The sequence below is a fragment of the Streptomyces alkaliterrae genome (genome assembly GCF_007097205.2).
Lineage (GTDB): Bacteria > Actinomycetota > Actinomycetes > Streptomycetales > Streptomycetaceae > Streptomyces > Streptomyces alkaliterrae.
Map to the genome: position 1 here is coordinate 1 of NZ_VJYK02000010.1, position 41974 is coordinate 41974.

General features: G+C 69.8%; 38 protein-coding genes. 23 read left to right on the plus strand and 15 right to left on the minus strand.

All coding sequences use genetic code 11. The features are described 5' to 3' along the window. The 8 genes from FNX44_RS02015 to FNX44_RS02050 form a co-directional block, all read left to right on the plus strand. A partial coding sequence (locus tag FNX44_RS02015) for a TadA family conjugal transfer-associated ATPase (RefSeq protein ID WP_228449549.1) occupies positions 1–1522 on the plus strand: 1522 nt, incomplete at its 5' end. After that, positions 1519–2493, plus strand: coding sequence for a type II secretion system F family protein (locus FNX44_RS02020; RefSeq protein ID WP_143646162.1), 975 nt, complete (start codon positions 1519–1521; stop codon positions 2491–2493). The genes FNX44_RS02015 and FNX44_RS02020, both read left to right, overlap by 4 nt. Continuing rightward, entirely contained in the window at positions 2490–3374 is an 885-nt protein-coding gene (locus FNX44_RS02025; RefSeq protein WP_143646163.1) for a type II secretion system F family protein, read from the plus strand. Before FNX44_RS02020 ends, FNX44_RS02025 begins: the two co-directional genes overlap by 4 nt. Positions 3375–3392: 18 nt before the next feature. Continuing rightward, positions 3393–3611, plus strand: coding sequence for a hypothetical protein (locus FNX44_RS02030; RefSeq protein ID WP_143646164.1), 219 nt, complete (start codon positions 3393–3395; stop codon positions 3609–3611). A 2-nt stretch (positions 3612–3613) separates the two neighbouring features. Next, entirely contained in the window at positions 3614–4024 is a 411-nt protein-coding gene (locus tag FNX44_RS02035; protein WP_153506730.1) for a TadE/TadG family type IV pilus assembly protein, read from the plus strand. Between the two features lie 2 nt (positions 4025–4026). Further along, the gene (locus tag FNX44_RS02040; protein ID WP_143646165.1) at positions 4027–4479 is read left to right on the plus strand and encodes a TadE/TadG family type IV pilus assembly protein; all 453 of its coding nucleotides are present in this window, start codon (positions 4027–4029) and stop codon (positions 4477–4479) included. 110 nt (positions 4480–4589) lie between these two features. After that, a complete protein-coding gene (locus tag FNX44_RS02045; RefSeq protein WP_323369020.1) occupies positions 4590–4976 on the plus strand; it encodes a hypothetical protein in 387 nt (128 codons plus the stop codon). Position 4977: 1 nt separating this feature from the next. Then, positions 4978–8664 (plus strand): LysM peptidoglycan-binding domain-containing protein, encoded by a 3687-nt coding sequence (locus FNX44_RS02050; protein WP_143646166.1) that lies wholly within the window; start codon positions 4978–4980, stop codon positions 8662–8664. Between the two features lie 913 nt (positions 8665–9577). Here FNX44_RS02050 and FNX44_RS02055 read toward each other — a convergent pair. After that, positions 9578–11128 carry a DUF2637 domain-containing protein gene (locus FNX44_RS02055; RefSeq protein WP_323369021.1) on the minus strand — a complete coding sequence of 517 codons (1551 nt, stop codon included), beginning with the start codon at positions 11126–11128 and terminating at the stop codon, positions 9578–9580. 153 nt (positions 11129–11281) lie between these two features. Here FNX44_RS02055 and FNX44_RS02060 point away from each other — a divergent pair, with 153 nt between their 5' ends. Further along, complete coding sequence (locus FNX44_RS02060) at positions 11282–12547, plus strand: hypothetical protein (RefSeq protein ID WP_153506731.1); 1266 nt, start codon at positions 11282–11284, stop codon at positions 12545–12547. A gap of 484 nt (positions 12548–13031) precedes the next feature. Then, positions 13032–13598, plus strand: a complete 567-nt coding sequence (locus tag FNX44_RS02065) for a hypothetical protein (protein WP_143646167.1) — start codon at positions 13032–13034, stop codon at positions 13596–13598. A 35-nt stretch (positions 13599–13633) separates the two neighbouring features. Here the strand turns inward: FNX44_RS02065 and FNX44_RS02070 are convergent, their stop codons facing one another. After that, a complete protein-coding gene (locus FNX44_RS02070; protein ID WP_143646168.1) occupies positions 13634–13912 on the minus strand; it encodes a helix-turn-helix domain-containing protein in 279 nt (92 codons plus the stop codon). On the opposite strand from FNX44_RS02070, the gene FNX44_RS02075 reads away from it, so the two are divergent. Further along, positions 13912–15843 carry a zeta toxin family protein gene (locus FNX44_RS02075; protein ID WP_228449551.1) on the plus strand — a complete coding sequence of 644 codons (1932 nt, stop codon included), beginning with the start codon at positions 13912–13914 and terminating at the stop codon, positions 15841–15843. The genes FNX44_RS02070 and FNX44_RS02075 overlap by 1 nt on opposite strands. On the opposite strand, the gene FNX44_RS02080 is transcribed toward FNX44_RS02075, so the two are convergent. Continuing rightward, on the minus strand, positions 15807–16121 hold the full coding sequence (locus FNX44_RS02080; RefSeq protein ID WP_228449553.1) for a hypothetical protein: 315 nt from the start codon (positions 16119–16121) through the stop codon (positions 15807–15809). The two genes, FNX44_RS02075 and FNX44_RS02080, sit on opposite strands and share 37 nt — an antisense overlap. A gap of 125 nt (positions 16122–16246) precedes the next feature. On the opposite strand from FNX44_RS02080, the gene FNX44_RS02085 reads away from it, so the two are divergent. The 8 genes from FNX44_RS02085 to FNX44_RS02120 all read left to right on the plus strand — a co-directional run bounded on the left by FNX44_RS02085 (position 16247) and on the right by FNX44_RS02120 (position 25944). Further along, positions 16247–18940, plus strand: coding sequence for an ATP/GTP-binding protein (locus tag FNX44_RS02085; protein WP_143646169.1), 2694 nt, complete (start codon positions 16247–16249; stop codon positions 18938–18940). A 672-nt stretch (positions 18941–19612) separates the two neighbouring features. Beyond that, positions 19613–20098, plus strand: a complete 486-nt coding sequence (locus FNX44_RS02090) for a hypothetical protein (protein ID WP_143646170.1) — start codon at positions 19613–19615, stop codon at positions 20096–20098. Between the two features lie 203 nt (positions 20099–20301). Further along, positions 20302–21078: a DNA-methyltransferase gene (locus tag FNX44_RS02095; protein WP_143646171.1), complete on the plus strand. Its 777-nt coding sequence runs from the start codon at positions 20302–20304 to the stop codon at positions 21076–21078. A gap of 340 nt (positions 21079–21418) precedes the next feature. After that, positions 21419–21658: a hypothetical protein gene (locus FNX44_RS02100; RefSeq protein WP_143646172.1), complete on the plus strand. Its 240-nt coding sequence runs from the start codon at positions 21419–21421 to the stop codon at positions 21656–21658. Next, on the plus strand, positions 21658–22035 hold the full coding sequence (locus FNX44_RS02105) for a fic family toxin-antitoxin system, toxin component (protein ID WP_143646173.1): 378 nt from the start codon (positions 21658–21660) through the stop codon (positions 22033–22035). Before FNX44_RS02100 ends, FNX44_RS02105 begins: the two co-directional genes overlap by 1 nt. A 115-nt stretch (positions 22036–22150) precedes the next feature. Further along, on the plus strand, positions 22151–24418 hold the full coding sequence (locus FNX44_RS02110; RefSeq protein WP_143646174.1) for an AbiJ-related protein: 2268 nt from the start codon (positions 22151–22153) through the stop codon (positions 24416–24418). 97 nt (positions 24419–24515) lie between these two features. After that, on the plus strand, positions 24516–25382 hold the full coding sequence (locus FNX44_RS02115) for a DUF6192 family protein (RefSeq protein ID WP_143646175.1): 867 nt from the start codon (positions 24516–24518) through the stop codon (positions 25380–25382). Positions 25383–25611: 229 nt separating this feature from the next. Next, positions 25612–25944, plus strand: a complete 333-nt coding sequence (locus FNX44_RS02120; RefSeq protein ID WP_143646176.1) for a hypothetical protein — start codon at positions 25612–25614, stop codon at positions 25942–25944. 1142 nt (positions 25945–27086) lie between these two features. Here the strand turns inward: FNX44_RS02120 and FNX44_RS02125 are convergent. The 12 genes from FNX44_RS02125 to FNX44_RS02180 form a co-directional block, all read right to left on the minus strand. After that, positions 27087–27530 (minus strand): hypothetical protein, encoded by a 444-nt coding sequence (locus FNX44_RS02125; RefSeq protein WP_143646177.1) that lies wholly within the window; start codon positions 27528–27530, stop codon positions 27087–27089. Positions 27531–27638: 108 nt separating this feature from the next. Beyond that, positions 27639–27785 (minus strand): hypothetical protein, encoded by a 147-nt coding sequence (locus FNX44_RS02130; RefSeq protein WP_153506733.1) that lies wholly within the window; start codon positions 27783–27785, stop codon positions 27639–27641. After that, positions 27782–28588, minus strand: coding sequence for a hypothetical protein (locus FNX44_RS02135; protein ID WP_143646178.1), 807 nt, complete (start codon positions 28586–28588; stop codon positions 27782–27784). Before FNX44_RS02135 ends, FNX44_RS02130 begins: the two co-directional genes overlap by 4 nt. A gap of 184 nt (positions 28589–28772) precedes the next feature. Next, on the minus strand, positions 28773–31343 hold the full coding sequence (locus FNX44_RS02140) for a hypothetical protein (RefSeq protein ID WP_143646179.1): 2571 nt from the start codon (positions 31341–31343) through the stop codon (positions 28773–28775). 892 nt (positions 31344–32235) lie between these two features. After that, positions 32236–32835 carry a hypothetical protein gene (locus tag FNX44_RS02145; protein ID WP_323369022.1) on the minus strand — a complete coding sequence of 200 codons (600 nt, stop codon included), beginning with the start codon at positions 32833–32835 and terminating at the stop codon, positions 32236–32238. 43 nt (positions 32836–32878) lie between these two features. Next, positions 32879–33514: an ATP/GTP-binding protein gene (locus FNX44_RS02150; protein WP_228449555.1), complete on the minus strand. Its 636-nt coding sequence runs from the start codon at positions 33512–33514 to the stop codon at positions 32879–32881. Between the two features lie 215 nt (positions 33515–33729). Continuing rightward, on the minus strand, positions 33730–34347 hold the full coding sequence (locus FNX44_RS02155; RefSeq protein WP_143646180.1) for a hypothetical protein: 618 nt from the start codon (positions 34345–34347) through the stop codon (positions 33730–33732). 203 nt (positions 34348–34550) lie between these two features. Then, positions 34551–35915 carry a replicative DNA helicase gene (locus FNX44_RS29610; protein WP_143646181.1) on the minus strand — a complete coding sequence of 455 codons (1365 nt, stop codon included), beginning with the start codon at positions 35913–35915 and terminating at the stop codon, positions 34551–34553. Between the two features lie 79 nt (positions 35916–35994). Then, complete coding sequence (locus FNX44_RS02165) at positions 35995–37065, minus strand: hypothetical protein (protein ID WP_143646182.1); 1071 nt, start codon at positions 37063–37065, stop codon at positions 35995–35997. Continuing rightward, positions 37062–37460, minus strand: coding sequence for a hypothetical protein (locus FNX44_RS02170; RefSeq protein ID WP_143646183.1), 399 nt, complete (start codon positions 37458–37460; stop codon positions 37062–37064). The genes FNX44_RS02165 and FNX44_RS02170 overlap by 4 nt, the downstream gene beginning before the upstream one ends. A 271-nt stretch (positions 37461–37731) precedes the next feature. Beyond that, positions 37732–38463 carry a GntR family transcriptional regulator gene (locus tag FNX44_RS02175; RefSeq protein WP_143646184.1) on the minus strand — a complete coding sequence of 244 codons (732 nt, stop codon included), beginning with the start codon at positions 38461–38463 and terminating at the stop codon, positions 37732–37734. A gap of 527 nt (positions 38464–38990) precedes the next feature. After that, the gene (locus FNX44_RS02180) at positions 38991–39755 is read right to left on the minus strand and encodes a GntR family transcriptional regulator (RefSeq protein WP_143646185.1); all 765 of its coding nucleotides are present in this window, start codon (positions 39753–39755) and stop codon (positions 38991–38993) included. Between the two features lie 415 nt (positions 39756–40170). Between FNX44_RS02180 and FNX44_RS02185 the strand changes: the two genes are divergently transcribed. The 4 genes from FNX44_RS02185 (at position 40171) to FNX44_RS02200 (ending at position 41601) form a co-directional block, all read left to right on the plus strand. Beyond that, positions 40171–40656, plus strand: a complete 486-nt coding sequence (locus FNX44_RS02185; protein WP_143646186.1) for a hypothetical protein — start codon at positions 40171–40173, stop codon at positions 40654–40656. 112 nt (positions 40657–40768) lie between these two features. Beyond that, positions 40769–40924, plus strand: coding sequence for a hypothetical protein (locus tag FNX44_RS02190; protein WP_153506735.1), 156 nt, complete (start codon positions 40769–40771; stop codon positions 40922–40924). Positions 40925–40928: 4 nt separating this feature from the next. Beyond that, entirely contained in the window at positions 40929–41201 is a 273-nt protein-coding gene (locus tag FNX44_RS02195; protein WP_143646187.1) for a WhiB family transcriptional regulator, read from the plus strand. An 82-nt stretch (positions 41202–41283) separates the two neighbouring features. Next, positions 41284–41601 carry a hypothetical protein gene (locus FNX44_RS02200; protein WP_143646188.1) on the plus strand — a complete coding sequence of 106 codons (318 nt, stop codon included), beginning with the start codon at positions 41284–41286 and terminating at the stop codon, positions 41599–41601. Positions 41602–41974 lie beyond the last annotated feature (373 nt).

The following is a 41974-nucleotide window of genomic DNA, read 5'->3' on the forward strand; positions in this document are numbered from 1 at the left end:
CTCCCCCGGCCCGGCGCCAGCCGCGTCGGGCGCGCCGGTGGCCGGTGGGGCGCCGCCGCACGCGGCCCCGCCGCCCCCGCCATCTCCCGTACCGGTGGTGCGGGGTCGGCAGCCGGAGTCGGCGGTGGAGATCCCGCAGGTCGTCATCGATGAGAGCGCGGCGGCGGAGATCAAGAAGCGCGTCGGTGAGCACCTAAAGAAGGCGTTGAAGGACAAGCCGGAGATGCCGCGGCTTGAGCAGCAGCAGCGCGCGATGGCGTGGATCGCGGAAGCCGTGCACGAGCGGTCGGTGCTGCTGGGTGAGTCGGGGGCCCGGCTGCCGACGGAGGCAGAGGACGAAGCCCTCAAGCAGCGGGTGTTCGACCTGCTGTTCCGCGCCGGCCGACTCCAGCCCTACCTGGACCGGCACGACGTGGAGGACATCTACCTCAACGGCCCGGACGAGACGTGGCTGCGGCTGTCGTCGGGGAAGCTGGTGAAGGTGCCGCCGGTCGCCGGCTCGGAGGAAGAGCTGCTGGATCTACTGCGGGACCTGGCGCGGAACGCCGCCGACGGCAAGCAGGAGCGGAACCTCTCCCACGCGAGGCCGTTCCTGCAGACCGAGATGCCCGAGGGCTCCCGGCTGCAGGCCATCACCGGGGTGACGCGGCAGACCATGGCGACGATCCGCCGACACCGGCTGACGCAGCAGACGCTGGACGACATGGTCGATCTGGGCATGATCGACACCTGTTTGCGCGATTTTTTGAGGGCGGCGATCCGCGCCGAGAAGAACATCATGTTCGCCGGTGAGGCGGCGGTCGGTAAGACGACGCTGATGCGGGCCGCGCTCCGCGAGTACGGGCCGCTGGAGCGGTTCGCCGTCATCGAGGACACCCCCGAACTGCACGCGGATTCCAACGGATACCACCAGCAGGTCGTGTCGATGCTGGCGCGGGAGTCCAACGGCGAGCGGAGCCCGGACGGTCGGGAGCTCGGCGAGATCACCATGCAGGACCTGATCGCGCCGGCGCTGCGGATGTCGGTGAGCCGGCTGGTCGTCGGTGAGGTCCGCGGACCGGAGATCGTGGCGATGATGCAGGCGCTCACCAGCGGCCAGGGCGGCACGATGTGCACACTGCACGCCAAACGCGTCACCGGCGTCTTCGACCGGATCGCCGAGCTGTACGGGCAGGCACCGCACCGCCCATCCGAGAGGCTGGCGTACAAACAGATCAGAAACGGGCTGGATTTCGTTGTGTACGTGTCGCGGATCGACGAGTCACAGATCGGCGGCACCGTCTCCCGGTACGTGTCGCACGTGCTGGAGGTGACCGGGGACAGTGACTCCCCCGAGGGCTACCCGGCCACCAATATGATCTTCGGGCCGCGCCCGGAGGACGGGGAGCCGCGGGCGGTGCCGCTGCTGCAGCCGGCGTGCTACGCCCAGTTGCGCAGGGTCGGCTTGCCCGAGCACACCTTCGACCATGTCGGCGGGACCTGGACGCACCGCCTGCCGCTGGTGATCGGTGGTGCCGGATGACGCTGCTGGCACTGCTGACGGGGATGAGCATCACCGGCGGCCTCGTGCTGCTGGTCGCGGTCGCGGCCGGCTACGAAGGGCCGACGGGCGGCACGGGGCCGTGGTCGCGGTGGCGGGCCCGGTGGAGCCGGCCGGGCGCCCCGTTGACCGAGCGGGAACGCCGCACACGCACAGTGCGCCGGGCCGGCGCCGCCGTGGTGGTGGCCGTGGTGTGGCTGCTCACGGAGGTCCCGGTCTTCGCGTTCCTCGCCGGGGCCGCGGTGGTCGGTGTGCCGTGGCTGCTCGCGTCGGGGCAGGCGGCCGGCCGGCGGATCGACCAGTTGGAGGCGTTGGCGACGTGGACGCAGAGCCTGGCGGACTCGCTGCGGCTGGGCATCGGGTTGGAGCAGGCGATGCAGGGCAGTGCCCGTAGCGCGCCGCCGGCGATCGCCGAGCCGATCGGCCAGCTGGCCCGCGATCTGCGGATCGGCGTGCGCCCGGATGACGCGCTTCGGGCGTGTGCGCAGGAGCTGGACGATGTGCTGGCGGACCGGGTGATCGCCGCGCTGATCCTGTCCACGTCCAGCGCGGCGCGGGGCCGCTCGACCGGCCTGGCAGACGGCCTGCAGAACCTGGCCACCTCAGTTCGGGATGAGGTGTCCAAGCGGCGGGAGATCGAGTCGGACCGGGCGAAGCCGCGCACGACCGTGCGGTGGCTGACCATCATGGTCGCCGCGGTGACGGTAGGCGGGGTGGTGTTCGCCAAGGACTACACCTCCCCCTACGGCACGCTGCTGGGCCAGGTGGTGTTCGCCCTGTGCGTGCTGGGGTTCGTCGGCACGCTGATGTGGATGCGCTCTCTGGCGCAGCAGCGGCCCATCCCCCGCTTCCTTGAGGCCGACCCGCGCAGCGCGGTCCGCTCCGCTGAACCCCGAGTCGACACGGGCACTAGCCCAGACCCGGCGGCGGGCGCGGAGGTGAGCAAGCGATGATGCTGCTGACGCTGTGCGGGTGCCTGGTCGGCGGCGGGCTCGCGCTGCTACTCACGCAGTTCGTACGGCCGCAGCCGGCGCTCGGCCCGGCCCTGCGACGCACCGACCCCGCCGCGCGGCGCTTGGTGGAGCGGGAGCTCCGGCTGGACCGGGACGAGGTGTGGGGGCGCTGGTTGCTGGCGCGGATCGGACATCTGCCGTGGGTGCGGCTACCGGTCCACCATCTCGCTCTGCTGGGGGTCTCCCCGGGCCGGCATCTGTTGACGAAGGTCGCGATGGCCCTGATGGGTCTGCTGGTGCCCAGTCTCGCGACGGCGCCGTGGATCGTGTTGGGCCTGGGCATGCCGCTGGCCGTGCCGGCCCTCTTCGGCGTGCTGCTGGCCGGGCTGCTGTGGTGGGTGCCGGACCTGGCGGTGCGCGACCGGGCCAAGCGGGCCCGGGAGGAGTTCGCGCACGCGATGGCCGCCTACCTCGACCTGGTGGCGCTGCGGCGGGCCGGGGACGCGGCACCCACCCAGGCGCTGGAGCAGGCCGCGGCGGTGGGGCGCGGCTGGCCGATGGTGCGGCTCCAAGACGCCCTCCGGCAAGCGAGGATCGACAAGGCGGCGCCCTGGGACGCCCTGCACGCGCTGTCGGCGGAGCTGCAGCTGCCGGCGGTGGAGGACCTGGCGGACATCATGCGCCGGTCGTCCGAGGACGGTGCCGGCGTCTACGACACGCTCCGCGCCCGGGCACGCAGCCTGTCTGATCAACTCCTGGCGGACCAGGCCACCGAGGCCAACGCCGACTCCGAGAAGATGACCGCACCTGGCGCGCTGCTGGCGGTGCTCCTCATGCTGCTCCTCGGCTTCCCTGCGGTCTTCCGCATCCTGACCACCTGAAATCGGAGGAACCCTTTCATGTTCGACTTCCTTGCTGCCAAGGCCGCCGTGTGGGGCGCGGTGATCCGCGACCACCTCGAGGAGCGTGCCGCGTCCCCTCTCAAGGGCGGGGACCGGGGGGACGTGTCGGTGACCACCGTCATCATCTGGGTGGCGGCGATCACCGGCGCGGTCGCGATCGCCGCGCTGATCACCGCGTTGATGAACCGCTACGGCGCCCGCCTGAACGGCATCTGAGCATGCGGCACCTCCGTGTGCGAGGGAGACAGGCTGACGACCGGGGTGAGGCCTCGATCCAGATCGCGATCATCCTGCCGGTCGTCTTCGTGCTCACGCTCATGGTCGTGCAGGTCGTGATGTGGTACCTCGCGCGGGAGACCGCTCTGGACGCGGCCCGGGCCGGGGCGCGGGCCGCCGCCGCGTACCAGGCGTCGCCCGGCGACGGTGCGGCCGCCGCCCGGGCCCGGCTGAGGCAGACCTCCGGCGACCTGCTGCGCGGCACGGCGGTGTCGGCGTCCAGCAACGGTGAGCGGGTGCAGGTGCAGGTATCGGGCACCGCGGTCTCGCTCATCCCGGGTGTGGGTGCGCGGCGGTTCACGCAGACGGCGACCGCCGAGGTGGAGCGGTGGACTACTCCGGGGGAGGGCTGAGGATGCGCCAGATCACCGGGCTGCTTCGCGGCCTGCGCCAGGGTGGGGGTGATCGGGGGTCGGCGGCCGTGGAAGCGGCGATCGTCATCCCCGGTGTGATCGCGCTGATCAGTCTGGCGTGGGCAGCGGGCCGGATCGGCATCGCCCAGTCGAAGGTGGACGCCGCCGCGATCGACGCCGCGCGTGCGGCGTCGATTCACCGCACCGCCGCAGCCGGGCAGCCGGCGGCGGCCGCCGCCGCGCAAGGCGCCCTGCGCGACCAAGGGCTGAGGTGCTCGGCCACCAGCGTGCGCGTCGACGCCTCGGGGCTGGGCGCGCCCGTCGGCGAGGTCGGCACGGTGACGGTGACGGTCAGCTGCACGGTCCCGCTGGCCGACCTCACGATCCCTTCTCCTGGAGCCAAGACGATGACCTCGACCTTCACGTCCGTCGTCGATGCCTACCGGCAGCGGTGATGCGCACGATGCCTCATCTGATCTCCACCTCCCCACGCCTGGCTCTCGCCCGAGAAGAGGCCGGCGCGGGCGGCGTATTGGCGGCTGGCCGCGGCAGGGATGCTGGCGGCGTGTCGGTGTTCCTCGTGGTGGTCACCGCCGCGCTGCTGGCGCTGATCGGCACGCTGCTGGTGGACGGGCTGGGCCGGCTCAGGGCGGTCTCCCGCGCCGACGCCCTGGCGGCGGAAGCCGCCCGGGCCGGCGGGCAGGCCGTCGACCCGGCGCGAGCGATCGAGGGCGACGGCCTGGTGGTGTCCCCGCCGGCGGCGGCCGCCGCCGCCCAGCAGTACCTCGCCCGCGAAGGGGTCACCGGGACCGTGACTGTCACCGGCGGCTCGACGATACGCGTCACCGTCACCACCACCTACAGCAGCGTGTTCCCGCCGTCGTTCACTCGCAGCGTCACCGGCCGCGGCCAGGCCAGCCTGCTGCACGGCGTCACCACACCTGAGGACTGATATGCCTACCTCCCGCGGGCCCCGCCCCCTTCTCACCCTCACCAAGGCCCTCGGCAGCCTGCTGCTGCTCGCCGCCCTGATCGTCGGCGTGCCCGTGGCGTTGATCCACCTGTCGCCGCTCGTGTGGTCGCACGGCGGCAGTCAGGTGCTGAACCTGCTGGACCTGGACCAGCAAGACAGCGGCGGGCTCGCGCTCTTGCTGCTGCTCGCCCTGGCCTGGGCAGGGTGGGCGCAGTTCACCGTGGCGGTGCTGCTCGAGGTGCCGGCGCAGCTCCGCGGCCGCGCCGCGCGCCGCCGGCGCAGCCTCGGCTTCGCCCAGGGGGCGGCCGCGTCGCTGATCGGCGCTGTGCTCGTGCTGCTGCCGACGAGCACCGCGCTGGCCACCCCCGCGGTCGCCTCCCCCATCACCGCGACCGCGGCCACGGTGCCCGGGGCAGACGACGCCGGCACCGGCACGGAGGCGGTCGAGCGTACGGAAGCGGCGGGGCGCGTGTACACGGTGCGGTCGGCGGGAGAGAGCCTGCTGGAGATCGCGCGGGCGCAACTCGGGGATGAAGAGCGGTTCGTGGAGATCGCCGCGCTGAACGAGGGCCGCACGATGCCGGACGGAACCCGGTTCAGCGCTGACCGGTTCCTGCGGCCGGGGTGGCAGTTGCTGCTTCCCGCAGGCCCTGACGGCGCCGCCGGCGCTGACCACGGCGGAGTGCGGGTGATGTCAGCGGGGCCGGATGCCGGGGTGGGCGAGGAGCCGCTGCACACCGTCGCTGACGACCGGTCAACGCTCCGCTCGGTGGCCGAGGACCGGCTCGGCAGCGGCGCCCGGTGGCAGCACCTGGCGAACCTGAACCCCTCGGTGGACAGGGAGCCGGACCAACCCCTGGTCAAGGGCACGACGCTCCGGCTTCCGGAGGACGCCTCCGCCGGCCAGCCCACAGCCACCCGCGACGATGCCGCGGCCGCACCCGGCGAGAGGGAGCGCGCCGCGCGGCACACCGTGGAGGCCGGGGAGACGCTGTGGGAGATCTCGGAGAGCTACCTCGGAGACGGCACGCGCTACCAGGAGGTCTTCGAAGCCAACCAGCCCGAGATCAGCGACCCGGATCTGATCTATCCCGGGCAGAAAGTCCTCATCCCCTCGGTCGCCGCGCAGCAGCCGGACCAGCAGGATGCCGACGAGACCGCGGATGAGGGCGCACCGAAGAAGGAACTCGACAAGAAGGATGTCGAGAAGAAGGAAGCCGACAAGGCGGTGCCGCCGGCCGACAGCCCGGAGCGGCCGGACTCGGACCGGGCGGAAGGGGCGGGGAACGGCGAGAAGTCGGACGAGGGCGGCGGCGAGGCGGAGAGTGCAGCGCCGCGGGAGACCGGCGGCGGCGAGCAGTCGGTGGAGGAGGCCCGCCCGGGCCCCCAGGTGACCGGGCCGGCGCACAGTGGTGGCCGGGACGCCGCCGAGTCCGCGCCGGCCGCCGCCTCGAGCGCGGACCGTACTCCGGTCGTGATCGGCGCGGCTGCCGGCCTGCTGGCCGCTGGCCTGCTCTCCAGCCTGTATGTGCGGCGCGTGGTGCAGCAGCGTCGCCGTCGTCGAGGCCGTCGCATCGCGATGCCCGAGGGGCGCGCCGTGCAGACCGAGGAGAGCCTGAGGACTGCGGCCGCGCCGATCGACCCGGCGGTCCTGGACGGTGTGCTGCGGCGGGCCGCGTTCCAGCTCGCCGCCGACGGCCGGGCGCTGCCGGCGCTGCAGGCCGTGGTGCTTGGTGGGCACGAAGTGGAGCTGCATCTGGTGGCCGGCGAGCCGCCGGTGGCCCCGTTCCGAGGCGAGGACGGCGACCAGCGGTGGGTGTGCTCGCTCACCGCGGCCGCCGACGAGGAACTGGACGTCGACGTCGACTCCCCCTACCCCGGTCTAGTCGTACTGGGCACCCTGCCCGATCAGCGCCTGGTGCTGGTGGACCTCGAGCACATCGGGCTCTTGCGACTCACCGGGCCCGGCCGGCACGCGGTCGCTCGCACGCTGGCGGTCGAGTTCACCGTCACTCAACTCGCCGAGCACCTGTCCGTGCTGCTCCCGGAAGACCTCGCGCCGGGGCTGGCGGGGGTGTCCGAGCGCGTCACCGCCTGCCCCTCGCCGACCAAGGTGCTTGAGCAACTGCGCGCGCACCACGGCGAGCAGCAGCGCGCGCTGGAGGCGTTGGAGCTGCGGTCGCTGCGCGAAGCCCGGCTGGGAGAGGCTGGTGCCGGCGGGTGGACCCCGCAGGTGGTGATCGCCGACGAGTGGCCGGCGGACCAGGAGGAGGAGTTGGCCCGGCTCGTGCGCACGGAGCCCCGGACCGCTACTGCCGTCGTGACCACGTCGGCAGCCGGCAGCGACACCGGTCCGGGCGAGGGCTGGGTGCTGGAGACGACCGACGCGTCGGAGCAGACGGTCCAGCTTCCCGGCACAGGCCTGATGTGCACCTTGGCGGCGTTGGACGATGCCTCCTACCAGGACATCATCACGATGCTGGCCACCGCCGACACCGCACAGGATGTTCCGGCGGCAGACGCGTTCCTCCCCGCCTACGAGGCCCCCACCGAGGGAGCGGGCGCCGGGACGGCGACGGACACACCGCCTGCGGACTTCCCCGCCGTTGAAGTGCCCGCGCAGGAGGAACGGGAGCACGGGCCCGCAGCCAGTGGCGCCGCCCTGATGTCCTCGCTGGCCGCGCTCGACGACGACGTCCCTCAGGAGGAGGAGTCCGACCCGCGCCCAAGCGCCCAGGCGGTAGCCAGCGCTTCGGACGGCGTCTCCCCCGCCGAGGCGACAGACTCGGCGACGAGCGGCGGCAAGGAGCCCACGTTCAGCGCCACGGCGGTTCCCGACCTGTCGGCCCTCGCCCCAGCTCTCCCCGCACCCGTCCCGTCGGCGACGCCGCCGGAATCCGCCGACCCGGCCGTCGAGGAGGAACGGACGGGCGGGCCCCAGGTGCGGGTGCTGGGGCCGGTGGAGCTCTGCGGAGCACGCGGCACGGTGGAGACCAAGCGGGCCCGGGCGGCGACCGAGCTGGTGGCGTGGCTGTGGTTCCACCCGGGCCGGTCTCGGGAAGCCATCGAGACCGCTTTGTGGCGTGACAGGCCGGTGAAGCGGCGCACGGTCACGGAGCTGGTGAGCAGGACCCGGGCCTGGCTGGGCACCAACGAGGACGGCGAGTACTACCTGCCGATCATCTCCGACACCGCTGACGCCCGGTACACGCTTGCTGGCGTCGACTCCGACTGGCGCCGCTTCCAGGAGCTGGTGGAATCCGGGTCCCGCCTCAGCGGTGATGAAGGCACCGAGAAGCTGAAGGCGGCGCTGCGGCTGGTGCGCGGCACGCCGTTCAGCGGAGTGCCGCCGAACCGGTATGTGTGGGCGGAGCCGCTGCTCCAAGAGATGATCGCCGCGATCGTCGATGCCGCAGAGATCCTCGCCGAGCGCCACCTGGTGGCCGGACGGGCCCGCGAGGCGCTGTGGGCGGCAGCCCAGGGGCTGCAGGCGGCGCCCGAGGCAGAGCAGCTGCACCGGGCCCGGTTCACCGCGCTCGCGGCCCTCGGCGATTTCGACGGCCTTCGGAAGGCCGCGGACGAACTCGAGCAGCTCAACGAGGCACTCGGTGTGGAAGCCGAGGAGGAAACGATGGAGACCCTCCGGGCCCTCCTCGCGCGGGCGTGAACCCTCACCGGTGAGATAGTCCGCCCGTCTCGTCGGGCCACGCCGGTTGGGCGCAGTCGGACAGTTCGCGGTTCGTCGCCGAGGCGACTGAGCACGCGCGGCGCGGCTCCGCGCCGGCCGGTGGCCGGTACGCCGATGGCCGTTGGCCGTTGGCCGGTGGCCGTTGGCCGTTGGCCGGTGGCCGGTTGGCCGGTGGCCGGTGGCCATCCTAGAGTTGGCCGATCCGCCCTAGAGTTGGCCGATCCGCCTGTTGATCACCATCTGTAGTGGCCGTACGCACTCAAGCCGTGGCCGTTCTGAAGGGGCGGTCCCCTCTACGGTCCTGACGTCGCGGAGCGATGTTCCACAGGCGTCGGCCGCATGGCTGGTGAGTTGGGTGCGTGTGCGAGCTGGCCGGCCGGATCGGCCAACGTGTGGGATCGCCCTGCTGAGGGGCGCGGCCGAGTGCCGGCGGGCGGTGAAGGTCGCTTCGGACGATCGCACTCAGCGGGAGGGCGGCCTGGCCGGTTTGGAGAGCGGCCACGGGAGTGGCCGGTTGAGGCTGCGCGAGGTTGGCCGATTGGTTGCCCCGCCGCGAAAGCGCATGTCAGGGCGTTCGTGGAGCAGGGTTGCCCTGCCGCCCGAAGGAGGGGTTGCCCCGAGGAGGTGCACGCGGTTTTCGGTGGTCGGCAGGAGCAGGTGGCCGCTTTGAGGCGCCGCTCTCAGGAACCGGCCAGCTGTGCAGTTGGCCGATCTGACGCGGATCGGCCATGGCCGATGGCCGGTGGCCGGTGAATCGGCCACGCGGTGGACAGCTTGGCCGGTTGGCCGATTCCGTTGGCCGATCGTGCCGGTGGGTGGCTGGCAGGAACAGCCGTGTTTGGTACGTGGCCGGTCGGGCCCTGACAGATTGCCGGTCACCGGCCACAGTGACTTAGCGTGATGACGTTGGGGACGTGGAAGAGCGGCCCTGGACCGGCCGGAGGTGGCGCGGCCGGCGGCCGGTGTCGAGAGTGCGGGCGTCCGTCAGGTAGCGGCGAGCGGCCGTCGCTTCGACGCCAAGCCGGGCGGCGACCTCTTCGGCGGTCAGGTCGGTGCCCTGCTTTCCTGCGTCGTGGTGCCACTCGAGGACCTGGAGGGTGAGCTGGGCGTCCTTTAGTGCGCGGCGGCCGGTGCGCTCAGCCTTGCCCAGGCGACGTGCGACCTCGGAGCCGGAGAGCTTTCTGCCTGCCTTCTCTGACTCCTCCAGCCATCGGATGATCTTCAGGAGTCCCGGGTTCGTGTCTGGCTGGTCCTTGGGCGCGACGTTGAGGTTGGGCGCGACGGCGGCCTGGGCGGAGTGCGCGCCGTTGTTCTTCAAGGCCGGGTTCGCCGTGTCGGTGGGACGCGGCCGTGGAGCGGGCGCGCTGTCCGAGGGTTCCGTCGAGGCGGTGGAGTGCGCGGGCCCCGGCCTTGGGGCCGGGATGCTGGTGTCGAGAGTCTGTCTGGTGAGGGGCTGCGGCTCGCGCGACGAGGGTCTGGCGCCCGGCTCCTCGGCGGCGACGGTGTGGCCGGTCGACCGGGTGGATTCGGTCGAGGGGGAAGCAGCCGCAGGGCGGCGCCCGGGGCCCGGAGGCGGCGGAGCCGAGTCCTGGTGAGGGGAAGCCGGCCGTGTCGGCGCAGCTGGGGCTGCCTGCTGGGTATCGGTGGCCGGTGGTTCTGCGGCAGCTGCCGTGAGCTCGGGAGCTGGTGGCGTTTCTGCCCTGTCCTCGAGCGTCTGTTGGTGGTCGCCGGCCGGCGGCACGGCCCTGGTCGGTGTCGTGATGCCGGCGGCTGCCAGGCCGTCGGCGGCCGTCCGGGACAGGGGGACCCCGTACTTGGCGAGCTTGAGCGGCATCAGTGCCTCCACTGGTGCCTTGCGCCGCCATCCGCGTCCGTACCGTGCCCGGAGCCTGGCCCGGTAGATGAGCCGCTCGCGTTCCAGTTGGACGACGTCGTCGTACCGGCGGAGTTCCCAGAGCTTCATCATCCGCCAGAGCCGGAGGGTCGGGATCGGCGCCAGCAGCCACCGTGTGAGGCGGACACCTTCCATGTGTTTGTCAGCAGTGATGTCCGCGATCCGCCCGATCGCGTGGCGGGCGGCCTCGACGGTGACGACGAAGAGCAGAGGGATGACGGCGTGCATTCCCATGCCCAGCAGGTCATCGGCTACTGCCGCGTTGAAGACCACCGTCGCGGCCGTCAGCACCCATGCGACCTGGCGCAGGAGCGGGAAGGACATACGGAAGTGGGTCATCAGGAGGTCGAGGGAGAGCAAGACGACGATGCCCGCATCGATCCCGATGGGGAAGAAGGGAGCGAACGCCCCGAAGCCTTTCTGCTCGGCGAGTTCACGCACGGCTGCGTACGAGCCGGCGAAACCGATCGTGGCGATTACGAGCGCGCCGACGACGACCAGTCCGATCAGCACGCGGTGCGCGCGATTCAGCCGCGTCTCCCCCGCCACTGTCACCTCCCATGTGCAGCGTGTCAGGGTACCTGGCGGTGGTCGCCTCAGACCCTGCGGGGCGGGGTCGCGCCGGCAGGCGGCCGGGAAGCGGCAGTCGTTCTTCCGCCTGTCGGTGATGCGTGGTCCCCTGTTGCCTAGTGGATCAAGGGGGTGGAGGCGTTGAACAAGGCACGCTTGTACCAGCACGGCACCGCTGGTGCACTGGTGTTTTCGCGCGAGATCGACGACGAACCGTGGTGGCGGCGAGAGAAGACTCCGTTGATCTGCGCGTTCTGCACGACGCCGGTGGTCTCCCAGCGCACCGCGGTGGGCCGCAGTCCGCGAGCGGCGCTGTTCCGGCTCGCCGCGGACCGGGAGCACGAGCGGAGCTGTCCTCTCAATCCGATCGAGGTGCTCCACAAGATCGCTCGTGGTTCGCAGGGCGTGGCGGTCATCGAGGGCGATGAGCTGCACCTGGTCCTCCCCAGCGATGTGGACCAGATCGGCGCGACCGCCCCCGTCATCGACGCCGGCCCGCCAGCAGACGACGGCCGGGTCGGGGTGAGCGTCTCCACCGTCCGGCCGCTCCTGCCTCCCTTGATCAATAGCGCCGTCGTCGTGGCTCGGCTTCTGCAGAAGCACGGCTACGACGCTGAGGTGACCGCGCAGTTCAAGGTGCGGCGCCCCGGCGCGGCCAAAGCGGTGGGGTGGGGCGAGTTCTGCTACGGCCCCGCGGCCAGTGACCATGCGCGGCTGTACACGCGTGTGACCGAGGGCCGTAGGGCGGGGCATCCGGTGGCGGTCTTTGGTCGCGTGGCCGCTGTCGAGCGTGATCGCCACCGTCGACCGGTTCTCCGGCTCGCCGACGGCCGGGGCGGCTTCACGGTTCGCATCCGGACCGACCATCCCCCTCTCCTCGACTCACTCGTGGCCGGCTGCTTCGTTCTGGCCGTCGGCGCGTGGAAGGTGTGGACGCCTGCCAAGGCCAGGCCCGAGTTGCAGCTCTTCGCCGAGGAGCACTGGCAACTGGCCCACTGGACGTACGACGATGCCACCGGCCGCAGCAGCCCACCCTCCTGCCCGCCTCCTGTCACCAAAGCCGCTCCCCGCCGGCCTCCTGTGCCAGCGGCCATCCGCGCGCCGGCCCGGCGGCGGCCCGCTGTGTCCTTCTCCGGGCCGCGGCGAAGCCGGCCGGTCGGTTCCGCACCGTCGCCGGTGCAGCGGGAGGACAGCGCTGCACCGGATGCGCAGTCGCCGCTCCCTCCCAAGCTGGGGGTGCCGGGCTCACCGCCCTCGCGCTTCGTGCCGCCGGTTCCAGAGAAGCCGCCTCTGCCACCTATGCCGGCGGTTCCCCCACCGCGGCCGCCATCCCCGCCGCCGGCTGCTCCGTCTCGCCGACCCACGCGCCGTTGGTGGCCGTTCGGCCGCAAGCGCTGAGCCAGGGAGCGCCCCTTCGCTGTGCCGACTTGGCGCAGCGTGAGGTCGGGCAACGGCGCCGGCCGGAATGCCGACAAGTCCGGCTGTGATCCTCGATGATGGGACCGCCTCGGTAACAGGTCGAGCAATGCTGGGAGGACATGTGGTGATGGGGGCCGGCACGCAGCAGACCGGACGCGTTGCGGGGCGGGTGTGGACGGTGCGCCTGGACCCCTATGGCCGCCCTTCCGCCGGCGCGGTCAGGTTGTCGTGCTCGCGGGCGGCCTGCCCCGAGCAGCGCTTCCCCGAAGGTGCTGCCGCTGGGCGCAAGGCGGCGGTCGGCCACGTCAACATGCACCTGGCCGGCATCCGCGCCAGTGGCGGTCCCCGTGCCGAGGCGGAGTGTGCTTGTCGCGCCGCTGAGTGCGCGTGGCACGTTCCTGACGCCACTGTGGGGCGGCGCGGCGGGGCGGTGGTGGGGGCGTTTCGGTGCGGAGGACCGGTGGTGTTGACCGTGTTCGCCGACCGGGCCGGGCGGCTGTGGCGGGTCGCGGAGGTGTGCGCGCGCTGTGCGGCCGCGACCTCGGGCTGTCGGGTGCTGGACACCGCCGCGGCGCCCTCGCACAGCAAGCCGGAGGTGGCGTCGGTTGCTGGCGGCCGGAGAGGCGTGCCGGCTGCGGCGGCGGTGTTCTCCGCCCCTGGCCCCTCGTCCACGGCCGGTGCCGTTCCGGCCGCTCGCGGCCACACCGGCTCAGAGAAGACTGCCCGTCGGGTAGGGCGGTCAGGCAAGATCGCGCAGCGGATCGTACCGCCTCATCTCAAGCCCGATGACCTGCGAACGGAACTGATCGAACTGGGTGATGCGTACCGCGCCTACCAGAAGCGCGAGGAGCCCGATCTTGTCCTCCTCGCCGCACTTCACGAGCGGAAGGCGCACGCCTTTCAGCGTTGGGCTGAAGTGACTGGGGACGGCTCATTGTGGTCTGAAGCGAAGCGTGCGGAGCAGGCGGCGCAGACCACTCGCGTCATGCATGCGCATCGTGTCGCGCGGCTTCCTGCTGTGCTTCGGTGAGCCGCCCTCCTCGCCCTTGACCATGGGCAGGGGTGCTAGGCGCCGGGTTCAGGTGGGTCGGTGGGTGTGCGGGACTGCGCTGCCCATCCGTCGAGCAGTCGTTGGTAGGCCTGGCGGCGTGGTGGGCGGGGTTCGGAGCGGCCGGCTTCCCAGTTCTTCACGGTCTGGGTGGTGGTTTGGAGTACTTCGGCGACGCGGGCTTGGGTGACTCCGGCTGCTTCGCGTAGGCGCGTTCGCTCGGCGGGCGCGGGGAGTTGTGGTTCTCCTGCGAGTAGTGCGTCCACGGCAGCGAACAGTTCGTCTTCTGTCGGCATTGGTTCACCTCCGCTTTCAACCCTACCAGCCTCTTACCCCACAACTTGCGTTTCACTTACCCTTGGTTTTAGCCTCAGATTCACTGTTGGGTGTGAGGGAGGGTCCAGTGGTCGAAGCCGCTTCGCCTGCACTGTCGGAGCGGGAGTTCCGTGACGTGCTGGAACGGGTGATCCTGCCGGCGGCCGCCGGTCATGCCGTGCCGCAGGAGCGGCCGGTCGTGGTGGTCGTTGTTGGCCAGCCCGGTGCGGGAAAGACGCACATCGCTGATCTGGTTCAGGCCGCGCTGCAGCGGCGGGGCGGGGCGGTACGGATCGGGCGTGACCTCTACAAACCGGTCCACCGCCGCTATCCGACGCTGGTGGCTGCCGATGTGCGGACCGCGGGGGCGAAGGTTCGGCGCGATACCAGTCGCTGGCAGGCCGCGGTGGAAGAGTACGTCCGCACCCATCGGTTCGACGCGGTGGTGGAATCGGCGCCCGCCGATCCGGCCGAGTTCCGCAGCTCCTCGGTTGCCTACCGCGGTGCCGGGCACCGTATCGAGGTCGTCGCGCTCGCGACGTCGGAGGCGCTGAGCCAGCTGGGTCTCCTCGACCGTTTCTTGAACGGAGACGCGGGCGGCGATCGTCGGCGGTACGTGTCCTGGGAGAACCACGATTCCTGCGCGAAGGGCCAGCTCGAAACTCTCGCCGTCATCGAGACCGAGCAGTTGGCGGACCGGGTCACCGTGGTGCGGCGGGACGGCACCGTCTTGTATGACAACGAACTCGTCGGCGGGAGCTGGCGGCGGCGGCCGGCCGCTGCTCAGGCCGTCGCTGGTGGTCGGTACCGCCCGTGGACCGCCCAGGAGACGGCATGCTTCCACCAGGAGCTGTCCCGCGCTGAGTTGCGGGTGCACCGCGAGGTGTCGAGTGAGGACGAGCGTCTTGCCGTTGTCCGGGACGCTCGTCGGGCCGCCGCGCTCGCCGAGCCGGTTCGCCGCCTCGCTCAGCCCCGTCGGCGTCCGCCTGGTGTCGACTACCACCGGCTGTCGACCGCCGAGCACCGCTGGATCTTCGAGGAGCTGATTGTCCCGTCCTACCTCGGCAACATCATCCGCAGGGACGACCCGCGTGCCGTGTACGTGCTGGGGGAGCCTGGTGCAGGCAAGTTGCTGGCGGCCCGGATGGTTCGTCGCGCGATGCGGCCGGGCACCACCCGGCTGGTCGGCGACGACTTCAAGGCCTCGCACCCCGACTACTTCCAGCTGCTGCGCGACGACCCGCGAGGCGCCGGCGCGGCGATCCGCGCTGACTACCGAGCCTGGTTCGCCCTCGCCGAGCAGTACGTGCGGGGCCAGCGCGGTGACGCCCTGATCGAGGCCGCCCCCGGCAGCGTGGAGGAGTTCTTGGCGAGCGCGCTTCCCTTCGCCGCCGACGGATACCCGGTCGAGCTCGTCGTCCTGGCCGTGCGGGAGCCCGACAGCCGTCTGGCCACCGCCTTGCGATACGCCCGCGCGCTACAGAGCGGCGGCACCGGCCGGTTCACCAGCCGCTCCGGCCACAGAGTCTGCTTCCAGGCGCTCGCCGAGGTCGTCGCCGTCGCCGAGCGACACCCACAGATCGCGGCCATCACCGTGATCCGCCGGGATGGGCAGGCGCTGCTGCGGCATGAGGCTGGCGGGCCAGGGCGAGCGTCATGGGCGCTTACCGCCGAACGGCACCGGCCCTACACCGAACAGGAAGCGGCGGCGTTTCTCCGGCTCTACCAGGGGCTGCGGCGAGCTCTCCCCCAGCACCGGGCGGAGCTGGAGGAGATCGTCGCGCTCGCGAGGCCGCTGATGCCGCCGGAGATGCGGCCGGCCCAGCTCGACCGGCCGCACCCGCCCGTATGGTCCCTACCGGTGGTGGGGGCGAACTACGACTCCTTGAGTTCCTTCAGCCGAGCCGCGTAGATCGCGGCGATCCGCTCAGTCTCCTGCGTATCGGCGGTCGCCAGCTGCGCCTGATCGGCGAGCGCCGCCTGGCGGCCGGCCTTCAGCTCCCCGATCCGGTCCTCGTCGGGCACCGGTGCCCGACGTTCCGCGACGATCTGCGCGTTGTACCAGGCCACCACCTCCTGGAGCACGTCCGCTGCTGCCTGCTCCTCACCGCCTTCGAGTCCGGAGAAATCGGGGTCGGGAATATCGGACACAACAACCACCTTCATGTCGATCTTGAGGGAAGCGGACATTGTCTCCCTGCGGTGAGCTCCGCCGGTACGGCACTGTTCCGGCCACCGTCGAGGAGTTGCTGTCTCGCGCGGCCCCTGGACGGGCATAGGTTGGGCCAGGGTGATCACCGAGTCGGGGGTGGGCTGTGGCAGGGCGGGACCTCAGGACGCTGTTCAGTACGAACGACCGCAGCCTGGAGGCGGGCGAGGCGTTCACCAACCGACAGGTGCAGTGGGAGGTGGTCGCGGCCGCGCTCACCGAGCACCTCCAGCGCACCGCCGATGCGGCCTTCGATGTGGAGGACCTGGAGGCACCGCGCAACAACGTCCTGGTGTTCCACGGAGTCGGCGGCATCGGCAAGACGACGCTGTCCCGCAAGCTGGAGGCCGCCCTGGCCGGCGCCGAGCGTCGGCCCACACAGTGGGGAGAGCCCACGTGGGCCGGCGAGCGGATCCTCCCCGTGCGGATCGACCTGTCCCGCTCGGCCGGCACGGACTTCGAGCAGGTCGTGTTGACCGTCCGGGCGGCGCTCAGCACGCTCGGACGCCCGCTCCCCGCGTTCGACGTGGCGCTGCGCCGGTACTGGGAGCATCAGCACCCCGGCGAGTCGCTGGAGGAGTACCTGCGGCGCGGCGGTCTGGCCGGGCGGTTCGGGAAGACGATGCCGCAGCAGTTGCAATCCGCGATGGCCGATGTCGCCCAGGCCCTTGCCCTCCCCGGCACAGTCGGTACGGCGGTGGGGCAGCTGACCGGCTCTCTCGTACGGGCTCTGCGTGAGCGCAGGCAGACCGTGCGGGCGCTCGCCGGCTGCGCCCGGCTCGCGGACCTGCTGGAGGCTGAGCCGGATCTGGAGGCGCTCAGCTTCTACCCGCACCTGCTGGGGTGGGAACTCGCGCAGCTCCCGACAGGTCGACGCGTGACACCGGTGATCTTGCTGGACACGTTCGAGGACGTCGGCGACCGCACGCACCGGGACCTGGAGCGGCTGATCCAGCGGGTGGTGTGGCTGATGCCGAACGCGTTCTTCATCGTCACCGGCCGTTCCCGCCTGCAGTGGGCCGACTCTCACCTTCAGGGGCAGTTGGACTACACCGGACCGGCCGCCTGGCCCGGGCTGGCCGCCCCGGCAACCTCGATCCCCGCCGCCCGCAGAACCCAGCCCGCGGGCGGAGGCGGCGGGCGGCAGGTGCTGATCGGTGACTTCTCCCCGGAGGACTGCGACGACTACCTCGCGCGCCGGCTCTCCGTGGAAGGGCGTCCCCTCATCAGCGAGGAGATCCGACACGTCATCACCGCACGCTCTCACGGCCTGCCGCTCTACCTTGACCTGTCCGTCCTGCGATACCTGGAGATCCGCCGCACCCGCAGGCCGACACCGGCCGATTTCGACCACGACTTCGGTGCCTTGATCGCCCGCACGCTCTCGGATCTGACTCCCGACGAGCGCCACGTGTTGCGATCCATCAGCTTGCTGGACGCCTTCGACCTCCCCCTCGCCACCGCCACCGCCGGCCTGCCGCACCAAGCAGCAGCCCAACGACTTGTCGAACGGCCCTTCGTCCGTGAGAACCCCTTCGGCCTGTGGCCCTACTACCTGCACGGTCTGATCCGCTCCACCATCCGCAGCGCGGACGACGCCAGCGACGACCGCTGGAGCGCGCACGACTGGAAACACGCCGCGGAACGCGCCCTGGCAGCCCTCGGCGCCCAGTGGACTACCGCCGAACCCACCGGCCGCGACCGGCTGCTGCTGGTCGGCTGCCTCCGCCAGGGACTCCCCCTCGCCCGTGACTTCCATCTCGACCTCGGCTGGCTCGCCGACGCCGCGTGGGCCTACGTGAGCGACTCCGTGTGGGAGCCCGTCGCTCCCCCCACCCGGCACACCGGTACCACCGGTCTCCAGAGCGCGGCTGAGGCCCTCGTCGAGCTCCTGGCCGCGCTCGCCCGCCGCCAGCACGAGCACCGCTCCGTCACCGCGTCCCGTCTCGCCAAGGTCACCGACAGCAGGCTTCTTCCGGCCAGCCTGCAGGAGATGGGCGTCTACTACCTCGCCAAGGCACAGCGGGACCTCGGCGACTCCGAAGCCTCACGCCGAGGCATGCAAGCCGTCGCCGACGGCGGCGGCCGCCTTGCGCCCGCCGCCCGCCGAGGCCTCGCCCACCTCGCCCGCCTCGCCGGCGACTTCCCGCACGCCTACGCCACCGCACGCACCCTCGGCTGGGCCGGCCGACAACACCGCGTCGAAGGCGACATCCTCTGGCCCCACGGCGACATCAACCGCGCGGCCGCCGCCTACAGCGCCGCCCGCGACCAGGCCGAGCAGCACGGCATCGCCGGCGAGCGCGCCACGAGCCAGGCGCAGCGCGCCCTCGTCCTTGCCTTCGCCGACCCCTTCACCGCAGCGGATGAGATCCACCTGGCTGAACAGCTCCTCACCGGACTCGACCTCCGCGCGACCGGCTTCACCGTGCGCACGGCCGCGTTCGTCCGTGACGCCGGCACCCTGCATTCCCTCGCCGCCGCCCGCGCCCTGCGAATCGACATCCGCGAGTCCGGCGTCGCCGCTTCCGAAGCCGTCCTCGAGCTTGCGCTCGCCTTCCACCACGCCGTCCTCGGCGAATCCGACAAGGTCCGGGCCGTCATCGGACGGCTTCAGGAGCAGACCCGTACCGGCGACTACGCCTACTACATCGACATCGCGCACTTCATGGCCGGCTTCCCTCTTGCTGAGGCCTCCACCGCCCGCTGGCTCGACAGCGCCGAAGACGTCCGCGCCCGCTGGCGCCAGCTCGTCCACACACGGCAGGCAGCCCTCGGCCACCCGACCGCAGACACCTGACCCGTCCGGCGGAGGCCCGGCGCAGCCCCCTGCACTAAAATTCGAGCACATGAGCGATTTCTGGCCGGTGTACGTCAACCTTCCCGACGGGAGGACCACCTGGGGCCGGCTACGCAGCCAGCACCGCGGAACCGACGGACACTGGTACTGCTCAGTGGAGGTCACCCTGCCCGCCAGCGCCGTGCACCGCGCCCCAGGCGTCGAGTACAGCGGGGTACCCCGCCTTCCCATGGGCCCGGACCAGGACGACGGAGCAGGCTGGGCCCACACCGGAGCCGGCACCGAAAGCCTCATCCACTACCGCAGCTGCCCGGCCGCCACCGGCGCACCCCACCTGACCATCGTCACGACGGCGTCCGCTCGCGAGATCCTCGCCAGCACGCGCGGCAACGCGTGCCCTCGATGCCGACCCCGCCTCCCTGACCCCGAACCCCGGTTAAGCCGCGAACTCCGACGGCGTAACGCCCAGAGGTGACCGCCCATCGAGCCCTTTGACAACACGACGATAACGTGACTCAATTTACATACCCCGTGGGGGGGGGGTGCGGGGCAAGGTCTGCTCGCGCCGGACGAGGACGGCCGGCGCAGTTGGCAGCGCGCCGGCCGTAGCCCCTCTTCAGGGAGCTCCCACATGCTACGACTCGCCCCGCTGCCGCTCCTGTGGAGGACTCCGTGCCCGACTCTGATCGATACCTCTCGCGGAAAGACCTCCAGGAGCGGCACCGCCTCTCCCGGGAAACACTGAACAAGCTCTGGGCCGAGCGCGCGACCAACGGGCATCCGACGCCGGTCGTCGGCGAGGACGGCGTGATGCGGTGGGACGAGCAGGAGTGGGCTACGTGGCACCAGCGCCACTTGGAGCAGCGAGCGCAGGCCCGTCGCCGCGCCGCTTCTCCACCTGCCAAGGACGCCGGCCTGGGCGACGACGAGCTGGGTGGTCCGGCCGCCTTCGCCCGCCTTCTCGGGCACGCCGGCACCTCGACCATCTCCCGCTGGCTCAAGGACCCGCCGTCCGGCTTCCCCCAGCCGGCTTCCTGGAAGGCCTTGCCGAGTGGGCGGCAGCGGCCGCAGTGGACGTACGCGGCGATGCGTGAGTTCGCCGACAGCCACCGGCCTTACCGGGGGCACGCCGGCGGCCGCCGGCCCATCGACAAGTAGTACGGCGCGCCGCGGGGCAACCCGTAGCGGTGGGGCAACCGCGGCTGTCGCGCGGGTCAACGTGCCGCTCTTCCGACGGTGCGCAGGTTGTCCCGCCAGCGGCTGCCCCGAGGGCGGGCACAGCTGGTGAAAGCGGGCAATTCTCCCGAGCGATGCTCGGACCCGTTCGATGATCATCACGATCGCGAAGGGGGATGACTTCGATGTCTACGTGGACGTTGCACCGTGGAGAGGCGCTGAGCGTGCTGACCGGGTTGCCGGACGGGTGCGTGGATGCGGTGATCACGGATCCGCCGTACAACTCCGGCGGGGTCGGTGCGGCCCGTACCTCGAGTACGGCCCGGCAGAAGTACGTGTCGAGCGATGCGAAGCACACGCTCGCAGACTTCGACGGTGAGAACCGCGACCAGCGGTCCTACCTCGCCTGGATGACGATGCTGCTCGGGCAGTGCTACCGCCTGACACGATCGGGCGGACCGCTGCTGGTGTTCACCGACTGGAGGCAGCTGCCCATCACCTCGGACGCGCTGCAGGCGGCAGGCTGGACATGGCGGGGCGTCGTGCCGTGGCACAAGCCGAACTCGCGGCCGGCCAAGGGCGGGTTCCGCCGCGCGTGTGAGTACATCCTGTGGGCAACGCGGGGCCCGGTCGACGCCGCGCGGAACCCGGTGTACCTACCGGGGTTGATGAGCGTGAGCCAGCCGAGCGGCAGCAAACGGGTGCACATCACGCAGAAGCCGCTGGAATTGATGCGGGAGCTGGTGCAGATCTGCGCGCCCGGGGGCACGGTGCTGGACCCGTTCGCCGGATCGGGCTCCACGGGAGTTGCCGCGCTGGAGAGCGGGCGGGAGTTCGTCGGGGTGGAGATGTCAGAGCACTACCACCGCGTCGCGCATGAGCGGCTCTCGCGGACGATTCAGCACATGCGCAGCCAGGAAGAACTCGCTGATCCACGTCCTCACCAGCAGCTGAGCATCTGAGCGGCTGAGCGCTGCGGCATAGGGCTCGAACTGATGGGGGCGGGTCGGTTCCCGCCCCCATCAGTTGCGGCTGTCGGTCGTTCAGCGTTCGAGGTCTTCCTCGGCAGCCACAGCGCCAGGCAGACCCCCAGTCGCGACAGAAGCCCGACCGGGGAGCGCCCCCCGGGAGACGATCCGCCACGTTCCGGCAACCCTGATCGCGGGTCGCTTCAGTCGCTTGCAGCGGCGTGACCTGCATAAAAAGCGCAGCGACCGAACGGCCCCACCCAAGGAAACTCACCGAGGCCCAGCTACGCAGCACGAACCCGCCCAGTGTGGTAACAACTGTTACCATCATGGGATGGGAAAGACACAGCTGGGCGCCCGCGTCGACGAGGACGTCGCCGACCTCGCCAAGAAGCGCGCCGCCGACCTGGGGCTGAGCGTGGGGGACTACCTCGCCCGACTGGTACAGGAGGACGCCAGCGGCCTGCGCGCCCGAGCGGTGGACGCCGCCGCCCGCTTCCTGTCCGACCACCAGGCGGTCTTCGACGAGGCAGAACAAGCCCCGCCCGCACCACGAGGAGCGCGCGCGGCCTGATGAACCTGCACATCGACGTTCCCTGGATCCTGCAGGTCGCCGAGGCCGCCGGCGCGGATGATCCCGCCCCCGACGACTATGGCGTTCCCGCCGCCGCGGTCGCCCGTCACCAGGCCGAGCTATTCGAGCAGCCCGTCTACGACGGCCCCTACGCCAAAGCCGCCGCCCTCGTGCACACCCTGGGCCGTTGCCGCTGGCTGGAGCGCTCCAACCTGGCCGTCGCTGCCGCATCCGGTGTCATGTACCTCGAAGCCGCTGGCATCTCCGTCAAGCCCGCCCGCGAGGACGCCGTCGCCCTCAAGGACCTGCTTCTGGATCCCGCCTGCACGGCGGGGAGGATCGCCGCTTTGCTGCGGACCTGGCCCACCGCCACGTGAAGCCCGCAGGCCCACGGCCTCCCGAACGCGGGAGGTCGAGCCTCTCGTACAAGGCGGCTCGAGGCCGTTGTCCTGACGTGCCCGGTCGCACGCCGAGACATCCTCTGGAGGAACCGTGCAGTTCACCGTCCTACCTACCCGCGCGTGGCCGGCTTCCCCTCGCCCAGGGCAGGCGTTCCTCCTCCGGGACAACTGGGACGACTACCATTTCAAGACCACCTTCGGGCTGCTGTGCGTCGATGCGCGCGGCGAGCCCAAGAGCGTCGGTCAGGTCAAGATCGGCCATTTCGGCATGACCGCGCCGGCCAGCACGCCGCTGCCGGACGACTTCGAGACCCTGGGTGGGGCGTTCTTCTCCCTTGGACAGAACGACGTCTACTACGAACGGCTGGGTGAGCTGGGCCCCGATGTGCAGCGCACCGTGCTGCAGGCCTTGAACGACGTCGCCTTCGACTTGGACCTCTTCTCCCGCGCCCGCGCCGAGAGTGTGATGGACCACTCCCTGCTGCGGTCCGTCGCCCCCGAAACTGTCGTTGGCCGGTTCAGGAGCAGTGAGATACCCGCTGGGCCTTCGGCGGCCATCACCGACGTCACGCGACGGCATCTGTTCGACGCGATCCGTAAGACGGGGGCGAGGTGGGCGGGCAGTCTGGACGAGATCGCTTTTCTGCGCAGGCTGTACGACTTGGACCGGCTGGAGAGCTTCGACCCGCGGTTCGCGACAGCTGAGGGCGATATCGTTCAGCACCGCTACAACAACCCCGGGGACTGGGACGACGACTGGGTCTTCGACGACCCCCGCTTCAACCTCGCCGCCGGCCCCGACGAGGTTCTGCTCCGCTTCCTGGCCGAGATGATCCACCCCGCCGTGCGGACGGACCCCGCCGAGACCGAACGGCTGCTGGCCACGATCAACGCCGCGCTGGCCCCCGACGGCTATGAACTCGCTCCGGCCCGGACCGTCAGCAGCTATCCGGTGTACGGAGCCCGTCGGACACCTCCACCGTCTCCTGCGCCCCGGCCTGTCGCGGCGGCCGCACGGCCCGGCAGCAGCACTGCCTATGAGGCGGTCCGCCGCGACGCCCGCGGTGAGCGCAAGGACTACGCCTGCCCCCGTGAGCCTGTCCCCGATGGCGGCCAGGCGGATGTCTTCAAGGCCGTGCACAAACCCACCGGCACGTTCGTCGCCCTGAAGAAGCTGCACCAGAAGTACCCGTCCGAACGCCAGGTGGCGCGCATGCGGCGGGAGATCGAAGTCGGCCAGCTCCTGGCCGGCCACCCTCACGCCATGCCGATCCTGGACTCCGGCTCCAACCACACCTGGTTCGTGATGCCCTGGGCCGAGGCGACCGCCCAAGACCGCCGGGATCTACTCCAGGAACCTGTCCAGTTGCGCGGCCTGGTGGACGCCCTGGCCTCGGTGCTGTCCGCCGCGCACGAGCACGACTGGCTGCACCGCGACATCAAGCCGTCGAACATTCTGCGACTCGACAACCGCTGGATTCTCGCTGACTGGGGCATCGTGCGCCGGCCGCGCGGCCAGACCACCAAGGCTGGCCGCACCGGCCACTACCTCGGCACCGAGGGCTTCGCCGCACCAGAACTGTTCGAGAAGCCCCATGACGCAACACCGGCAAGCGACATCTACAGCATCGGAAGGGTGATCGCCTGGGCCCTCACCGGCGAGCTGCCGCGGACCAACCTGCCCCTGCTGCCACCCCCCGGCCCATGGCGCGGCATCGTCCGCGCCGCCACTCAGCACGACCCGGAACGCCGGCCGCAGACCATCCGCGACCTCCTCGCGCTGATCGACCGCGAGAACACGGCTCACCACGAAGATCCTCTTCAGGTAGCCCGCCCGCTGCTTGAAGCCGCCAACAACGGCGACCTGGCCGCGGCCCACAGCCTCTTGACGGTGGTCGGTGACCACCCCGAGGACTATGACCTCCACGTCGGAGTGCTCGCCCGTCTGGCGGCCGAGCACGCGGGGCCAGCCCTGAGCCGAGACGTTCCACGAGCGCACGGCCTCCTGCGCGCCCTGGCTGAGCACGTGGACGGAGACGGCACACGGTTGGTGCAGTTCGGCGAGGCGTCGGTGGTCGTGATCTGGCTCCAGGCCATATGCGCCTACGCCGCCAGCCAATCTGACTGGGACCTCTTGGAGGAAGCCGCTCACGCGATGTGCACCTGGGACGGCGCCTGGGACCAGTGGAGCGCCCAGGACAAGGTCGTGCCCTGGCTGGCGTCCTTGGGCGGCGACGCTGCTTCCGTCGTGGCCTCCGTGCTGCGGGACCACGCGGAATCCGCGCAGCACTTCAGCGTCTTGATCGAGGACCGCAACGCGGATCCGCGTATACGACAGGCGATCCGCACAAGCAGGTAGCCGTATGACGCGCCGCCGCTTTAGCAGAGATCTTCCGATAAGAGTAGAATGATATGACATGTGACTAGAAAGCACCGGGCTCCCGTGGGAGGTCCCCATGGCCGCAAGCACAGTCAGTGACGCCCCTGGCACAGAACTATCCGAGATGGTCGCCAAGGGACGACGTCTGGTTCGCTCGGAAGGCTCGGCCCAGTTCCAGCTCGGCGATCTTGGACTTGAGCTGGTCCCTCTCCCTCCCAAAGGCAAACGCCTCCCGATGAAGGCGTACAAGACGCTTGCCGACTTCGCAGAGGACATTGGGCTGGAGAAAGATCGCTTTGAGGAGTACAGGCTCGTCGCTGGAGCATGGCCGAAGAACCGGCGCGATAAGGATGTGTGCTGGACAGTCCATTCGATTCTGTCCCACCACCCGGACCGGTTCACATTGATCCACCATCCGCCGGTCCACCGTCGCACCGGTGAACGACGCTGGACGTGCGACGCCGCGCACAGAGTGCGTGGGTGGAAGACTCAGCACCCGGAGACAACTGCGGAGAAGCTGAGAGCGGTCGAAGAACTCCTTGATGACGAGCAGGCCGCCGACGCGGTAGAGCACCTCATGCGCAAGCCGGAGGTCCGGCAGCGCGTGGCGACGAAGCCGCACGTACGCGAGTCCTTCAACCGGGAACAGACTGAGCAGATCCGGGAAGCCCGCGAAGAGACCAGGAAGCGTCCTGAGGTCCAGCGGCTAGACGAACAGTCCGAGGTGTTGACCGTCCTTGGGCTGTGCTCCGCCTTCGCACACGGCATCGGAAGGACGTTGCCAAGCCTCCACCTGGCTGAGCTCTCGGAAGATGCCAAGGAATCTATCCGAGAAGGACTTGAACGAGTGAGTGCCGCCGTTGAGTGGACGGAACATGTTCTGGAAACGGGCCACGCAGACATGGACGAGGCCCTGGAACGGCTTATCGCAGGAGACACGTGATCGACGCGGACGCGAGTTCTGCCATCGCCTCCCGCGCAGGGCATGGCAGGCAGACGAACAAGAAGCAGGATCTGGGTGAGGTCGTCCAGCTCAGCGCGGCGTAGCAGTACCCCGCCCAGCACGACGGGGCGAGGAGACGAGAGTAGTGACTGCCCACCTGAAACCAGAACGTAGCGCCGGAATGGTGCTGGATGCCCTACGGCGCTCCCGTAACCGAGGGCTGACCCTGGTGGAGCTCATCGACGTGACTGGGCTCACCGAGTCCCAGGTACGGCGGGGTCTGACCGTATTGCGCGAGAGCCTGCCAGGTCTCAAGGACGTCGACGGTGTCTACTCCTACGAGCCAGGAACTCACCGGTACCACATTACGTATGTTCCGGAAGTCGTCGACTCTTACGAGATCATGAGGCTACGAGGCGAAGCCAAACGCAGTTACAGGATGCTCACGGGAACGATCTTGCCTCACGCCAAGCACTCCCGAACAAAGCAACTGAGACTGCTCCGGAGGCACCTGCAACTCATCGTCGACGAAGCCAACGACATCCTCGAGCCAGCTGACTGAAGGCGCCACGGCAAGCCAACAGACGCACGCGCACAGGCGTCGCGTGAGCTTTGGGTACCGCTCAGGTGTGGGGTTCCGGGAATCCCACCCGCTGCTGGCGAACTTGAGGAGGAGCTCGCCGTGGCACGCTACAGTCGGCCGTTGCCGGCCGCTCCTGCTCGTCGAGGCTCCCCTTCTCTTGGCCACTCCCCGCCACTACTGCCGCCTCGGCCTCGTCCCGTACGATGCACGTACGGGTATCCAGTGAGAGCTTGGCCTCCCATCGGATCGTCCCCGGTAGAAGCGCGAGGGGCCCAACGCCGTGGCATCGGCGTCAGGCCCGTCGCTGTGTTGCCGTCAGTGAGCCCGGCCGTCTAGCTGTCGGCCGGGCTCACTGATGAGTCCCTGCCGTACGTCCGGAGTCACTGCTCGTTCGGTTTTCACCTCACGAGCTGCAACAGCTCGATGATCACCGTTAGTACTGGTATCCACGTGAGGACCTGCTGCCTGGGTGGCAGCGGGCGCCGGCAGTGTATGCAGTGGTCGGGCATCATCTACTTCTCCGATCTCTCTATAGGAACCCTGCAGCGCAGGGCCCTCCCTCGAGCCCATCTGGGCACAAGGTCTCCACCGCCCATCGGTGGAGAGTTCACCGGGAGAGTTCGTCGAAGCAGCACAAGCATAAGCGAGTTGACGGACGCTGAAGCAGCCGCAGACACAACCTTCGGGGGGTCGAGCGCCGTCTAACCACTAGATCTGGTGGTTCGCCAAGTAGAGCGGACCCCCGGGGAGGGGCAGGCCCGGGCAGGCTGACCCAGGTTCAGGCAGTTCCGTCTGCGGCGAGCATCTGCCCGGCATGGCCTGATCGGATGGGTAGCGGTTCCGGAACTTCCGCCCTTACGACGTGAGGATGGGAGTTCCGCGTTTCGGAACGGGGTCGCAACAGCAGCGTCGCGCGAGTACACGCGATGTGGGAGATCTTCCGCTCGGCCTGGGTCGTGTTCGGCGCGTGGTGCAGGCCGCACTTGCTCTTCTTCTCGTCACAGACGAGGCTCATGTTGGTCGCTTGACGCTGGGTGGCAGCAGATCGTCTACGCTCCTACGCGGGAGTCCGCAGCCAGCTCCAATGGCTGCGGACTCCGTCTGCGAGTGGTGCCGCGTCCCTACTGTGCGAGGACGCGATCGTGTTGGGGGTTCCAGCCGGTGCAGGTCTCGCGTACGTGTCCGTCGTCATCGCGCACGGTGATGTGCCAGGACGGCCAGCCGGGGCGGGGGCCGCGGTCGATGGCGAGGACCTCGTACGCGCTGCCGGCGTCGCCGTAGCGGCCGCCGACCCGGCGCGGGCCGATCTGGAGGCTGACGAACTCTTCCCAGGTCATCTCGAAGCCCTCCTCACCGTCTCCGATGGCGTCGCTGGCGACGGTGTTGTCGCACTGCTGGCAGTGGCTCAGTGCCTGGGAGTTGACGGTGCCGCAGCTGGCGCACGTCCAGGACGGGCGCTGGCAGTCGTGGCAGGTGTCGTATGCGGGCGGGTTGTCGGCCCCGCATGGACACGGCCAGAGGCGGCCGGCGCGCTCGGCTACAGCGAGGTCGGTTTCGTACGTCACGGTTCTCCTTCGGGTCGGGTTGCTGGCTGTTTCCTGGGAGTAGCTCGACGGTGTCGTGGCGAGCGGTTGGGAGGCTGCGGGCGCGGTGGTGTGGTGCGCCGTTCCGACTCAGCGGAGGAGCTTACGGAGGCCAAGGCAGGGGCGGCAGTCGGCGGCGTGCTCATGCTCGCCGCGCAGGTGCAGCATGAGGGCGATCCCGGTGATGACGACTCCCAGGCAGATCAGGACGAACAGGACGTCGAGTGCGGTCTTCATCGCAGGGTCTCCTGGGGGGCGTGGTGGAGGGTCTGGGCGGCGAGGGCGCTGCGGCGGGTGTGTTCGGCGTCGAGTTCCTCGTGGAGCTGGGCGGCCTCCGTTTCGACATCGATGTGCGGCTTGACCACGGGCGGGTGGCCGGCGGTGAGGATGTGCTGCTCGTAGGCGTCGACGAGCCGGTCGGCGTCTTCTCCCCGGCGGAAGGACGCCAGGTTCATCAGGGTTTCGGCGGTCGTCTTCCACGTGTCGATGGCGCGGTGGGCGTCGTCCACGGCCCGGACGTAGGCCTGGTGGCCGTGCAACCAGCTGCCCTTGCTGTTCGGGTCGGCCAGTGCTTCCCACCGGATGTCGACCAGGTGACGGATGCGGTCGCGTTCGGCTCGGGCGTCTTCCTCCTCGGCGAGGCGGGCCCGCAGCTCGTTGTACTGAGCCACTGCCATGCTCAGCGCCATGAGCCGCCTGGCCTCGGCGTTGAGGCCGGGGGAGGCCAGGTCGTCGCGGGCGCGGAGGATCGCCCTGGCGACGGGGCCGTCGTTGTCCTCCAGGTCGGTGATGCCGTTGAGGCCCTCGACGGTGATGGGTGCGGGCATGTTTCTCTCCTTCGGGCGGTTGCGGGGGTCGATTACGACGCCCCGGGACTTCAGGTCGTCGTAGATGGTCTGGCGACTCTTCGCGCGTGCGGCCTCGGCGATGGCCACCACGCTGGCGCCGGCCTTCCAGGCCGCCGCGACCAGGTCCGCGCGGCGGCCTGGAACGGTCAACTCGCGCAGCGCGGCGAGCGCGTTCTCTCGTTCCGTACTCACACCCTCAAGCTATGTCCAATAAATAGACATGTCTAAGAAATAGACACCACTTGGCTGGAACCTGCGGGCGAATGGCGCGGAAGCGCCCACCCGCTCGCTCGGCGCAGGGCTGGCATCTCGGTCGCCGCGCCAGGACGGCGGCGACCGCGCGCCACAGACGCAGCGGAGCGAGGGCAGTTGAGCTTCATGCGGCAGTGAGCTCCGGCACTCGGCGCTCACGCACCAGGCTCTGTCGCCAGGCACCGCGTGATCGAGCTGGTCGGGACCGCCGCTGCTGCGTGCGGGGACGGCTGTCGGCCGGGGCCTGCTGGAGCCGTGCGGCCGCCGCGCGGTACGCGGCGCGTGCCTGGTGGTAGCCGGCCGACGCCGCCTCCTCGGCAGTGGGCGGCGGGGTGGTGGTGAGGGCGCGGAGGCGGGTGAGTTTCTGTTCGAGGAGGGTGTGCGCGGCGCGCTGGCGGGCGCGGTCGCCGGCGTCTTCTGCGGCGTGCTGTGCGGCGTCGGGGTCGGTGTGGGGGTGGTGTCGGCGGAGGCAGGCCTGCGCGGCGGCGTGGGCTTCGGCGTCGGCTTCGGGGGTGCGGGCGAGGGTGTTGAGGGCGGCGGTGCGGTGGTCGGCGAGGGTGAGTTCGGCGTGGAGGCGGACGGTCAGGTGCACCGTGTCGGGCAGGCCCGCGCGTTCGGCCTCGGCCTGGACGCGGGCGAACTCGTCGCGGAGCTGCCGCGTGGTGGCGTCGGCGAGCGTGGCGCGGCTGGTGGGGTCCTCGAGGTCGGCGTGCGCGGCGACGACCAGCTCGACGGTCTCGGCGAGCAGCTGCTCGGTCGCCTGCTGCTCCCGGCACGGGTCGCACAGGCCGGCCGAGTTCGGGCGGCAGCAGGCCCGGCAGGGCTGCGCCTGCTGCTGCGCGCGCTGTTCCTCGATCGCTTCCCGGCGGCGTGCGGCTTCTGCTGCGGCGTGCCTGCGCTGGGCTTCTGCCTCCTGGTGGGCGGCGGCAGTGTGGGCGCGGAGTCGGGCTTCGACTTCGGCGCGCTGTTCCTCCTCGGTGGCGTCGGGCATCTGAGCGGCGACGTCGTCTCGGATCGCGCGGCGCAGGGCGCGCTTGCCGGTGAGGTGCAGCTGGCAGCTGGGGCAGGGCTGGCCGGTGTCCATCAGGGTGCCGTCGTCGCAGCGGGTCTCGATGCAGGAGCCGCGCTGGGGCAGGCCGCGCTTGAGGAACCAGCCGATCGGCTGGGTGACCGCCTCGGGGCCACCGTCGGCGGCGAGCCGGGCCTCCACCCGCCGGAGCAGGACCTGCTCGGCGAGGTCGGGGCCGATCCTCCCGGAGATCTTCGCCAGCTCCCGGGTCACGGCCTTGAGGATGAGTTTCTGGGCGCCGGCGCGGTCGATCCGGTGCCACAGCGGCCACGCCAACCCGCCCAGCACGCCGGCCGCCTCGGCGGGCAGGCGCCGGATCCGGGCCTTCCGCCACGCGGACACGCCGTTCTCCGGGGAGGTGCGGGGAGAGGGGAGGGTTGTGGGCTGTTCCCCGCGCAGCGGGCCGTCCGGCACCGCCGCAGACGCCGGTTGCTCGCCGGGGGCGGCGGGGGGCTGGTCCTCGCGCGTGTGCGCGCGCTCCCGGCAGCGTTCCCCAGCCACCTCGGCGGCTACGCCGGAAAAGCAGAGATCAACAGAACCTTCTTCAGACCCAGTCTCCCCAGGAGAGTGAGTAGCGTGAAGGGATGCAGATGCCCCCACCTGAAGATCGCGGGGTTTATAGGGGCTGACCTGCGGCGATGCGCACAGACGCCGAATCTGATCCCCCCATGCATTCGGGGTGCCCCGCTGGGGAGCCTTCTCGGTAGCGCGTCGGGCCCGCACCTGGGCGCGGCCGGCCGCCCGCGCCGTCTTCTGCCGGGACTTCCGCGCCTCAGCGACCGCGGTGTGCGCAGCCGCCACCGCCGGAATCACCAACCGCTCCCGGCCCCGCGCGTCGTAGCCGACGACGACCAGACCCGCGGCCTCCAGACGCTCGGCCACCTGCGCGCCGACCGCGCTGTCCCGGCCCAGCAGCCGCCCCACCGTCGCCGCCACCCGACCCCGCGCATCCACCGCGCCGCCACACAACCGCACCGACCCATCCGGCCGCGCATCCAGCACCAACAACAGCAGGGCGAGCCGGAGTGTGGCCGCGCCGTGCCCGGTCTCCCACGCCAACAACCCCGGAGGCGTCCCCGAGCCGTCCTTGTCCTGCCACCCCGGCGCGAACAAGGCCTCGCACAGCCGCAGCAGCGTCGCGAGCTCCCGCTGTCGCCACGCCCACAGCGGATCACCCGGGCCGCCCTGGGAACGGGCCCGACGCCACGCTTCCACCCACCAGCGAACCGTCTTCGTCGGACCCAGCTCCCGCCCCGGAGCCGGCCTCCCGACCACGTCCACGCTGGCCACCACACCCTGCTGCAACCGCGGCCGCACACAGTGACAGACCGTCGTCCGCTGCACCCCGATCCACCGCGCCAGCTCCCCGGTCGTCATCACCGCCTCCCCCGTGGCCGCGTTCGTCTTCGCGGCCGCCACCACCGCCGCGGCACGCACCGAGTCCGCCGCACCCCGCAACTCCGGACACGCGAGCAGCGCGTGCACCCCCGACCGCAGCACCCCACGCATCCACTCCGACAACACCAACGGATGCAGCCCAACCGCCTCGAGCGCCTCGTCGGATACCGACGACGCGAGCGCCAGCCCCGCAGCGGGAGCGGCCGCATCGCCGTGCAGTGCCGCCATCACGCCGCCACCCCCAGGTGACGCCGCCGCACAACCCAGAAGATCAACGAGATGGTCATGCCCAAGAAAGGCCGCCGCGAGGCCCAGATGTGACCGGCCGAGCGCGCGAACCACGTGAGATACACCACGCCGCACCCCACGACAGGGTGCATCCAGGCATGGCAGGGCTGACAGAAGCCAGCACCGTGATGCATGATGAGGACCGTCCTCTTCGTCCAAGAGGGCACAACAAAGCCCCCTGGTGGGTTTTGGTTCCTTCTCAGAACCTGAAAGATCGAGCTGTTCGAGCCGGGTGGCACCGGGGCGAACAACTCCTCCGGAGAGGCTGTGGCAGGCCGAGTCCGGAGAGCAGGTGGGGTACTGGACTGTGGTGAGTAGTGGCACCGCAGAGCACAGGCCCCGGGCGGCAGAAGCCGCCCCTACTTCTATGTCATCCCGACCCCCTCAACAGAGGTGTGGATCGGGGCATGCCCAAACGGGAACGCCCCGCCGTGGTGCCAGCGGACAACGAACCGCTGACCCCACGGCGGGGCGTTATGCGTCAGGCGACGGGTACGGGTACCCTGAATCACGCCGACACCTCCAGGAGCGAAAAGGGGTGTTCGGACGACCGCGAGACCCCCATCACAAGGTCCGTTGGTCACACGGCCCCGGGCGCTGACCAAGTCGGCGCAGCGGGGCCGATTCCATGTATGGATCAAGCTGCTCGACACCCTACTCCCCCAGCACGCCTCGTGTGGAGCCCGGGCGGATGCGTGTCGAACGGCGGCAGGCAAGGTGTCTGACGGTTCACAAAGTTGAGTGATTGTCACAACCCTCCCCCTTCGAGCAGCTTCGAACGGAACACTGGCTGAGAATTGGACCCCGCCGCCGCTACGGCACCGACCCGATCTCAGCATGAGTCGCTCCCCGTCGTATCGATGTCGATCACCAACCACCGCCCGTCCCACCGTTCTGCTTTCGCGGTGGCGACGTAGCGCAGAGGCTGGGCGGTCGGGAGCGGGATGACCTTCTTCGCCTTCGTGTCGTACGTCGTGTAGTCCGACAGGTCGACGCAGTCCTCGAGCCTCGCCTTAGGCGTCTTGGCGGACAGATCGAGCTCGACCACCTTGGCCTCGTGTCGAATCTCGCCGCGTACGACCGTCCCGGCTTGCTGCATCCGACGCAGGTCCAGCTCGATCTTGGACAGCGCGTCGAGGGTGGCGTACTTCTCCAGCGTCGTCCCGTTCTTGGAAGCCTGCCGGTAGGCCTTCGCCTGCTCGGTCGTCATGCCGTCGTACGCAGCCAGTACGGCTGCCTTCTCTGCCGCGTGAGGATCAGCCGAAGCAGACGGTGATGCCGTCGTCGGTGATGGTCGTGCAGCCGCGGATGACGTCCCGTCACTCTCTCCCGCAGCACCGCCGTCACATGCCGTGAGCGCCAAAGCCACGCACAGCACCAGCGGTCCCCACAGACCAGAGCTCGGCGTGCGCTTCAGTTCAGTGTTCTCCACTCAGCCTTCCCCTCCTCACGGTCTACGAGAACGGACACGATGGTTACCGGTTGACGGCTTGGCCTTCGCCGACGGTGGCTGTGGTTTGGGAGGAGCGGGTGGTGGTGAGGGTGCCGGATTCGCCGCCGCCGGCCCATTCGATGTCCCATGTCGCGGTGGCGGTGATTGTGTACTTCCCGTCGGCCTGGCTGCCGGAGGTGGCCTTGTAGAGGTGGCCGCAGGTCGGGGAGTCCTGCCGGCCGTACGACGCCTGGTACGGAGTGCCCGGCCCGGTGCAGGTGACCCGACTGCCGTCACCCATGTCCCACACGATCTTGGAGACGCGGGCGGTGGCGGTGACCGTCACTCCGCCAGCGGAAGCGGTCGCGGTGTTCGGCCCGTAGGTGGTCGCCGAAGGGGTGGTCCACATCCACATCGGCATTCCCACCACGTACTTGCCGTCCGGCTTCGGGCTGGCGATCTGCGGGCCGCGCAACGCCATCCGGTCCACCGCCCGCTGCGCCAGCACGACAGGAGCGACCGTCGGTACCGGATCGCCATCGGCGACGAACACGAACCCGTCGAAGTCGGCGCCCGCGCCTTCGCCCACGCACGCCCGGAAGTACACCGACCCCTTCTTCGGGTCGGCCCCTGGCTCGTCCCAGATCGGGTGCTCAGGCGGCACGTCAGTCTTGATCATGTTGCACTCGACCTTGCTTCTCGACGTCGAGCTCCCCCCGCCGGCGGGCTGCGCCCCGGGCGTACCTCCTTCGACTCCTACCTCAAGGCAGAAGAACTTTCCGTCCATGCACTCTTGGGCATCCACCTTGGGTGGCGCAGCGGCAGCTGGTGACAGGTTGGCGAGCGCTATGCCGGCGGCGGCGAGCCACGTGCTGGCGACGGCCAGCGGCCGGGTCAGCACTTGCGTGCCTTGTTGTCGACCTTCGTGACGACCCATCGGTCATTCCCCCATTCCTCAACGGTGACAACGCTGACGAATCGCATCAGTCTTTCCTTGGGAAGGATGACTGGCTCGCGTGTGGTCTTGTCGACGAGCCGCCAGCCGGAGATGTCGACGCAGTCGGTGATCGTCGCGACCGCACGGTAGTGCTTCTCTCGCTCTACCGAAGTGACTTCTGGCTGGAGATCCGGCTTACCCGTCGTAACCCGCCCCAGTTTCCGCATCGACTTGAGGTCATACTCGATCTCGGCGAGGGCCCGCAACGCGTGCGTCTCCTCTGCGGCCGTCCCCTTCGATGAGCCCTTGCTGTAGGCATCGACACGGGCAGCCCATGCAGCTCGATAGCCCTTCAGCGCAGCAGTTTCATCGGCGCTCAAGGTCTCAGTCTCACTCGGCTCTGGGTCCGGAGAAGGCGGTGTCGAGACCGTAGGGGTCTCGCTACCGGCCTTCTCGGAGCTGGCGTCGTTGTTGCTTCCACAGGCGCTCAGCGCGGTGATCGTGCTGAGCGCCATGAGCATCGCAAGCGGACGTGTACGGCGGATGTTGTGGCGACGAGCGGCGCTGTGCGCCATGAGTCCCCTCCCTGACTGCGACCGAGGCCTGTAGTGGAAAAGCTACGCTAGGCGACTTCCGAGGGTGCACCCGGAGGCGCTGAGTGGTTTGACGAACGCTGTGGCAGGCGGTTGTGGCTCTGAGATGCGTGCTCGACGTCGGTTCCGTCGTCTGACATCTACCGTCAGATCCGACACAGGGCTGAGAGTCCAAACAGACCGGGTCAGACGGTAGCCATGTCCACGAAACGGCTGTAGTGCAACTGACCGGCAACTGTGATCGTCGCGAGCGGCCCGAACCTGTTTTTCTCGATTCCGAGGTCGACTTCGCCGGCACGCGGTGACTCCGGTTCCTCCATGTCGGGCCGCTCCACCTTGATCACGACCGAAGCGTCGTTCTTGATCGCCCGTGATTCGCGCATGTACCCGTCGTCGTTGAGCTGGGACAGGGCGATGACGTGGCAGTCCAGCTCGACCGCGAGGTTCTTCAAGCCGCGGGAGACGGAAGCGACGGCCTGCTCCCGGGTCATCGTGAGTCGCTGCTCGACCTCGACGAGCTGGAGGTAGTCGACCACCAGAAGCTGGAGTCCGTCCGCGCGGGCGCAGGCTCGGGCCGACGCCGCGATGTCAGCCAAGGACGCGCCCTCGGGCCGGTAGACCCGCAACGGCAGCGTCCGGAAGAGCTCCTGCCCGAGCCGGTGCACGGTCTCCCAGCCCTCCGGGCTGAGGCCGCCCTGGTGGGTGAGGTGGTGAAGCGCGATCTTCCCCTCGGCGGCGACGATCTTCTGCATCAGCTCGGTGCTGCTCATCTCCAGGCTGGAGAACATCACCCGCGCCCCGGTCTTGGCAGCGGCCACGGCCGCGTTCAGCGCCAGCGTGGACTTACCCACACCGGACTGCGCCGCGATCACGGTGACGTTGCCCGGATGCATGCCCGAGGTGACCGCGTCCACGTCGGTGAAGCCGTAGGTGAGGCCCATCCTTCGGCCTTCCTGGATGGCCTCCAGCTCCTCGACGAACGGCAGGTACAGGTCCTTCACCGTGGGCGGAGCCTCGTGCAGGCCTGGGGTGCCCGCGATGATCTCGGTGAGCTGCTGCTCGACGAGTTCGCGTACTTCGCCCTCGTCGCCTTCCTCGCTGTACGCGTACTGCAAGATCCGCTGCGCGGACTCGATCACCCCGCGCCGGTACGCCTTCGCCCGCACGATCTGGGCGTAGTGGGGCCCGTTCGCCGGCGTGGGAACGGACTGGGCGCAGGTGAGCAGGTAGCCGGTGCCGCCTACCCGGGCGAGTTCCCCTCGTCGGGTCAGCTCGTCGGCGACGGTGACGGCGTCGACCGGCTCGCCGGCTTTGTGCAGGGCGCAGATGGCGCGGTGGATGGTGCCGTGCGCGGGTCGGTAGTAGTCCTCGGCGACCAGGCCCGTCTCCAGGGTCTCGGTGAAGTACCGCTGGCTGGCTGTGCTCGGGCCGCCGGACAGGAGCAGCGCACCGAGTACAGCTTGCTCGGCCTCGAGGTTCTGCGGCGGAGTGCGGGTGAACGCGCCGTCGTCAGGGGCGTGCTGGGACGGGATGGTAGCGATGGTGGACACTTGGGGCTCTCCTGTTCGGTCGAGCGTTCAGGGGATGGCGGGCCGCTCCCGGGGCATGGGGGCGGCCCGCACCTGGTTCTCAGTCAGGTACGGCCAGGGCGCAGGGGACACAGCCTCGGCGGTAGCGGTCGGGGTGTTTCGGGCACCGCTCGCGGCCGCCGGCGCCCGGTGACGCAGCACCATCAGCGCCTGCTCTCGCGCTGGTGGTCCGCGTGACCTTGGTGTAGAGCCGAAGGTCTTCCACCCAGCCGTACAGGCACTTTGTCCACGACTTCGCACCGCTGACGTTCTTGAAGATCTCCGCCTCCAGCTGGACCCGCTGGGCGTCGTCCATCTCCGTCAGCTGCGGCCAGCCCTGGTCACGCATCGCCCGCAGGAGCCGGGGCGCGCACTTGCGGGCGGTAGCCGCACCCGCCTGCCAGCGCTCCATGTGCTGAAGGAACCGCGCGGCAGCGGCCAGCTCCTTGGAGGAGAACTCCGCCGCCGCCTCCTCCTCCTTCTGTGGCGAGAGGGCTGGGGGCGCGCTGGTGGGACTGGAGGAAGGAGGAGGAGGAGGATCCTCCTCCTCCGGGGGGTGTGGGGGGTGCGGTCCGAAGTGCGGGTTTCCCGCACTTCGGCTCTGACCTGCGGAAACGCGGGTTTCCGAACTGCGGGAAACCCGCACTTCGGGTCCGGTTGGCGGGAAACCCGCAGTTCGGCTCTGACCTGCGGAAATGCGGGTTTCCCGCGCTTCGAACGTGTTCGGATCGCGGATTTCCCGCATTTCGGCTCCCACCGGCATCGACTCGGTGATGCCCAGGTCGACGTAGTGCTGGTTGTTGGCCGGGTTTCGGTAGACGCGAGTCACCCATGTCGGGCGCTGCGCGACCGGGTCGTAGACGGGGACGCGGGCGAGGTGGCCGGCCTTGGTCAGGCGACCGGAGATCGCCTTATACCGGTCCTTGCCCATCTTCCAGCCCTGAGCCTGCAGGTCCTTGCGGATGGCCTCCATGGTCGAGGGGAGCCGCGGGTCGCGGAGTAGGAGCTCCGCGAGGACGCCGATGTCCTCGGGCTGCAACCCCTCACTGCGGACCAACTCACGCCGCAGGACTACTTCTTCGGGGGGCTCCCAGCCTCGCTCCAGGTAGCTGTTGTCGAACTCGTCTGTCACAGGTCCCCACCGTCCGGCACAGTCGCGATCAGGCCGTTGCTGGTGAGGAAGCGGACGGCCTCATCGACCTGGGTGAGGGCCACCGGGGTCACACCGTCGATGTCATACATGCCCATAGCGGTGAGGTCAGCCCAGATGGCCCGCGCAGTGAGCGGCCGTCCATCCCTTTCACGGAGCCGCCAGTGCATGAGCACGACCAGGCGCAGCGGCTCGGGAGAGCACGCTTCGAACTCTGCACGGGTGAGCCTGATGCCGTCCTCGGCATCGTCATCAGGCTCGTCCGCCCGCACGATGAGGGCGTTCTCAAAGTCGAAGTCGTCCGACTCGTTGTCGAGACGGGCTTCGGCGGCGGAGGGAGGCGCGGCATTGGAAAGCGAAGAGTTCGGGTGGTGCATGGGTCGTCCTTCCTGTGACCCGAATGCGCTGTCGCCGCTCTCCTGGCTGTCAGGGTTGGCTAGCCCTAGGGCTGCCGACCCCTTACGATCGAACTGAGACGACCCCGCGCATGCGGGTCTGTGAAGCCCGGCCCCCCGGAATCTTGGCGGATGAAGGGGGTCGGGCTCTTTCCTTGTCTGGTTTAGTAGAACCCTAGCTGCTAGTCATCAGCCGATGACGGGGCGTTGTGGTTCACGCACCCACGTGCTGCAGCCGGGGGCCTCAGCGGTGTCACGCCTTGGAGCGGAGGGGCGTCGACCAGCGGAGGATGGCTGATCCTCCGACGACTTTTACTGCCACCTCCACTACACGCCCGTCCGTCAGCGACACGGTGCGGACGACCTGGGTCACTACTACGTCTCCAGCTGTCAGGCCAAGGGCTGTCTTCTCCTGTTCAGTCGCGAGGCGAGAGGTCACCTCTTCCAGTACCTCTTCCTGTGGCACTCCTAGCCGCTCTGCCGCTAGCTCTCGTGACCCGCCAGTAGAAACTGGTTCGGTCAGCTCGGGTGTCACGGCGATTACGTAGGCGGGGTAGTAGGAACTGCTGAGGTGTAGTGGTACACCACCCCGACTCACGATGCGCCGACGAACGTGCACCGGCGTGCCGGGGGATACGTCAAGGCGCGGTGCCACCAGTTCGTCGGCGCCCACTGTGCCGACTTCCACGATGTGGGAAGTCTCATCGCCGCCGAGGGCGCGGCCGGTGGTCTCATGCATCTGAACTCGTGCGGCGATGTTGCTGCTAACCGGTCCGGCGACGACAGTCCCTACTCCGGCCTTGGCGAGTGTCAGACCCTCCAGCTTGAGTTTCTTGTAAGCCCGGTTGGCCGTCGTCTGCGCCACGCCGAACTGGGCACAGACCTCCCGCAGTGACGGCAACGTGTCGCCGGGCGACAGCTCTCCGGTCTGAATCTTCTTACGGTAGTGCGCCGCGATGTCCGCATAGCCGGTGGTCTCGGGCATAGCCCTCCCTTCTAGTGGTGCGCTGCTGCATCTTCAGGTGTGGCGGTACACCACGAGGCTATCTCACGCGGTTTTCCATCGCTACCACTAGCGCGCACGACGTGTAGTGGTCTACCTTGTAGTCGCATCGCCCACTCACGGCAATGGCGATGCCGCTCTGTGTCATGCCTGTTACGCAAGCACTGCCCTGAGCCCGCGCGGCTCACCTGCACAGGATCTGCTGAGCGCCTGGTGACAACCCCGGGCCGGCCCACGAAGAGCGGCCGGACGAACCCGGGAGGTGACAGGAAGCAGCAGTACATACGGCAGCCGACTGTCCCATTCGGGGTGACGAGTACGACGCGGTCCCTCGACGACAGCCAGGCAAGCCATCCATCGCAGCCGTTGCGCTGCCCGCCCCTCACAGGCCCCCTGCACCACGCGGCGGTCTGCGGCGGACGGAGAACGCAACAGCAAGGGAGCGGGACATGCGAGAGAAGCAGGCTTCTCCAAGGTTGGCCGAGGCGAAACTGCGTCCGAGGGGCGGCTTATGGCGTTCTGTCAGCGGTGAGTGGCAGGTCGTCGTATGCGAGCTGGATGCGGTCGGCTGCGGCGGTGGCGCGCAGGAGCTCGAGTACGCGACCGTCGGGGCCCTTGGTGAGGCGCTGGACGGCGAGAACGGGGACTTTGCCGCCGATCTTGAGTTGAGCTGCCTCGCTGGCCGTCGGCATGCGCGAGTCGACCTGTTCGCTGGCGGTGGTTGGGGGGTAGCCGGCGGCGGTGAGCGCGCTGTAAATGCCGCCGACGATCTTTCCGTCTGCGGTGAGGCCGGCTTCGTCTGCGAGGTGGGCCGGGTACCAGGCCTGCTGCACCTGAACGACATCATCGGTGCCGATGGTGGCGTGCCGGCGCCGGTAGAGCAGTTGCGTGTCGGCGGGAACGCCCAGCAGGGTGGCGACGTCGAGCGGTCCGTGCTCTCGCGCGACACGCACCACCTTCATCTGTCCGTCGAGTCCTTGCTCGGCACAGGCTGTTTCCCACGGCCCCTTGGGGTTGCCGGGCTGGAGAGCGCGGTGGTACCTGGCCAGGGAGATGCGCACGCGGGTTCTGCTGCGGACGATCGTTCCACCCTTGCCCATGGTGACGACCAGCCCCTCGTCGGCGAGTACGCCGATGGCGTCTCGCACGGTCTGCCGGGACAGTCCGTACTCATCGATGAGATCGACGATCCGCGGCAGCGTCTCGCCAGGGCGGAACTCGCCCCCGTTGATTCGCTGTCGCAGCTCGTCTGCCAGGTCTCGGTAGCCGCGCACCTCAACCTCCCTTCGAAAGGTTCTGCGTTAAAGGCTATCTCCTATTGACAAGGTTTGGGGATAGCCCCATCCTACTTAAGGGCTAGCCCCTACGTACGGTGTCGAAGCCGCTACGCAAGCACTGCCCTGGGCCTGTACGGCTCGCCTGCACAGGATCTGCTGAGCGCCTGGTGACGACCCCGGGCCGGCCCGCGAAGAGCGGCCGGACGAATCCGGGAGGTGACAGGAAGCAGCAGTACATACGGCCACTGGCTGTCCCGTTCGGGGTGACGAGTACGACGCGGTCCCTCGACGACAGCCAGGTAAGCCACCCACCGCAGCCGTTGCGCTGCCCGCCCCTCACAGACCTCCCCCGCACCACACGACGGTCTGCGGCGGACGGAGAACGCAACAGCCAGCAAGGGAGACAACGAACATGCGCCACAACCGCCGCGCACCCATCCTCGCCAGCCAGATGCGCCCCGAGCACCTCAGCCTCCGCGAAAACGAGCCCCGCCTGGTGGTCTGCCCCGACTGCCACACCTGGCGCAGCCTCAAGCGGTCGATGATCAAACCCCACCGCGACGGACTCCCCGTCGAGACGACCCAACCCCGCTACCCCGGTGACAAACCGGCCGGCGGCCGCCGCTGCCCCGGCAGCGCTCAACGCATCATCATCGACCTCACCGTCGAGGACTGGACCGAGCGCCTCCTCACCGCCGAATTCACCACCGCAAGCCGCCGCACCGCCCAACTCGCCGCCGCCCCCGCCACACCGATCTACGGCCAGCTGCGCACCGCGCTCCGTGACCACCACGCCTCGTGTGCTCCGTGTAGGAGCGGCGCCGCGTGCGAAGCCGGCCGCGGGCTGGCCGCCCGCATGACCGGACTGGCCCACGACCACCTGGCCCGCACCGCCTGACAGACAGATCCCACCAGCCACGACGGCGTCGGCCCCACCATCCGGGGCCGGCGCCGTCGCCATCTCACCCAGCAACCACAGGCTCACATGCGACCAACTCCGTGGAGCGCTCATGGACTTCATTCGCTACCGCGTCGAGGACGCGGACGGCACCTTCCTCGACGAGTTCAGCACCAACGCACCGGACTTCGCGGAGGAGCGCATCGACCGCCTCCGCCAGTACCACCCGAACCTGACGGTCACCGAGACCGACGACGGAGAGGACTGAAGCGATGACCACCACCCGCGACTGGCGTACCCGCGCCGTGTGCCGCGAGGACGACCCCGAGCTGTTCTTCCCCATCGGCGACAAGGGCTTCGCGCTGCTCCAGGCCGAGGAGGCCAAGAGCGTCTGCCGCCGCTGCCCCGTCCAGGACGAGTGCCTCGACTCGGCCCTCGCCACCAACGCGGAAGGCGTGTGGGGCGGCACCACCGAGGCCGAGCGCCGCGCGATCAAACGAGCCGCCGCCCGAAACCCCCGCCCGCGCACCGCGAAGACGGCCTGACACCACCTCAACACCTACAAAAAGAGGCGGCTCCCGGACTGGACCTCCGAGAGCCGCCACGATCACCCCGAAAGAGGCGACCTTGCAGACCCTCATCATCGCACGCGAACCCGAACCCCGACACGACCGACCGCAGGACCTCCCCTCCCCGTTGCCGCCGCTCCCCCAGCGGAACCCCGGCCGCACCCTCCAGAACCTCGTCCGCGCAGGCCTGTACGAGGACATGGAACGCGACGACGACCAGCGCGGCTACGAAGACGAGCCCGAGGCCTTCTACCGCCTCATCAAACACCTCGTCGCCGACGGCGACCAGCGCGCGGCCGCCGCCGGCCGCCGCGCACCGCGCACCCGCGCCGAGCGCGAAGAGCGTCTCCTCGCCGCGTGCGGAGGTGCCCGATGACCCCTCGGGAAGAGGCCGCTCGCCAGGCGGCCGCGGAGGCAGCCGAAGCCGCTCGCCGCGCTGAAGAGCAGCGCCGCCAGGCCGAAGAAGACCTCGCCAGGCATGGCCGCGCTCTCTCCGGCGTCCTGGGGAGGTAGGCGATGCCCTACTACTCCTGCTGCGGCAAGCAGATGGACCAGGACGGCCCCCAGTACTTCTGCAGAACATGCGGCGCGTGGTTTGAGCCGGGCGTCGCTCCCGCACAGGGCGCCGCCGTGACGACTGCGCTGACCTGCCGTCGACGAACCCACCGGCCAGCCGTGTCGTAGCTGGCCCGCCCTCACCACCGTGGGGCCGCACGCCGGCCCCACGGCTGAACCCCTCCCTTCCGGAG

Bases quoted from the DNA above. Each gene is read 5' to 3' on its own strand.
- FNX44_RS02150 (WP_228449555.1), bottom strand. From the start codon at position 33,514: ATGATCAAGACTGACGTGCCGCCTGAGCACCCGATCTGGGACGAGCCA.
- FNX44_RS02095 (WP_143646171.1), top strand. From the start codon at position 20,302: ATGTCTACGTGGACGTTGCACCGTGGAGAGGCGCTGAGCGTGCTGACC.
- FNX44_RS02105 (WP_143646173.1), top strand. From the start codon at position 21,658: ATGAACCTGCACATCGACGTTCCCTGGATCCTGCAGGTCGCCGAGGCC.
- FNX44_RS02040 (WP_143646165.1), top strand. From the start codon at position 4,027: ATGCGCCAGATCACCGGGCTGCTTCGCGGCCTGCGCCAGGGTGGGGGT.
- FNX44_RS02130 (WP_153506733.1), bottom strand. From the start codon at position 27,785: ATGAAGACCGCACTCGACGTCCTGTTCGTCCTGATCTGCCTGGGAGTC.
- FNX44_RS02140 (WP_143646179.1), bottom strand. From the start codon at position 31,343: ATGGCGGCACTGCACGGCGATGCGGCCGCTCCCGCTGCGGGGCTGGCG.
- FNX44_RS02115 (WP_143646175.1), top strand. From the start codon at position 24,516: ATGGCCGCAAGCACAGTCAGTGACGCCCCTGGCACAGAACTATCCGAG.
- FNX44_RS02070 (WP_143646168.1), bottom strand. From the start codon at position 13,912: ATGCCGACAGAAGACGAACTGTTCGCTGCCGTGGACGCACTACTCGCA.
- FNX44_RS02170 (WP_143646183.1), bottom strand. From the start codon at position 37,460: ATGCACCACCCGAACTCTTCGCTTTCCAATGCCGCGCCTCCCTCCGCC.
- FNX44_RS02175 (WP_143646184.1), bottom strand. From the start codon at position 38,463: ATGCCCGAGACCACCGGCTATGCGGACATCGCGGCGCACTACCGTAAG.
- FNX44_RS02190 (WP_153506735.1), top strand. From the start codon at position 40,769: ATGGACTTCATTCGCTACCGCGTCGAGGACGCGGACGGCACCTTCCTC.
- FNX44_RS02100 (WP_143646172.1), top strand. From the start codon at position 21,419: ATGGGAAAGACACAGCTGGGCGCCCGCGTCGACGAGGACGTCGCCGAC.
- FNX44_RS02195 (WP_143646187.1), top strand. From the start codon at position 40,929: ATGACCACCACCCGCGACTGGCGTACCCGCGCCGTGTGCCGCGAGGAC.
- FNX44_RS02185 (WP_143646186.1), top strand. From the start codon at position 40,171: ATGCGCCACAACCGCCGCGCACCCATCCTCGCCAGCCAGATGCGCCCC.
- FNX44_RS02155 (WP_143646180.1), bottom strand. From the start codon at position 34,347: ATGGCGCACAGCGCCGCTCGTCGCCACAACATCCGCCGTACACGTCCG.
- FNX44_RS02035 (WP_153506730.1), top strand. From the start codon at position 3,614: ATGCGGCACCTCCGTGTGCGAGGGAGACAGGCTGACGACCGGGGTGAG.
- FNX44_RS02020 (WP_143646162.1), top strand. From the start codon at position 1,519: ATGACGCTGCTGGCACTGCTGACGGGGATGAGCATCACCGGCGGCCTC.
- FNX44_RS02050 (WP_143646166.1), top strand. From the start codon at position 4,978: ATGCCTACCTCCCGCGGGCCCCGCCCCCTTCTCACCCTCACCAAGGCC.
- FNX44_RS02030 (WP_143646164.1), top strand. From the start codon at position 3,393: ATGTTCGACTTCCTTGCTGCCAAGGCCGCCGTGTGGGGCGCGGTGATC.
- FNX44_RS02025 (WP_143646163.1), top strand. From the start codon at position 2,490: ATGATGCTGCTGACGCTGTGCGGGTGCCTGGTCGGCGGCGGGCTCGCG.
- FNX44_RS02080 (WP_228449553.1), bottom strand. From the start codon at position 16,121: ATGTCCGCTTCCCTCAAGATCGACATGAAGGTGGTTGTTGTGTCCGAT.